Origin of the sequence: Undibacterium sp. Di24W (assembly GCF_049340325.1) — a bacterium.
Taxonomy (GTDB): domain Bacteria; phylum Pseudomonadota; class Gammaproteobacteria; order Burkholderiales; family Burkholderiaceae_D; genus Undibacterium.
On the sequence record NZ_JBMPOP010000003.1, the window covers coordinates 230686 to 288356 of the forward strand.

At 45.7% G+C, this 57671-nt stretch carries 46 protein-coding genes, 4 tRNA genes and 1 pseudogene (2 of these 51 only partly in view); 31 read left to right on the forward strand and 20 right to left on the reverse strand.

What is annotated here, in order from left to right; genetic code table 11:
* Positions 1-477, reverse strand: partial view of a response regulator transcription factor gene (locus tag ACO0KZ_RS07295; RefSeq protein ID WP_422994252.1) — the 5' portion only. Its footprint begins 114 nt before the window's first position; the window shows 477 of its 591 coding nt (coding positions 1-477); the start codon lies at positions 475-477; its stop codon lies beyond the left edge, outside the window.
* Positions 478-509: 32 nt separating this feature from the next.
* Complete coding sequence (locus ACO0KZ_RS07300) at positions 510-2600, reverse strand: two-component system sensor histidine kinase NtrB (RefSeq protein ID WP_422994254.1); 2091 nt, start codon at positions 2598-2600, stop codon at positions 510-512.
* A 243-nt stretch (positions 2601-2843) separates the two neighbouring features.
* Between ACO0KZ_RS07300 and ACO0KZ_RS07305 the strand changes: the two genes are divergently transcribed.
* From ACO0KZ_RS07305 to plsY, 7 genes are all read left to right on the forward strand, one after another.
* The gene (locus ACO0KZ_RS07305; RefSeq protein ID WP_422994857.1) at positions 2844-3803 is read left to right on the forward strand and encodes a TRAP transporter substrate-binding protein; all 960 of its coding nucleotides are present in this window, start codon (positions 2844-2846) and stop codon (positions 3801-3803) included.
* Between the two features lie 113 nt (positions 3804-3916).
* Positions 3917-4468: a TRAP transporter small permease gene (locus ACO0KZ_RS07310; protein WP_422994256.1), complete on the forward strand. Its 552-nt coding sequence runs from the start codon at positions 3917-3919 to the stop codon at positions 4466-4468.
* The gene (locus ACO0KZ_RS07315) at positions 4465-5745 is read left to right on the forward strand and encodes a TRAP transporter large permease (protein WP_422994258.1); all 1281 of its coding nucleotides are present in this window, start codon (positions 4465-4467) and stop codon (positions 5743-5745) included. The genes ACO0KZ_RS07310 and ACO0KZ_RS07315 overlap by 4 nt, the downstream gene beginning before the upstream one ends.
* 566 nt (positions 5746-6311) lie before the next feature.
* On the forward strand, positions 6312-6881 hold the full coding sequence (locus tag ACO0KZ_RS07320; protein ID WP_422994260.1) for a methylated-DNA--[protein]-cysteine S-methyltransferase: 570 nt from the start codon (positions 6312-6314) through the stop codon (positions 6879-6881).
* Positions 6882-6967: 86 nt separating this feature from the next.
* Complete coding sequence (gene xerD / locus ACO0KZ_RS07325; RefSeq protein ID WP_422994858.1) at positions 6968-7870, forward strand: site-specific tyrosine recombinase XerD; 903 nt, start codon at positions 6968-6970, stop codon at positions 7868-7870.
* A gap of 45 nt (positions 7871-7915) precedes the next feature.
* Positions 7916-8401: a Cys-tRNA(Pro) deacylase gene (gene ybaK, locus ACO0KZ_RS07330; RefSeq protein WP_422994262.1), complete on the forward strand. Its 486-nt coding sequence runs from the start codon at positions 7916-7918 to the stop codon at positions 8399-8401.
* Between the two features lie 100 nt (positions 8402-8501).
* Complete coding sequence (gene plsY, locus ACO0KZ_RS07335) at positions 8502-9116, forward strand: glycerol-3-phosphate 1-O-acyltransferase PlsY (RefSeq protein ID WP_422994264.1); 615 nt, start codon at positions 8502-8504, stop codon at positions 9114-9116.
* Between the two features lie 91 nt (positions 9117-9207).
* On the opposite strand, the gene tsaD is transcribed toward plsY, so the two are convergent.
* Together tsaD and ACO0KZ_RS07345 are read right to left on the reverse strand one after the other, a co-directional pair.
* Entirely contained in the window at positions 9208-10248 is a 1041-nt protein-coding gene (tsaD, locus tag ACO0KZ_RS07340; RefSeq protein ID WP_422994266.1) for a tRNA (adenosine(37)-N6)-threonylcarbamoyltransferase complex transferase subunit TsaD, read from the reverse strand.
* A 112-nt stretch (positions 10249-10360) separates the two neighbouring features.
* Positions 10361-12478, reverse strand: a complete 2118-nt coding sequence (locus ACO0KZ_RS07345; protein WP_422994268.1) for an EAL domain-containing protein — start codon at positions 12476-12478, stop codon at positions 10361-10363.
* Positions 12479-12763: 285 nt separating this feature from the next.
* On the opposite strand from ACO0KZ_RS07345, the gene ACO0KZ_RS07350 reads away from it, so the two are divergent.
* Positions 12764-13075 carry a hypothetical protein gene (locus ACO0KZ_RS07350; protein WP_422994270.1) on the forward strand — a complete coding sequence of 104 codons (312 nt, stop codon included), beginning with the start codon at positions 12764-12766 and terminating at the stop codon, positions 13073-13075.
* Positions 13076-13214: 139 nt separating this feature from the next.
* Here ACO0KZ_RS07350 and ACO0KZ_RS07355 read toward each other — a convergent pair whose 3' ends face one another.
* Positions 13215-13895: a MarC family protein gene (locus ACO0KZ_RS07355; RefSeq protein WP_422994272.1), complete on the reverse strand. Its 681-nt coding sequence runs from the start codon at positions 13893-13895 to the stop codon at positions 13215-13217.
* Between the two features lie 235 nt (positions 13896-14130).
* On the opposite strand from ACO0KZ_RS07355, the gene ACO0KZ_RS07360 reads away from it, so the two are divergent.
* On the forward strand, positions 14131-14895 hold the full coding sequence (locus ACO0KZ_RS07360) for a GNAT family N-acetyltransferase (RefSeq protein ID WP_422994274.1): 765 nt from the start codon (positions 14131-14133) through the stop codon (positions 14893-14895).
* Entirely contained in the window at positions 14895-15746 is an 852-nt protein-coding gene (locus tag ACO0KZ_RS07365; protein WP_422994276.1) for a UDP-2,3-diacylglucosamine diphosphatase, read from the forward strand. Before ACO0KZ_RS07360 ends, ACO0KZ_RS07365 begins: the two co-directional genes overlap by 1 nt.
* Positions 15747-15787: 41 nt before the next feature.
* Here the strand turns inward: ACO0KZ_RS07365 and ACO0KZ_RS07370 are convergent, their stop codons facing one another.
* Positions 15788-16270, reverse strand: a complete 483-nt coding sequence (locus tag ACO0KZ_RS07370) for a SixA phosphatase family protein (RefSeq protein WP_422994278.1) — start codon at positions 16268-16270, stop codon at positions 15788-15790.
* A 25-nt stretch (positions 16271-16295) separates the two neighbouring features.
* Entirely contained in the window at positions 16296-18377 is a 2082-nt protein-coding gene (gene ppk1, locus ACO0KZ_RS07375) for a polyphosphate kinase 1 (protein WP_422994859.1), read from the reverse strand.
* A 420-nt stretch (positions 18378-18797) separates the two neighbouring features.
* Here ppk1 and pstS point away from each other — a divergent pair, with 420 nt between their 5' ends.
* The 8 genes from pstS (at position 18798) to ACO0KZ_RS07415 (ending at position 26604) form a co-directional block, all read left to right on the forward strand.
* On the forward strand, positions 18798-19841 hold the full coding sequence (pstS, locus tag ACO0KZ_RS07380) for a phosphate ABC transporter substrate-binding protein PstS (protein ID WP_422994280.1): 1044 nt from the start codon (positions 18798-18800) through the stop codon (positions 19839-19841).
* Between the two features lie 206 nt (positions 19842-20047).
* The gene (pstC, locus tag ACO0KZ_RS07385; protein WP_422994860.1) at positions 20048-21025 is read left to right on the forward strand and encodes a phosphate ABC transporter permease subunit PstC; all 978 of its coding nucleotides are present in this window, start codon (positions 20048-20050) and stop codon (positions 21023-21025) included.
* Positions 21022-21882 carry a phosphate ABC transporter permease PstA gene (gene pstA, locus ACO0KZ_RS07390; RefSeq protein ID WP_422994282.1) on the forward strand — a complete coding sequence of 287 codons (861 nt, stop codon included), beginning with the start codon at positions 21022-21024 and terminating at the stop codon, positions 21880-21882. The genes pstC and pstA overlap by 4 nt, the downstream gene beginning before the upstream one ends.
* 11 nt (positions 21883-21893) lie before the next feature.
* On the forward strand, positions 21894-22688 hold the full coding sequence (gene pstB / locus ACO0KZ_RS07395; protein ID WP_422994284.1) for a phosphate ABC transporter ATP-binding protein PstB: 795 nt from the start codon (positions 21894-21896) through the stop codon (positions 22686-22688).
* Positions 22689-22763: 75 nt separating this feature from the next.
* Positions 22764-23480, forward strand: coding sequence for a phosphate signaling complex protein PhoU (gene phoU, locus ACO0KZ_RS07400; RefSeq protein ID WP_422994286.1), 717 nt, complete (start codon positions 22764-22766; stop codon positions 23478-23480).
* 21 nt (positions 23481-23501) lie between these two features.
* The gene (gene phoB, locus ACO0KZ_RS07405; RefSeq protein ID WP_422994288.1) at positions 23502-24191 is read left to right on the forward strand and encodes a phosphate regulon transcriptional regulator PhoB; all 690 of its coding nucleotides are present in this window, start codon (positions 23502-23504) and stop codon (positions 24189-24191) included.
* Positions 24192-24346: 155 nt separating this feature from the next.
* The gene (phoR, locus tag ACO0KZ_RS07410; RefSeq protein WP_422994290.1) at positions 24347-25648 is read left to right on the forward strand and encodes a phosphate regulon sensor histidine kinase PhoR; all 1302 of its coding nucleotides are present in this window, start codon (positions 24347-24349) and stop codon (positions 25646-25648) included.
* Between the two features lie 254 nt (positions 25649-25902).
* Positions 25903-26604, forward strand: a complete 702-nt coding sequence (locus ACO0KZ_RS07415) for a response regulator (RefSeq protein WP_422994292.1) — start codon at positions 25903-25905, stop codon at positions 26602-26604.
* Positions 26605-26639: 35 nt separating this feature from the next.
* Here ACO0KZ_RS07415 and ACO0KZ_RS07420 read toward each other — a convergent pair whose 3' ends face one another.
* From ACO0KZ_RS07420 to ACO0KZ_RS07430, 3 genes are all read right to left on the reverse strand, one after another.
* Entirely contained in the window at positions 26640-27428 is a 789-nt protein-coding gene (locus ACO0KZ_RS07420) for a hypothetical protein (protein WP_422994294.1), read from the reverse strand.
* Positions 27429-27476: 48 nt separating this feature from the next.
* A complete protein-coding gene (locus tag ACO0KZ_RS07425) occupies positions 27477-28331 on the reverse strand; it encodes a MipA/OmpV family protein (RefSeq protein ID WP_422994296.1) in 855 nt (284 codons plus the stop codon).
* A gap of 103 nt (positions 28332-28434) precedes the next feature.
* Positions 28435-29634 (reverse strand): hypothetical protein, encoded by a 1200-nt coding sequence (locus ACO0KZ_RS07430; RefSeq protein ID WP_422994298.1) that lies wholly within the window; start codon positions 29632-29634, stop codon positions 28435-28437.
* Positions 29635-29973: 339 nt separating this feature from the next.
* Here ACO0KZ_RS07430 and ACO0KZ_RS07435 point away from each other — a divergent pair, with 339 nt between their 5' ends.
* Positions 29974-31299, forward strand: coding sequence for an ATP-binding protein (locus tag ACO0KZ_RS07435; protein ID WP_422994300.1), 1326 nt, complete (start codon positions 29974-29976; stop codon positions 31297-31299).
* 79 nt (positions 31300-31378) lie between these two features.
* Here ACO0KZ_RS07435 and ACO0KZ_RS07440 read toward each other — a convergent pair whose 3' ends face one another.
* From ACO0KZ_RS07440 to metG, 3 genes are all read right to left on the reverse strand, one after another.
* Positions 31379-33175: a M24 family metallopeptidase gene (locus tag ACO0KZ_RS07440; RefSeq protein WP_422994302.1), complete on the reverse strand. Its 1797-nt coding sequence runs from the start codon at positions 33173-33175 to the stop codon at positions 31379-31381.
* Between the two features lie 83 nt (positions 33176-33258).
* The gene (locus ACO0KZ_RS07445) at positions 33259-33735 is read right to left on the reverse strand and encodes a GNAT family N-acetyltransferase (RefSeq protein ID WP_422994304.1); all 477 of its coding nucleotides are present in this window, start codon (positions 33733-33735) and stop codon (positions 33259-33261) included.
* A gap of 24 nt (positions 33736-33759) precedes the next feature.
* Positions 33760-35823 carry a methionine--tRNA ligase gene (metG, locus tag ACO0KZ_RS07450; RefSeq protein ID WP_422994306.1) on the reverse strand — a complete coding sequence of 688 codons (2064 nt, stop codon included), beginning with the start codon at positions 35821-35823 and terminating at the stop codon, positions 33760-33762.
* A 251-nt stretch (positions 35824-36074) separates the two neighbouring features.
* Between metG and apbC the strand changes: the two genes are divergently transcribed.
* Both apbC and ribD read left to right on the forward strand, forming a co-directional pair.
* Positions 36075-37202 (forward strand): iron-sulfur cluster carrier protein ApbC, encoded by a 1128-nt coding sequence (gene apbC, locus ACO0KZ_RS07455; RefSeq protein ID WP_422994308.1) that lies wholly within the window; start codon positions 36075-36077, stop codon positions 37200-37202.
* Between the two features lie 36 nt (positions 37203-37238).
* Entirely contained in the window at positions 37239-38354 is a 1116-nt protein-coding gene (gene ribD / locus ACO0KZ_RS07460) for a bifunctional diaminohydroxyphosphoribosylaminopyrimidine deaminase/5-amino-6-(5-phosphoribosylamino)uracil reductase RibD (protein WP_422994310.1), read from the forward strand.
* 92 nt (positions 38355-38446) lie between these two features.
* Here ribD and ACO0KZ_RS07465 read toward each other — a convergent pair.
* The 3 genes from ACO0KZ_RS07465 to ACO0KZ_RS07475 form a co-directional block, all read right to left on the reverse strand.
* A tRNA-Pro gene (locus tag ACO0KZ_RS07465) sits at positions 38447-38523 on the reverse strand.
* 104 nt (positions 38524-38627) lie between these two features.
* A tRNA-Pro gene (locus ACO0KZ_RS07470) sits at positions 38628-38704 on the reverse strand.
* A gap of 75 nt (positions 38705-38779) precedes the next feature.
* Positions 38780-39676: a pseudouridine synthase gene (locus ACO0KZ_RS07475; protein WP_422994312.1), complete on the reverse strand. Its 897-nt coding sequence runs from the start codon at positions 39674-39676 to the stop codon at positions 38780-38782.
* A 227-nt stretch (positions 39677-39903) separates the two neighbouring features.
* On the opposite strand from ACO0KZ_RS07475, the gene gltX reads away from it, so the two are divergent.
* The 3 genes from gltX (at position 39904) to ACO0KZ_RS07490 (ending at position 41762) form a co-directional block, all read left to right on the forward strand.
* Positions 39904-41322, forward strand: a complete 1419-nt coding sequence (gene gltX / locus ACO0KZ_RS07480) for a glutamate--tRNA ligase (RefSeq protein ID WP_422994314.1) — start codon at positions 39904-39906, stop codon at positions 41320-41322.
* A 99-nt stretch (positions 41323-41421) separates the two neighbouring features.
* Positions 41422-41497 (forward strand) — tRNA-Ala (locus ACO0KZ_RS07485).
* Positions 41498-41686: 189 nt separating this feature from the next.
* Positions 41687-41762: transfer RNA gene (locus ACO0KZ_RS07490), tRNA-Glu, on the forward strand.
* Between the two features lie 350 nt (positions 41763-42112).
* On the opposite strand, the gene ACO0KZ_RS07495 is transcribed toward ACO0KZ_RS07490, so the two are convergent.
* Positions 42113-42577: a DeoR family transcriptional regulator gene (locus tag ACO0KZ_RS07495; RefSeq protein ID WP_422994316.1), complete on the reverse strand. Its 465-nt coding sequence runs from the start codon at positions 42575-42577 to the stop codon at positions 42113-42115.
* Positions 42578-42900: 323 nt separating this feature from the next.
* Between ACO0KZ_RS07495 and ACO0KZ_RS07500 the strand changes: the two genes are divergently transcribed.
* The 5 genes from ACO0KZ_RS07500 (at position 42901) to ACO0KZ_RS07520 (ending at position 51728) form a co-directional block, all read left to right on the forward strand.
* Positions 42901-43353: a rhodanese-like domain-containing protein gene (locus ACO0KZ_RS07500; protein WP_422994318.1), complete on the forward strand. Its 453-nt coding sequence runs from the start codon at positions 42901-42903 to the stop codon at positions 43351-43353.
* Positions 43354-43383: 30 nt separating this feature from the next.
* Positions 43384-44952, forward strand: coding sequence for a methyl-accepting chemotaxis protein (locus ACO0KZ_RS07505; RefSeq protein WP_422994320.1), 1569 nt, complete (start codon positions 43384-43386; stop codon positions 44950-44952).
* 48 nt (positions 44953-45000) lie between these two features.
* Positions 45001-46974 carry an ATP-binding protein gene (locus ACO0KZ_RS07510; RefSeq protein ID WP_422994322.1) on the forward strand — a complete coding sequence of 658 codons (1974 nt, stop codon included), beginning with the start codon at positions 45001-45003 and terminating at the stop codon, positions 46972-46974.
* 2 nt (positions 46975-46976) lie between these two features.
* Positions 46977-49169, forward strand: a complete 2193-nt coding sequence (locus tag ACO0KZ_RS07515; protein WP_422994324.1) for an EAL domain-containing protein — start codon at positions 46977-46979, stop codon at positions 49167-49169.
* Positions 49170-49403: 234 nt separating this feature from the next.
* On the forward strand, positions 49404-51728 hold the full coding sequence (locus ACO0KZ_RS07520; protein ID WP_422994326.1) for a putative bifunctional diguanylate cyclase/phosphodiesterase: 2325 nt from the start codon (positions 49404-49406) through the stop codon (positions 51726-51728).
* Between the two features lie 603 nt (positions 51729-52331).
* Here ACO0KZ_RS07520 and ACO0KZ_RS07525 read toward each other — a convergent pair.
* From ACO0KZ_RS07525 to ACO0KZ_RS07535, 3 genes are all read right to left on the reverse strand, one after another.
* A complete protein-coding gene (locus tag ACO0KZ_RS07525; protein WP_422994328.1) occupies positions 52332-53192 on the reverse strand; it encodes an oxidoreductase in 861 nt (286 codons plus the stop codon).
* A gap of 150 nt (positions 53193-53342) precedes the next feature.
* Complete coding sequence (locus tag ACO0KZ_RS07530; RefSeq protein ID WP_422994330.1) at positions 53343-54725, reverse strand: NAD-dependent succinate-semialdehyde dehydrogenase; 1383 nt, start codon at positions 54723-54725, stop codon at positions 53343-53345.
* A 456-nt stretch (positions 54726-55181) separates the two neighbouring features.
* Complete coding sequence (locus tag ACO0KZ_RS07535; RefSeq protein ID WP_422994332.1) at positions 55182-55586, reverse strand: response regulator; 405 nt, start codon at positions 55584-55586, stop codon at positions 55182-55184.
* 810 nt (positions 55587-56396) lie between these two features.
* Here ACO0KZ_RS07535 and ACO0KZ_RS07540 point away from each other — a divergent pair.
* Both ACO0KZ_RS07540 and ACO0KZ_RS07545 read left to right on the forward strand, forming a co-directional pair.
* Positions 56397-57150: pseudogene (locus ACO0KZ_RS07540) on the forward strand (ABC transporter ATP-binding protein).
* Positions 57151-57157: 7 nt separating this feature from the next.
* Positions 57158-57671, forward strand: partial view of an ABC transporter permease gene (locus ACO0KZ_RS07545; RefSeq protein WP_422994334.1) — the 5' portion only. The gene runs 1850 nt beyond the window's last position; 514 of the gene's 2364 nt are visible here — the first part of the coding sequence; it begins with the start codon at positions 57158-57160; its stop codon lies beyond the right edge, outside the window.

Genomic DNA, 57671 nt, shown 5'->3' on the forward strand with positions numbered 1-57671 from the left:
TTTGTTCATCTTGCCAAGTAAGATGAGCTCCAATACTTCGCGCTCTCTTTGCGATAAGGTGTTTAGACGGGTTTGCACGACGAAGGCCGCACCCGCTTGCAAGGACATTTGTAGGGCTTCTTGCACGCGATCCATTAAGGCATTGTCATTGAAGGGCTTTTCAAAAAAATCAAAAGCACCGCGTTTGAGACTATCCACTGCCATAGGTACGTCACCATGCCCGGTTAGAAAAATAACCGGCAAACGTTGAGTCAATTGACGAGCGCTGAGAATATCAAACAAAGCAGTACCACTGAGTTCCGCCATACGCACGTCGAGTAGTAGGCAGTCTCCTTCTTGGGCGAAATGCCAGCCAGACTCCAAATGCGTTAGGAATGCCTCACCGCTAGCGTAGGTTTTGGCGGCGATATTGCGTGACTTGGCTAACCAAAGCAGAGCATCTCGCAAAACTTCTTCATCGTCGACGATGTGTAGCATAGTGTCTCCCGCTCTCGCTAAAGTATTAAAGTCTATTTCTTGGTATGACTGATATCGCAGGGAATCGTAAATTCAAAAACCGTCCCTCCTGCTGGATTCGCCCGATATTTTAAACTACCGCCATGAAACTCTATTGCGGTCCTGCAAATACTTAAACCCATGCCCATGCCGTCTGCTTTGGTTGAGAAGAAGGGTGAGAATAGTTTTTCAGCGACCTCGGGGGCGATACCGTGACCTTGATCCATTACTTGAATTAAGACCAATTGTGGATATTTTGGATTATTGCCCTTGCTTAAATGAGCATGGATCTGCAATTGGCGCTGCGGGTAGGTGACCTCTTGCATGGCTTCGATCGCATTGCGTGTCAGATTGAGCAGCACTTGTTCGATCAAAACTTTATCGGCGAACACGTCTGGTAAGTCTGGGTCAATTTGATAATGCACGTGGATATGGGCATTGTGCGCCTGCAGCTCGATCAAGGGCATGACGCTTTGTAGCAGGGTATTGATGCTCAATAGCGCACGGCTGGCTTCGCGCTTCTTGACGAACTCATGCACGCTGCGTATCACTTGGGCTGCACGTTGCGCCTGTTGTTTAGCTTTTTCTAAGACTTCGCTTAAAGACTGTCTCACGGATTTTGGAATCGTGTTTGGCGAAGTTTGTGTTGATTGCGTTGATTGGGTTGATTGTGATGTTGAGAGCGCGTCGCCTTCTTCTTGCTGCAAAATATTCAAAGCACCCGTGGTGTAGCTAGAAATAGCCGCCAAGGGTTGATTTAATTCATGCGCCAGCATAGACGCCATTTCGCCCATGGTCGCCAGTCTGGCATTCGCATGGAGTTTTTCTTCCTGTTGTCGAGTCAATTCTTGCGCGCGTTTTAGCTCAGACACGTCGAGGATAGAGCTCATCCAACCAGTTTGTTGGCCATGTTCATCCACTAGTGGTGATTCATAGATCAAGACAGGAAAACGTTCGCCATTGGCGCGTTGATAAATAATTTCGAAACCTTCTGGTTGTACCGTACCAGTCAAGATTTGCGCAAAGCGGTTTTCATACTCAGCTCGTTCTTCTGGCGCCCAATATGGCATAGGCGGCAATTTACCGACTAAGTCTTCGGCTGGAAAACCTATCATTTTGCAAAAAGAAGGATTGACATAGGTGAGCCGTCCTTCCATATCGCGTGCTCTTAGACCCGTGATGAGTGAATTTTCCATAGCGGCACGAAACGCCGCTTCTTTGCGTAAGGCGCCTTCAGCTTGCATGCGACGATGAATATCGCGCCATAAAGCTATCAGACTCCAAACTAAGCCTAGTGATAGTAAAACGACAGAGAGTACTAGCAGATTGGCCAACAGCTTAGGTGCACTCTTGGTGCTATTGGTGTGTAAGGTCAGTGTGAGTTGCGGTAGTTCCAAGGCCCGATTATGCGTATAAATATTTTTCCCAGGGCCGCCCGCCGCGCGTTTTGCTAAAACTTTCTCTTCGCTATCTAACAGCGTGATGGCATGTTCTTGTGCAAACCACCAAGGCACGGCTTCATTTAATAAGGTTTGCAAGCGATAACTGACCGTCATGCTCGCCAGATAAACTTGGTCGCGGAAAAGCGGAAAGCGGCATAGCACAATACCCGCATTTTGGGGTTGCTTCACGCATGAGGGTTTTTGAATTTTCTGCGTAAATAAGGCGCTGGCTAAGTTAGCTTGCCGGATCAATTCACGGTTCTCTGCTTGTGCCGAGCCGGCTGCGTTATCGAGCGTATTGTCGCTATTTGCTGCGATTAATTTGTTCTGGCTGTCCCACAACATTAAATCTTGAATTTCGTGATTATTATTGGTGTACAAGCGCATGCGCTCTATCAGCGCCTGATGGTTGATTTTGTTTTGAACAAAATCTTCACTCAATGCCATCAGACTTTCTTCATTGCGTTTTAGCTGAAATTGGATCGCCTGTTCTACCCACAGAGTATCAGCGATCAATTGCTCTTGTCGCTCATTGGCCTCCATCCGTTGCGCTTGCCACGGGAGCCAGATTAACACCGCTAGGAATAGCAGTACCAGCAATATGGGCAGCATCCAAGGCAGTGCGACAGGGAAGGTGCGGGTAGGGGCAGGTTTGGTGGTCATGGCAAAAGTGTAGCTGAAGTGCTGAATCTAAAGTGCTCGGTCATTATTTTGTGTAATTGAGGCGACATTGTGGTTAACCACAGTTGTGTATTTAAGACTTAGAGGCTAATAATGTTTGTACAATTTTAAAAAAAGGAGACTAGAATGAAATCACATCCAATTCAACTATCCACGCTCAAATCGAAGCGCCGCAGTTTGCTGACTGCCCTTGCCGCAATATCGACTGCTACTTTAGCTTTTGGCATGAGTGGCAATGCGCTGGCACAAAATCCTATCATTATCAAATTTAGCCACGTGGTTGCGAACGACACGCCTAAAGGCAAGGCAGCAGAGCGCTTTAAAGAGTTAGCTGAAAAAGCGACCAAAGGCAGAGTCAAAGTAGAGCTTTATCCTAATAGTACGCTTTACAAAGATAAAGAAGAGCTGGAGGCATTGCAGCTTGGTGCGGTGCAAATGCTGGCACCATCCTTGGCTAAATTTGGCCCACTCGGGGTGAAAGAATTTGAAGTCTTCGATCTGCCTTATATTTTTCAAAACCGTGACGTTCTGCATCGTGTCACGGAAGGTCCCGTTGGCGCTAGTCTCCTGGCAAAATTAGAGCCTAAGGGAATCACTGGACTGGCATTTTGGGACAATGGTTTTAAAGTCATGTCATCAAATATTCCTATGCATGTGCCAAGCGATTTGAAGGGTAAGAAATTACGTATTCAATCTTCCAAAGTATTAGATGCTCAGATGCGAGCAATGGGGGCAAATCCACAAGTAATGGCGTTCTCCGAGGTCTATCAGGCATTGCAGACGGGCGTGGTGGACGGAACAGAAAATCCGCCGTCCAACCTCTACACACAGAAAATGCACGAAGTACAAAAACATGTAACAGTCACGAATCATGGCTACCTAGGCTACGCCGTCATCGTGAATAAGAAATTCTGGGATGGTCTGCCCGCCGATATTCGTGCTGAATTAAATACAGCGATGAAATCTGCTACGCAATACGCGAACGCAATAGCACAGATTGAAAATGACAACGCCTTAGAAGCGGTAAAGAAATCAGGCAAAACCACGGTCTACAATTTGACCGATAAAGAACGTGCTGAATGGACGAAAGTATTGGTGCCAGTGCAGCGCGAAATGGAAGGTCGTATCGGTAAGGACTTGATACAAAGCGTCAACAAAGAAGCACAGGCTTTGGGTTTTAAATAAAGTCATTCTCTCTCGCGCTTCAACGATCAATCTGAATGCAGTAAATCTGAAACTACATTCAGATTGATCTTCTCCGCAAAACACATCTTCATTTTTTCTTACAGGGAGCTAGCATGAAATTGCTTGATCACTTGGAAGAGTATTTGATCGCCTTCTTGATGGCTATGGCGACGATCATTACTTTTGTTGCGGTACTGCATCGCTACTTATCGGGCTTTGATATCCCGGTGGTACAGGATGCCCTAATTAAATTGAACACCAGTTGGGCCCAAGAATTAACGATTTACTTATTCGTCTGGATGGCAAAATTTGGCGCCGCTTACGGCGTTCGCTCTGGTATTCATGTCGGCGTAGATGTGTTGGTAAATCGCTTGAGTGAAAAAAACAAGAAGTTGTTTGTTTTGATTAGTTTGGGGGCGGGCGCTTTATTCACCGGCATTATTGGGACTCTGGGGGCGAATTTTGTTTATGGCATGGCGCAGACTGATCAAACCTCCGCAGATATGGAGATACCCATGTGGTGGGTGTATCTGGCGATTCCGCTGGGCTCGTATTTAATGTCTTTTCGGTTTTTGCAAGTGGCGTGGAATTTCATTAAAACGGGTGAGTTGCCCAAGCATGATCACGCCCACGTCGAAGGCCTGGAAGATGAGGTGAAAGCATGAACGCACTCATAATTTTTACCCTGTTACTCCTGTTGATGATGACGGGGATGCCGATCTCAATTGCGCTCGGTCTAACCGTATTGACCTTCTTATTTACCATGACCTCGGTACCGATTGAGTCAGTGGCCTTAAAGCTGTTCACCGGTATCGAGAAGTTTGAAATCATGGCGATTCCTTTCTTTATTCTGGCAGGGAATTTTCTAACCCATGGCGGGGTTGCACGCCGCATGATTAATTTTGCGGTGTCGATGGTCGGGCATTGGCATGGCGGCTTGGCATTGGCGGGCGTATTGGCGTGTGCCTTGTTTGCGGCAGTCTCTGGTTCTTCGCCCGCGACTGTGGTGGCGATAGGTTCGATTATTCTGCCAGCGATGGTCAAGCAGGGCTATCCCAAGGGATTTGGGGCTGGTGTGATCACGACATCCGGTGCTTTGGGTATTTTGATTCCACCTTCCATCGTGATGGTGATGTATTCGGTCTCGACAAATACGTCGGTCGGTAAATTGTTTATGGCAGGTGTGATTCCAGGTTTGCTCTTGGCGTTCTTCTTGGGATTGACGACTTGGTATTTAGCACGCAAGCATAACTATCCGCGCATGAAAAAAGCCACCTGGACTGAGCGTCTTGTCGCATTTAGGAAAAGCGCGTGGGGCTTGTCATTGATCGTGATTGTTATGGGCGGGATCTATTCCGGTATGTTCACTCCGACAGAAGCGGCGGCAGTGGCAGCGGTCTACGCTTTTATCATCGCGGTATTTGTCTACAAAGACATGAGTCTGAAAATGGTACCCAAGGTGTTGATAGACTCAGCCGCAATGTCTGCGATGCTGTTGTACATCATTACTAATGCTGTTTTGTTTTCATTCTTGATGACGAGTGAAAGTATTCCGCAAGTGATGGCAGGTTGGATACTTGATAGCGGTTTCGGCATGATTAGTTTCTTGCTGGTGGTAAATATACTTTTGCTGCTGGCGGGTAATGTGACGGAGCCATCCTCTATCGTATTAATCATGGCACCGATTTTGTATCCAGTTGCGATGAAGTTAGGTATCGATCCAGTCCATTTTGGGATCATTATGGTGGTGAATATGGAAGTCGGTATGTGTCATCCACCAGTGGGCTTAAATCTTTACGTGGCATCAGGTATCACCAAAATGGGTATTACTGAACTAACCGTTGCGGTTTTGCCTTGGCTATTCACGATGTTAGGATTCTTGCTGTTGGTGACTTATGTTCCTATCATATCGACTTGGTTGCCGGATTTAATCTATAACTAAACGGGAGTAGATAGCAAAAATTCAGATTCGAAAAATGTCGCGACTTGTAAAGAGACGCGGCATTTTTTTCGGTACTTTAAAGTAGGGCAAGTTTAAAATTTCTCAGGAGAATGACTCTTATTTCCTTGTGGAAATTGATGGCGCTATTCGGCTAGACTATTGAACAGATTCACCTAAAGCATCTAAAAAAGCGCGTTTGGGGCTAACACATTTTTTTTGAATTTTGCGATCTTTCTCTGCTGCAGAAGCACAAATGCAACAAAGCTTTTTATATATTGATATGTCGAGTTTCTTGTCATAAAAGCCGTGCTATATTTCGTACACCTTAAATTTTTGCTGATGTAATGTTGAGCAGATTTTAAAAAGTCCAAAATACGGAAGTGCAATAATAGCGCTCTTCAGAGTGCAGTTGAAAAGGGGGGGAGATTCGCGTTTCAAGATAAGCTGAGTCGTGTTCAATGAGACTAAACAGCCCGAACGTGAAAAATTTTAGAAGGCGCATCCATTGGGTGCGCCTTTTTTCTTGCACGGATACAATCACGTAAATCATTTTAAATGGACATGTGATGGCAACCCCAGAATCAAAACTAGAGTCTGCAATCTTTGCTGCTATCGTGCCAGTGCCGTTTGGTTATGTTGGTGTGCGGACTGAGCGAAATTCGGAGCAAGACGGTGAATCAACACAAATTAGCGAATTGGTTTATTTACCACCGCGTTTCCAAGAAAAAGCGCCTATTGATGCTGCGGCCGAATTGGCTGCACAGCAAATCGAACACTATTTCACTGATCCTGATTTTCCGTTTCGCTTGCCCTTAAAAGCAATAGGGACGCCATTCCAACAAAAAGTTTGGCAAGCGATTTCTAGCATTCCTCGTGGTGAGGTCAGAACCTATGGGCAAATTGCCAAGTACATACAATCAGCACCACGTGCGGTAGGGCAGGCTTGCGGCGCCAATTGGTTCCCTTTAGTCATCCCCTGTCATCGTGTTACTGCATCCGTTGGTTTGGGTGGCTTTGCGCATCACGATGATGAGACTGGTTTTCATTTGGGCATTAAGCGTTATTTATTACGCTTGGAACGTGTGCCAGAGTATAGTAAGTTGGAATCTACCCAACAGCAGGAGTCTATGTGGTAAAGGCAGCATCAAAGAAGACAGTCAAGCGCTCGGATGGCTCAGGCGTGAATGCAAAAAGAAAGGCCAACGCTCCGACAACGTCATTAATAGAGTTACCGGCACAAGTCCAGGCGCAGATAGATCAGTTCTGCGATAGTTTGTGGTTGGAGGATGGCTTAGCTAAAAACTCGCTAGACGCCTATCGGCGCGATTTACGCTTGTTTGCCGAGTGGCTGCACAGTACGACTCAAAAGCATCTACTGCAAGTGAGCGAGGTCGATATCTTTTCTTATGTGGCGGCTAAGCATAGCAGTTCAAAAGCCACCTCGGCTAACCGCCGTATGACGGTGCTGAAGCGCTATTACCAACAAGCCTTTCGTCAAAATCAGATTGCGGTCAATCCTTGTACCAAACTCAAATCTGCAAAGCAGGCCGATCGCCTCCCTAAAACACTGAGCGAAAAACAAGTCGAGTCCTTGTTGCAAGCTCCCGATGATCAAACTCCTTTGGGTTTGCGTGACCGCACCATGTTAGAGCTGCTCTATGCCTGTGGCTTGCGCGTGACGGAATTGGTCTCACTCAAATCCTTTGAAGTCAGCCTGAATGATGGCGTCTTGAGGGTAACAGGCAAGGGCAGTAAAACACGTTTAGTACCCTTCGGCGAAGTCGCTCGCATGTGGCTGCAACGCTACTTAAATGAAGGCAGGCCAGCGATTTTGAACGGGCAGATAGATGATGCTTTATTCGTCACCGCTCGCGGTGGCGCAATGACAAGGCAAATGTTTTGGGTCGTCATTAAAAAATGTGCGGCCACCGCAGGCATTACTTCACCACTGTCACCGCATACTTTACGGCATGCCTTTGCCACTCATCTTTTAAATCACGGCGCAGATTTGCGCGTGGTGCAATTGTTGCTGGGACATGCAGATATCTCAACCACTCAAATCTACACCCACGTGGCGCGTGAACGTTTGAAACAATTGCATGCGCAGCATCACCCGCGCGGGTAAATATAGTCTTACAATTGATTATTTTTGAGAATCAGAGAGATTACCTTGGCAAAAAAAGAACACGTATCAGAGACCCCAGCGACGCAATTGCTGCGTAAGAGAGAGGCTGTATTTACTGAGCATCCTTACGCTTATGAAGAGCATGGCGGCACCGCCGTGTCGGCGCGTGAGTTGGGCGTGGAAGAACATTCGGTCGTAAAGACTTTGATTATGCAAGACGAACATGCGAAACCTTTGGTGGTGTTGATGCACGGTGATAAAACGGTTTCGACCAAGAACCTGGCGCGGCAGATAGGCTGTAAATCAGTAGAACCGTGCAAGCCTGAAGTCGCGCAGCGGCATTCGGGTTATATGATAGGTGGGACTTCCCCGTTTGGAACTAAAAAAGCTATGCCTGTCTACGTAGAATCGAGTGTGTTGGAATTAGAGAAGATTTATTTGAACGGTGGTCGGCGCGGGTATTTGATCGGCATTGCACCAGCGCTACTGTTGGATATTTTGATGGCGAAAGCAGTACATTGTGCTTTATAGTAGCGTGCTTTAGTTCCTGTCAATTTCAAGTGCTGCAGATGCTTTATTGCTGGGAAATAAAAAAATAATTTTAAAAATAAATGAAAAAGGACGGATGAGGATGGATGCTTTGATTGCTGTTGGTGCAGTTTTGGCCGCGTATTTAATTGGTTCGGTGTCGTTTGCTGTGGTCGTGAGCCGTTTGTTCGGTTTGTCAGACCCGCGTACCTATGGCTCTAAAAATCCGGGTGCGACAAATGTTTTGCGTAGTGGGAATAAAGCGGCTGCAGCTTTTACTTTACTGGGTGATGGTTTTAAAGGTTGGCTGGCGGTATGGTTAGCGTTGTTTTTTCAAGATAAGTTTCAACTGGGTACTGGCACGATAGCCGCAATTATTTTGGCGGTATTTCTTGGGCATCTTTGGCCCGTGTTTTTTAAATTTGTCGGGGGGAAAGGCGTTGCGACTGCCTTGGGTATTTTGTTGGCGGTCAATGTTTGGTTAGGTTTGGGCACATTTGTGACCTGGTTGGTGATTGCTTATGCTTTCCGCTATTCTTCTTTAGCGGCGCTGATTGCTTCTTTGTTTGCGCCGTTTTATTACGCACTTTTGTTTGGTGCTGATTTGAATTTGTTAGCGATTGCGATTATGAGTGGCTTACTGATTTATCGTCACGGTCAAAATATAGCCAATTTGATGAGTGGTAAAGAGAGTCGTATTGGTAGTAAGAAAAAATAGTTTAGCTTGCTTGCTGAAATAGACAAAAGCCTCGTATCATTTTTTGATACGAGGCTTTTTTGTTTGCAGCATCCTATTTTTTTTTGAACGATTACGCTGCTATCAATTCATTCAAAGGCCAGCGTGGTCGCACATTGAAACTATAATTTTTCGTTGCCAAATCAGGATTATTTTTTAAGCGCATTGCGCCAGCGAAAGCGATCATCGCGCCATTATCCGTGCAAAATTCTAACTCAGGGTAATACACTTGAAAACGCTTCTTAGGATTGGACGAGTTTGCTGCGGCATTGAGCGCAGTTCGTAGTTGTTGATTTGCACCGACGCCGCCGGCGATCACCAAGCGTTTTAATCCAGTCTGCTTCATCGCGGTCAGGCATTTTGCGACCAGAACATCAATAATTGCATCGACAAAGCCTCGTGCAACATTGGCTTTATCATTCCCATTTAATGCGTCTGGATATTTTTTGACGGCGGTCAATACCGCGGTTTTTAAACCGGAAAAGCTGAAATTCAAATCTTTGGAATGCAGCATAGGGCGTGGGAATTGGTGTATCGCCGGGTCGCCTTGCATAGCAAGCTTGGAAATCGCGGGACCGCCAGGATAATCAAGCCCTAATAATTTTGCTGATTTATCGAATGCTTCACCTGCCGCATCATCTAGTGTTTCGCCTAATAATTCATAACGACCTACGCCATCAACCCGCATTAATTGTGTATGTCCACCAGAGACCAGCAAAGCGATGAAAGGGAACTCAGGTGGTTGACTTGCCAATAGTGGCGAGAGTAAATGACCTTCCAGATGGTGTATGCCTATGATGGGTTTGTCCAGAGCTAAACCTAAGCCGCAGGCAACGGAGGCGCCAACTAAGAGCGCGCCAGCTAAACCCGGACCTTGGGTATAGGCGATCGCATCAATCGCGGTTTTATCGATCTGAGCTTTGCCTAGTGCTTCACTCAGCAGTGGTAGTGCACGCCGTACATGATCGCGCGATGCCAACTCGGGTACTACGCCACCATATTCTTGATGCATGGCTATTTGAGAGTGCAGGGCATGCGAAAGCAAACCGCGCTCAGTATCATAAAGCGCGACGCCGGTTTCATCACAAGAGGATTCGATTCCTAAAACGATCATATATAATTTTCTAAATGAAGCTTTAAATTATAGCTAGTCATATTGCAAAACGGCTCAAGGCTAAGCCCTTGCAGAAGGCGTCATTATAAGCGATTGCAAAATAGTGAAGCGTTCAGACTTGCTTGGAAGTTTCCAGCCACTTCTGTAATGCAGGGCCATATAGAGGTTTGCTAGCGAAATAGCCTTGCATGGCATCGCAACCTAGGTCAATCAAAGTGTCGCGCTCAGCCTGCGTTTCTATGCCTTCTGCGATCACATGTAAATTTAGGCCATGTCCCATTTCTATAATGGTTTTGACCAGACGCTGGGTGGACGATAACTGATCAATATTGATCACGAAGCTGCGATCGATTTTTAGTTCTGTGACAGGTAATTGTTGCAAGTAAGCGAGTGATGAATGACCCGTACCAAAGTCATCAATAGACAGACCAATGCCGGTATCGCGCAGGGAGCGTAACAAGGGAATGGCGCTGCCGGGATCCTCCATAATGCCACTCTCTGTAAGTTCCAGTTTCAAGCGGCTTGGATGAATTTGATGTTGTTGTAAAAGTTTGCTGACTCTGTCAGGGAAATGTTGATCACGCAAATCGTTAGTACTGACATTGACTGCGATACTGAGCTGAGGATAAGTCTCCTGCCAGCTTGCCAAAGTTTGCACGGCTTGATTAAGCATCCACTCCGTGACATGACTGATATAGCCAGTACGTTCAGCAAATGGGACAAATTCTATCGGTGAGATGAAACCACGCTGTGGATGTTGCCAGCGCACTAGTGCTTCAAAGCCATAGCAGTGCATATCGCTTAATCGTACTTTTGGCTGTAGCCACATTTGTAACTCATGATTAAGCAAGGCCGAGCGCAAATCGGATAACAGACTGAGATGACTTAAGCGCGAGGCTTCTTGAGCGTCGGAGTACCAAGCGCTGATTTGCGTATTGGCTTTTGCCGCATATAAAGCAATTTCAGCATTACGTATCAAACTGTTGAGATTGGGTGTTTCAGCATTGGATAAGGCGATACCGTACACCATGTTGACATCGACGCTATGGCTGGTGCAAATAATAGGTGTGCTTAAGTGATGATTAAAATGGCTGATGAGTTGAACGACTAATTCGGTAATAGTTTGCGTTCCTGTGGTCGAACAAAGTAAGGCAAACTGTCCACCCGAAAATTTTGCCAGATAACTGCTACCATCGGGGTAGTCACGCAGCGCCGCCTGCAGACGAGCGCTGGTTTCGACGATGACGCTATCACCGACGCCAAAGCCTAAAGTTTCGTTGACGATTTTTAGACGCGCCACATCCATTAAAATCATGGCTTTGTTGGAGAGATCACTCTGCGAAAAATCTTTTAAGAGTAGCGTGCGGTTCGGTAAGTGGCTTAGTTGATCGTAGTACGCGAGCTGTTCGATTTCGGCTTCGCGGGTGGCAATCGCATCGGACATGGTGTTGAGGGCAATTCCTACTTGCGCAATTTCGGTGGCGCGGGTCAGTGGTACTTTACTGTCGTAATTTCCCGTTGCGATTTGTAGGGCGCTTTTCTCAAGATCATTGAGTGGACGCACGACGCTGCTTTGGGTGATAAATGCCAGTCCTAAGCCACACAATACAGCGATGACCGAAATAGCAATCACTTGCAATTTGAGCTGTTCAAGATCTCTTTTTTCTTCTTCTTGACGCTGCATGATGTTGCGTTTTTCCAAATCCAACAAAGCGGCGCTTTCAGTTAAAAAGGCCTGCCGCGCGGGAGCGACTTGTTCTTCAAATACCCGCTTGGCACCATCAGGATTATCGAGTTCAATTTCATCAAACAAATTCAGATAGGACTGCCGAAATTCTTGATGGGTACTGGCAACGCGTTCTAGACAGGCTAGTTCAACGTCGTCTTTGGATTCATTGGTTAAGGCTTGGATTAATTCATCAATGTGTGTTTTCTTGGCATCGACCGCATCATATGCAGGCTTGCGCTTATCTTGTGTGGAGCTGAAAATCAAGACCAACGCGCTGGTGGAGCCTTCGATATCTAAGGCCAAATTTTGAACTTGTAACAGTTTTTGCAAATCCTCTCTAGCGAATTGTTGACTACGCTGAGTGACGTGCTGCACCTGAGCCACGGTTTTAATGACAACCAGAATGAAAAGGCAAAGAATCAAGAGATAACTGAGTGCTAAACGATAGCTGATTCTGCGAGGTAGTATCCGTTCGATAGCAATGTGATACGCGTCGTTCATAAATCCTCTAAGTGGGGTGGGGCAGCCAGCTAAGTTAGAAATGGCAGATAGTCCACTCAGTATCTTAGCCCTTTTTAAGCCAATTTAGCTAAATATGCTGCCAACGGAAAGTGAAACCTAGTCTTTTTACATCGAACGTTGTAAGTATTGCTGCTTCGGCTATCGGTAGTGCAATAAAGTTGCAAAGACATCTGAGTTTGAACTAAGTTTGGATGAAGATTGACTTTATTCTCCGGCTATCAGCTAAAATGAAATTCTTCAATTCATTACTGTCGGGAGTCGTCTATGTTTTTAGATCATGCCAAAATCTCTGCTACTCATAGTGAAACCGAGCCAGATCGTATAGAGCGATTAAATCGTGTCTATGGATACGCCATCGCCTTGGCGGATGCGGATGGTAATACTCAATGCATTACAAAACTGGCAAAAATTCATGATCACAAAGGCACACTCATGGTGATCTGGCATGCAGCGCCCACTGAATTTGAACGCATCTACTTTGTGAAAGCATGGAAGAGCAAAATTGGTGATGAATCGACTTCTGTCGAACATGCATTGATGTTGTTAGATGCGGATCCAGAAACTGAGGAAGAATAGAGCAGTACTCTATAAGTTTGACTTCTGACGCTATAGATGGCTGGACGTTATATGCGCTCTATAAAAATGGCTGCATCCTTTTGATGGGATGCAGCCATTTTTTGTGGCCGCTTCAGTTTAATTTCAAAACCAATGAAAACTAAGTTAACTTCAAGTCTTCAAGTAACTCTGCAACACCCGTCCATCCAATTTCTATACCTATGCATAAAAGGATAAACGCGGATAAACGCATTAACACCGTAGCACCAACATCTCCCAAGAAACTTTCCAAGTTTCGAGCAAAGCGGTAGGATAAATAAATTGCAAAGGTGGTCAATAAAACGCCTATCGTTGCCGCCAGACCCGTGATCAACCAATCCACTGGCTTAGCGGGTAACTGCGCACCTAAAGTGATTGAAGTGGCAATGGCACCTGGTCCCACGGTAAGTGGAAAGCTAAACGGGAAAAAACTGTGCTTCCGTAATTCTTCTTTGGTCCATTTGTCGGCAGACGCGGCGACTGAGGTTCTTAATTTGTCCTGCCCTTGATCGTTCAATAATTTCCAACCTGCCATACCCACCACGATGCCACCGGCGACACGGACTATTGGTAAAGAAATTCCGAAAAAGTCGAGTACATAAGAGCCAACAAAGACGGCACCCATGAGTAAGAAAAAACAATTGAACGCGATACGCTTTGCCAGTCGGTTTGCCATGACTTGATCCATGGGACCCGTCATTGACAAGAAGATAGGGGCTACTGCAATCGGATTGAGTATCGGTAATAAAGTCACCGGTACCACGACGAGGGCTTTGATGAACACGGTTAGTGCAATACTCATTTTGCCTCCTGTAATAATTAATTCTTGTGATTATGCAATATTTGAGCGGCTACGTCACAAACTAAATAGATGGGCTTTAGCTTTGCCTATGATTTATCTTGATTCTCAATAATTTACGGCTATGTGACAAATTCCAACGATGTCATAAAACAGACACGCAACTGTCACAATCTTGAAGTATTCCCTCTTTATTCTGCTCGCTAAATGCACATAAATTGAATAAAGGAGAACCCGCATGAGAGTGTTGACCCTACCTAGCGATGCCAATCCCAGTTTTTCTAAACTAAGTTTAAGCCTTGCGAGTAGCAAGAAAGAAGTGAAGGAAGTGCAGCGCTTACGCTACAAAGTGTTTATCGAAGCCATGGGTTTATCCGCCTTAGCCAATCCCGATTGTTTGGACAAAGATGAATTCGACGACCATTGCGATCATTTGATTGTGCGTGATACGAAAACCTTGAAAGTGGTTGGGACCTATCGAATTCTTGGGCCGAATGCTGCGCGCCATATGGGGCGCTATTATTCTGAAGGTGAATTTGATCTATCTCGCTTGCAGAATATCCGTGGCAGCATCGCTGAAGCGGGTCGCGCTTGTATTCACCCGGATTATCGTAGTGGCGCTGTGATTATGTTGTTGTGGGCGGGATTAGCCGCTTATATGCGTCGTGAGCGTTGCGAGTATTTGATTGGTTGCGCCAGTATTAGCTTGGCTGATGGTGGGCATAATGCAGCGGCGATTTATCGCAATTTTACGGATAGTGATTTTGCGCCGCTGGATTACCGAGTGACACCACATTTACCTTTCCCATTAGAGAATATGGATGAAGGACATGAGGCGCGTATTCCGCCTTTGCTGCGGGGGTATTTACGCGCCGGTGCCTGGATTTGTGGTGAGCCGGCCTGGGATCCTGATTTTCATAGCGCAGATCTGTTCGTTATGTTGCCACTCGCGAATTTGGATAATCGCTACGCCAAACATTATGGTACCGAGGGAGCGCCTTAATGAAACCAGCAGATCAATTTCTAGAAAATAAATCGCCAGCGCGTCTTAAAGCACCTAAAAAAGATGTACGACGTTTTCGAACTATCTGGATTTCTGATCTGCATCTTGGTACTTCAGGTTGCCAGGCAAAACGCTTGTTGGAATTCTTGAAAGCTACTGATTCTGAGACCCTATATTTGGTCGGCGATATTATCGATGGTTGGCAACTCAAGCGTCGCTGGTATTGGGATCAGACACACAACAATGTGATTCAAACCGTGTTAAAAAAAGCGAAGAAGGGTACCAATGTGATCTTCGTTCCGGGCAATCACGATGAAGCAGCGCGTCAATTTATCGAACTTGATTTTGGTGGCATAAAAGTCCGTGATGAACTGATCCATACCACCGCCGATGGTAAACGCATGCTGGTATTACACGGTGATCGGTTTGACGGTGTAATCGCTTGCGCCAAGTGGCTGGCCTACTTGGGTGATAGCATGTACACCGTCATCCTGAAATTTAATCAAATATTTAATCACTGGCGTGCCCGCGCCGGTTTGCCGTATTGGTCGCTATCGCAATACCTCAAATCAAAGGTAAAGAACGCCGTTAGTTATATCACTAAGTTTGAAGATGCATTAGCGGATGAGGCGCGTAAGCGCGGCTTGGATGGTGTGATTTGTGGCCATATTCATAAACCAGAAATTCGTCAGATTGATGGGATTACTTATTGCAACGATGGCGATTGGGTAGAGAGCTTATCGGCCTTGGTTGAGGAAGCCGATGGTGAGTTGCGCCTGATTACCTGGCATGATGTCGTGCAGCAGCATGATCGTCATGAATTGACTACATCCCTTGCGTTATCAGCTTGAGTCACAACTGAAATAAACGCTTAAATACATAAGGAAGTCAATTAAGGTTTAGTCACCAAATCAGGTGACATGATTGCTTTTAAATACGTGTGCAAGCCTTCACCGTCGCGCTCTTTCTGCGTGATCCACCAGACATTTCCTTTTCGTACTGCGCACTCACTTTGTAAAGGAGTGATGAGCTTGGCGGCGACTTCGCCCAAGCTGGGCTGGTGCCCAATTAATAGCACTGATTCACGTGAATATGGCCAGTTGGCGGCATTGAGAAGATCGTCAGCACTGGCAGAAGTGTCGATTTCTGGCGCAATTCTAAATTTTCTATTTAGTTTGGCTAAGGCCGCCATGGTCTCGCGCGTGCGTATCGCTGGGCTGACTAAAATTCTGCAATTGTCAGGTAAAACGCTATCTAGCCAAGATGCCATTTTTTGCGCTTGTTTCTGGCCTTTGGGCGTCAAGCGACGCAGCGCATCGGCCAGTTCTTCGCTGCCGGGTTCAGCTTCCGCATGACGCCATAAAATTAGATCCATATTAGTTGTAAATTCGGTTGTCTATCTAGTTGTCAGCTTCCGGCGACCCTAAAGTTTGCATGAGGAATTGTTGCGCACTAAATGGTTTTTGTTTACCGCGTGCTTTTTTGCGTTCGTAATTACCATCGGAATCTAAGGTCCAAGCGTTCATATTGTCTTTGAGATAGGGATCGAGTCCTTCGCTAATAACGCGCTTCTTCAAATGCTTCTCTAAAACAGGGAAGGCTACTTCAATGCGGCGGAATAGATTACGACTCATCCAGTCTGCGCTGGCGAGATATACATCATGTTCTAAATCATTGCGGAAATAGTAGATGCGAGAATGCTCTAAGAAACGACCAATGATAGAGCGGACTTTAATATTCTCAGACAGACCAGGCACACCAGGGCGCAAAGTACAAGCACCACGCACGATCAAGTCAATTTTTACGCCATCCGCAGAAGCCGCATACAAAGCACGTATCACTGATTCGTCGACTAAGGCATTCATCTTGGCGATGATGCGACCTGGGCGACCTTCACGTGCGATGCGTGCTTCATTACGAATAGCTTTGATGATCTTGGGCTGGAGTGAAAACGGTGCTAGCCACAAATGGTCTAATTTTTTAGGTTTGGTTAAACCAGTCAGGTGAATGAAGACTTCGTTTACTTCCGCGGCTTTTTTGGGGTGGGCAGTGAGCAAACCAAAATCGGTATAAAAGCGGGTGGTTGATGGATGATAATTACCCGTACCTAAGTGGGCGTAGTGTCGTAAACGACCGCCTTCTTCGCGCCGTATCACAAGTGCCAGCTTGGCATGGGTCTTCAGGCCAACGACACCATAAACTACTTGAGCGCCAGCTCTTTGCAGGCGATCAGCCCAGTTGATATTTGCTTCTTCATCAAAGCGTGCCATCAGTTCAACCACTACAGTCACTTCTTTACCCATTCGCGCTGCGGTGATCAAGGACTCCATTAAGTCGGAATTCATTCCGGTACGATAAATCGTTTGTTTAATTGCCAGCACGTTAGGATCTAAAGAGGCTGTGCGGATAAAGTCGATGACCGTTTGGAAGGGCTGAAAAGGATGATGCAGCAAGACGTCTTGCTTATTTAAGACGTCAAAAATATTCTTTTGCGCCAGTTTGCTATCTGCTTTTGCAGTAAATACAGGGAAGCGCAGATTGACTTGATTAACATGATCAATCAGTTCGGATAAGCGCACCATATTCACAGGACCATCGACCGCATATAGTCGATCTTTGGTCAGTGAGAATTGCTCTAACAAAAATTGCGACAAAGACTCAGGGCAATTTTTTGCGACTTCTAGACGTACCGCCATACCAAACTGGCGACCTTGTAATTCACCTTGCAAGGCTTGGCGTAAGTTCTTGACCTCGTCTTCATCGACCCATAAGTCGCTGTCACGTGTGACCCTAAACTGTGAGTAAGCCAAAACTTCTCTATCGTTAAACAAATCACCAATATGCGCGTGAATAACTGAAGACAGTAGACAATACGCTTGTCCTTTTTCTGTCAACTCGTCGGGAATCTTTATCACACGAGGTAATACGCGCGGTGCTTTTACGATCGCAATCGCGGTACCTCGACCAAAAGCGTCTTTGCCTGCTAATGAGACAATGAAATTAAGACTCTTGTTTACAACTTGAGGAAATGGATGGGCGGGATCTAGACCGATAGGGGTTAACAATGGCCTTACTTCGCGGTCAAAATAGGATTTGACCCAAGCTCTTTGATCTTCTGTTCTATCGCTATGTCTTAATAGATGTATGCCTTTACGTGACAAGGCAGGCAAGATATCTTGATTTAACACCTGATACTGGCGCAATTCTAGTTCATGACACTCTTTGTCGATGCGATCCATCATGCTGGAAAATGCAGGATGTTGGGCCAATTGACCATCTATCGTGTTTTGCGCTAAAAGGCTTGCAACGCGGACTTCAAAGAATTCATCAAGATTGCTGCCGACAATACACAAATACTTTAAACGCTCTAATAAAGGGATACTTTTATCCTCAGCCTGTGCCAAAACACGCCAATTAAATGCGATTTGTGACATCTCTCTGTCTAAGTAAATCGCTGAACGCGGCAAACCCCAAGCCGCCATTAACGCTGATTCACTGTCATTGCTTGGCTTAGTGTTCATAGTCGTCGACGCTTGAGCTGTTGTTGCAGCATCACTTGCGTTGGCGATAGTGTTGACTATTTTATCATTTGTGACATCATGATTCATCATTGGTTTCGTATCTCTGTGGTAAATCTGCAGTATTTCTTTAAATGGCAAAGGTACATAAGCCCTTCATGACAGGTGTTTCAAGGATTGTAGTAAGCTATTATGACAAGTTTATGACAGGAAAAACATGTAATTTGAAATATTTCATGGGTCCGTAAATCTCGTCACATTCCTGTCATATTTGCCTTGTACAGTTCGCACCATGTTGTTTTAGGTCAGCGATCGGTTCGGTCGAAAAGATTAGCCTGCTGGCGGCGACATAATGGATTGTTTCCCAATTAAAACGAGGTAAATATGCAATTTAATCGTATTGTTAAATCTTTAGTTATTGCAGCAGGTGCTGCAATGGCCTTTTCATCTGTGCATGCTGCTGAAGTGACAGGCGCTGGCGCGACTTTTCCTTATCCTATCTATGCCAAGTGGGCGGATGCTTATAAAAAGGCAACGGGAAACACCATTAACTATCAATCCATCGGTTCAGGTGGTGGTATCAAACAAATAAAAGCTAAGACAGTGGATTTTGGCGCGACTGACGCTCCTTTAAAGGGCGAAGAGTTGGAAGCGGATGGCTTGATGCAATTTCCAGCAGTAATCGGTGGTGTCGTTCCAGTGGTTAACTTGGATGGCGTAACACCTGGTCAGTTAAAAATGACGGGCGAAGTACTGGCGAAGATTTACATGGGCACTATTACTAAATGGAATGCTGCAGAAATTACAGCACTTAATCCAGGCGTGAAATTGCCAGCTGAAGACATCACTGTCGTGCATCGTTCAGATGGTTCAGGTACGACATTTATCTGGACTGACTATTTGTCTAAAGTTAGTGCTGAATTCAAATCGACGGTGAGCTCTGGCACTGCAGTTAAATGGCCAGTTGGCTTGGGCGGTAAAGGTAATGAAGGTATTGCAGCCAACGTGCAGCGTATCAAAGGTTCAATTGGTTACGTTGAATACGCATACGTAAAGCGTAACAAAATGATCCATACACAAATCAAGAATCGTGATGGTAACTTTGTTCAACCAGATGACCTCAATTTCAAAGCTGCAGCTTCAGGTGCAGAATGGGCAAAAACACCAGGCATGGGTGTGGTATTGACGAATCAAACTGGTAAAGATGCATGGCCTATCAGCGGCGCTACTTTTATCTTGTTGCATAAAGTGCCCGCTAATCCAGCGAATACACAAGAGGTGGTGAAGTTCTTTGAATGGGCGTTTGCAAATGGTGCTGCGATGGCAACAGAGTTGGAATATGTACCTTTGCCAGCAGACGTGACCAAGTTGATTCACGCAAGCTGGAAAGCAAACTTAAAAGATGCTTCAGGTAAAGCGCTGTACTAATTAGATTTTGAGAGCTTTATTGGCGCATTAGTGAGTATGTAAAGCGATACATAAAGCACTCTCAAAGTGATTGTTAAAGCCAAAAGAACATCTCAACATTTATGTTGAGATGTTCGACCATAAAACGAACAAAAAAAATGTCTACTCCAGCGATGAACTCTTCATTACCTTTGACCGGGGATGAACACAAGGAAGTCAGTCAAGTGATGACACATACGCCAACCATTCAAACGACGCAGCATAGTTCATCTATGCGCAAACAGAAGCTACAAGACTTCTTATTTCATAAACTAACCTTCAGCTTTGCACTGATGGTGTTGCTGGTGTTAGTCGGTATCGTTATTTCTCTATTTTACGGCGCAATGCCAGCCATGAAGGAATTCGGCTTCGCCTTTATTACCACGATAGAGTGGGACCCAATCAACGACAAATACGGCGGCATGATAGCCATCGTCGGTACCTTAGTTACTTCAGGCATTGCTTTGCTAATCGCGTTTCCAATTAGCTTTGGTATTGCCTTGTTCTTGACAGAAATCTGCCCAAATTGGCTTAAGCGTCCGTTGGGAACCGCTGTTGAATTGTTGGCAGGTGTTCCTAGTATTATTTATGGTATGTGGGGTTTGTTCGTATTCGCGCCTATCTTCAGTAGCTACGGGCAACCTTTCCTCGCAAACACGTTAGGTAAACTGCCAGTAATTGGTGTTTTGTTTTCCGGTTCCATGATCGGTATCGGTGTATTAACTGCTGGAATTATTCTCGGCATTATGATTATTCCGTTCATCGCATCAGTGATGCGCGATGTGTTCGAGATCGTGCCACCTGTTTTAAAAGAATCAGCTTATGGTTTAGGTTGCACTCGTTGGGAAGTCGTCCGCAAAATCGTTTTGCCTTATACCAAAGCTGGTGTGGTCGGCGGTGTGATGTTGGGGTTGGGGCGCGCTTTGGGAGAGACTATGGCGATCACGTTTGTGATCGGTAATGCACATAAGCTTCATTGGTCCTTGTTTTCCGGTGGTAATAGTATCGCGTCTACACTCGCGAATGAATTCGCTGAAGCTGAAACTGAGCTGCATATTGCCTCATTGTTCCTATTAGGTTTGATCTTATTTGTCATTACCTTTACGGTATTGGCATCCGCCAAATTGTTGTTGCTTGGCATGAAAAGAAAAGAAGGTGTGAAATGACACAGGCTGCCGTCAATTCGGTCTACAAGTCGCGTCTGCGCAAACATAAAATCGGTATTTTCTTCTCCACTGCCGCGATGGCACTGGGCGTGTTTTTCTTGATGTGGATCTTACTCACATTGGTTATCAAAGGTTTTGGGTCTTTGAGTTTTGCCGCCATCGTAGAGGCGACGCCTGCACCAGGGGAAGAGGGGGGCGGTTTGGCCAATCCTTTGTTAGGTAGTTTGATGATGGTCGGGTTTGCGACTTTAATCAGCACGCCCATCGGTATTTTGGCTGGAATTTATTTGGCTGAATATGGCGAAAAAAATTGGTTCAGTGATGTGACTCGCTTTGTCACTGACATCATGTTGTCTGCGCCATCGGTGGTCATCGGTTTGTTTGTCTATGCGGTTTATGTTGCACAGATCAAGCATTTCTCAGGTTGGGCTGGCACGATGGCGATTTCGCTGATTGCTATTCCGGTGGTAGTGCGTACGACGGATAATATGTTGGCCTTGGTTCCAACCAGTTTGAGAGAAGCCGCTTTTGCACTCGGTGCCCCACGCTGGAAGGTAGCACTGTTTATCCGTGTCAAAGCTGTGAAGGCAGGTATTTTGACGGGTATTCTATTAGCAGTCGCGCGTATTTCTGGTGAAACAGCACCGCTACTTTTCACCGCCTTGAACAACCAATTTATCAATACCGACATGAATAAGCCAATGGCGAATTTACCGGTAGTGATTTACCAGTTTGCCATGAGCCCTTACGACAATTGGCGTGGCCTGGCATGGACTGGTGCCTTGTTGGTCACCTTTAGTGTGTTGACATTAAACATTTTGTCACGCACCGTATTCGCACAGAAAATCCATAAATAATTTTAGAGCAGATGAACATGATTCCTACGACTAAACCAGCCGCTGTAGAAGCAAAAGCCTGTATCGAAACGAAAGATCTCAATTTTTTCTATGGATCTAACCGTAGCTTACAGAATGTGAATTTGAAGGTCTACGATAAAAAAGTTACTGCATTTATTGGACCTTCTGGATGTGGTAAATCGACTTTGTTGCGTACCTTTAACCGTATGTATGATTTGTATCCTGGTCAAAAAGCGGAAGGCGAAATCATTTACAACGGTCAGAATATTTTGGCGCCAGGCCAAGACATTAATATGTTGCGTGCCAAGGTTGGTATGGTGTTTCAAAAACCAACACCTTTCCCTATGTCCGTTTATGACAATATTGCGTTCGGTGTTCGCTTGTATGAAAATCTTTCCAAAGGTGAGATGGATGAACGTGTGGAATGGTCGTTGAAGAAGGCGGCACTTTGGAACGAAGTGAAAGATAAGCTCAGTAGTAGTGGTTTAAGTTTGTCGGGTGGACAGCAACAACGCTTATGTATCGCTCGCGGTGTTTCAGTGAAGCCAGAAGTCTTGTTATTGGATGAACCAACTTCGGCGCTTGATCCGATTTCGACAGTCAAAATTGAAGAATTGATCAATGAGTTGAAAGAAGATTACACCATCGCTATTGTTACTCACAATATGCAACAGGCGGCTCGTTGTTCTGACTTTACTGCATATATGTATCTGGGTGAATTGGTGGAGTTTGGTGAGACCGATAATATCTTTATGAACCCAGTGCGCAAAGAGACTCAAGACTATATTACCGGTCGATTTGGTTAATTGTATTGGATCTTAAACCTTGGTCTGTCGACGCAAAGTTGACATAGATTATCTATACGAATTCAGGAGTAAGTAATGACAGGCGAACATTCATCATCGCAGTATAACCATGACTTAGAAGCAATCCGTTCTCAGGTGTTAACGATGGGCGGTCTGGTTGAGACCCATTTTCAAGATGCCATGACATGCTATCGTACCGGCAATGAAGCCCATGCAGCTACGGTTGTGAAATCCGATGAGGAAGTAAATCGCATGGAAGTGATGCTGGACGATATGTGTAGTCATTTGATCGTCAAACGTCAACCGACAGCTAACGATTTGCGTACTGTAATGGCGACTGGTAAGGTCATCACGGATCTTGAACGCATAGGTGACGAGTCAACTAAGATTGCACGCATCGCCCAAAACATGTTAAGTAAGAATCGTAGTAATCCTATGTTTAGTGGCTACGGAACAGTGCGTGCGTTAGCGAGTAATGTAGAGCAGATGTTGCATCAATCTTTAGATGCATTTGCTCGTCTGGACGATGCGAAAGCAGTACAGTTGATTGCCTTTGACGAGGCTATCGACAATGATTTTCGCTCTATTATGCGCAATCTCATTACCTTCATGATGGAAGATCCAAGCACGATTTCGACCGCTTTAGATGCCTTATGGGTAGCAAAAGCGATAGAACGTATCGGTGACCATGCAAAGAATATTGCGGAATATACGATCTATATCGTTGAGGGACGCGACATCCGTCACTCTGACTATGTGGCGAAGGAACTGAAAAATATCAATCATGAATAATCGTAGAGAAATAAAAAAATAATGTCAGCTGATAAAACAACGATATTGATAGTCGAAGATGAGCCTGCCATTAGTGAATTAGTCAGTTTTACTTTGCGTGCTGCGGGCTGGAATACCGTGGCAGTTGGTAATACAGCGCAAGCTTGGGAATTTTTGCAGAACCGCACCCCGCAACTGATTTTATTGGATTGGATGTTGCCCGATCAGAGTGGTCTGCGACTTTTGTCGAGAATTCGCTCTGACCGAAATTTTAATGAAATGCCAGTGATCATGTTGACCGCCAAAAGTATGGAGGAAGACAAAATCTCTGGCTTGGATCACGGTGCAGATGATTACATCACGAAACCATTTTCACCGCGTGAACTGACTGCGCGTATCAAGGCGATGCTGCGCCGTAAGAGTCCCGAGCATGCGCAAACCAGTTTAGCAATCGGCAAAGTTCACCTCGATCCAGTCAGTTGCACAGTGCGTATCGATGATAAGAAAATTGATATTGGTCATGCAGAATATAAGTTGTTGAAATTCTTTATGGCACATCCTGAGCGCGTCTTTTCACGTAGCCAATTGCTAGATAAAGTGTGGGGCGATCATGTCGTGATTGAGGAGCGCACAGTCGATGTCCATGTTTTGCGTTTGCGTAAAGTCTTAAAAGAAGCAGAAGGTTTGATCAAAACCATACGCAGCGTTGGCTACATGCTCTCGGAAAAGTAGTATTTGCGTGATTAAAAGAAAGTAGAAAAGAACTCGAAGGGAAATAGAAAATTTTCTATATTCACTTCGACTTCTTAATTTATCGTCTATAGTATCTTCATTGCTAGCCTCTTCAATATCTGACCCTTCCCTATTTACTCAAACTCAAGTTGACAATGCACCCACATTTGGTTTTTTGGATTTCTGCCGCACTACGCATCGCAATTGTGCTTGGCGCTGCAACGACTTGCGGCTATTTCTTTGGCCTCACGACAGGGCTGGTAATGGCTTTGCTTGGAATGGTGACGCTGATCGTGGTGCAATTGCAGTATTTGCTGAATTTGTCTGATTGGTTAGATAATCCGAATAGTGCGCGTCTACCCGATGGCTGGGGTGCTTGGACTGAAATTTTTTCTCGGCTGTATAAATTACGTCGTGGTGATGAAAAAAACCAAACTGAATTAGCAGAATGGCTGGCACGCTTTCGTCAGGCCATGACATTGTTGCCGGATGGTGTGGTGATTATGGATGATGTGATGTTCTTGGAATGGTGTAATCCGATTGCAGAGCGTGATCTGGGTTTGGATCTGAAACGCGATAAGGGGATGCGCGTGACAAATCTGGTACGTGCACCTGAGTTTATCGACTACATTATTTTGGGGCGTTATGACACGCCATTGGTGCTATCAGTACGCGAAAGAAAACTGATCGTCCATGTGATTCCGTTTGAAAACAGACGCCAAATTTTGGTCACGCATGATATTACAGAATCGGAACGTATCGATATGATGCGCCGTGATTTTATTGCGAATGCGTCTCACGAATTGCGAACACCTTTAACTGTGATTAATGGTTTTTTAGAGATCGCCTCTATGCAACCTGATTTAGAAGTATCGATTCGTTCTTCGCATGTTAAATTAATGGTCGAGCAGGGCGAACGTATGCAGCGTTTGGTCGAAGATATGTTGACTCTGAGTCGTTTGGAATCGACAGAGTTTCAGGTGCGTTCAGAGCGCATCGACATGGGGCTTATGTTGCGCCATATTTTGCAAGAGGCGCAAGCTTTATCTTCGGGAAAACATCATATTACTTTGGAGTTTGATGGCCCTGATATCTCGGGTAGCAGCGATGAGATTCGTAGCGCTATCAGCAATTTGGTCACCAATGCTGTGCGGTATACACCAGAGCACGGCGAGATAAAAATGATCTGGAAGAATGTAACACTGGGACCAAAATTAATCGTGCAGGACAATGGGATAGGAATCAATCAAGAGCATATTTCGCGGTTGACTGAACGTTTCTATCGAGTCGATAAAAGTCGTTCACGTGAGACGCAAGGGACCGGGCTCGGGCTCGCTATTGTCAAACACGTGTTGCTACGTCATGACGCACAGTTGTTAATCGAATCGAGCTTAGGAGTGGGGAGTAAATTCTGCGTACAGTTTCCTAAATCGGTGATTGCTAGTACTACTACCTAACAGAATTTTTTTTACCCTCAGATAAGTAGACGGGTAAAAACACAAATCGTATGGATGTGACGTGCTTACTTGGGGATACCTGATAGCTGTCACGAATGTGTCCTTCAAATGTCTATAAAGTTTTTACTTTTCTTCTTAATTTACACCTAAACTTCAGCAAAATTGCATTCTGCGCTGATTTGCCAGTTTTTACTTACAGAATTGATTGAAGTCAGTAACTAGCCCTTATACAATCATGGGCAAGGAGAATGGCTATGTATCGAGTAATGTTGGTAGAAGATGATGAGCGCTTAGCAGCGTTGGTGACAGAATATTTGCAAGCCTATGAATTTTCTGTCGATCTGGTGATACGCGGTGATCTGGCATTGGCGCATTTCAAGGCGACTTCGCCTGACATGGTGGTGTTAGATTTAATGCTGCCGGGGATGGACGGGATGGTCGTGTCGCGGCAAATTCGCGAAGTCAGCAAAGTCCCTATTTTAATTTTAACTGCGCGTGAAGATTCCTACGACGAAGTATCAGCCTTAGAACAGGGGGCTGATGATTTTGTGAGCAAGCCAGTACAACCACGTATCCTGTTAGCTCGCCTACGCGCCCTAGTACGACGCATTCCCGATCGAAATGCGGCAAGCAGTGATGTGGACCAAGATGCCTTGCAGTTTGGTGCTTTACATATCTCTCGTAGTGATCGGGTCGTATTGTGGAAGCAGCAGGTTGTTGACTTATCGAATACGGAATTTAAGTTGTTGATGGTCCTGGTTGAGGCACCGGGCAAGGTGTTATCGCGTGATGATATCTTGAAAAAAATGCGTGGTATTGAATTCGACGGTTTAGACCGTAGTATCGATAATCTGATCTCGCGTTTGCGTCGACGTTTTGATGATCAAAATTCCGAGAAAATCAAAACGGTGTGGGGTGAGGGGTATTTGTTTTCGCCGTCCGCTTGGGAGGCCTAAGGTACCACAAGTCTTGGGTGTGCTGTCATCTAGGACTATTCAATTAAGGCGATCATGCCTAGCGGACTGGTTCGGGTGAAAAGTTGGCCTTTTTCTGGATGCTGGGCAAATAGGAAGTTGAGCGCTTTGACATTATTGATGCCGTCTGCCCACAATGAACTATTGTCGCTCAAGCTAAGAATCTGCGAGTTGCTGTTGGCGATTTTTAACTCAACCTGTGCGGCGTAGTCTTTCTTTGCAAATCCCAAGCGAATACCAATACATTTCTTCGTTTTTGTAGACGCAGGGTCTATATAGGTCTGATATGCAAGGGCCTGTTCACAGGCCGCACGCAATTCATTGAGCTCGTAAATGCCATCGGCGCGCAAGCTGAGGCTAGTACGGAAGTAAAAACTTGCTTGTCCAGATTTTTGATTCAATACCAATTCTGCATTTTCATCGTATGCCGCTTTTAATAAGGGTAGCGCAGTGCGCCCTAGCGGATCTAGTGGTAAATTCAGATGTATCGTCTTTCCTAAAATATGCAGGCCATAATTTTCCAAAGAACTATTTTTGTCTCTGGGAACAACTTGCAACTGAAATTGAATCAAGTTCTTCGCTTTGCCAAATTTTTCAAACCATAACATCGACTTATACGCATCACGGTAACTGGTCCACTCTACGTCCCGCGCACGTTGGGGCTGCTCATTAGTTTGAGCAACTGCTGCGAACGGGCTAAGCAGAAGATATGCGAGCAAGCTAGTTACTAAGCCGGTTAGTGCATAGGGAAATGCACTAAGTAGGGCATGAGCAGAAGCAGCAAGTGATGAGAACAGACGATTCACGATTCGGGTGTTTCAGTAAATTTCTATAGGTTTATGTGGGAGCGAAAATCAAAACCGGTAAGCTAATGCGCTTGATACTGTGAAATTGGTGCGTCGCTCAACTAGTGGGCTGTCACTGGCACTGCCGACTAACTGCCCCAGTTGTATTTTTGAAGTAAGTAACCAAGAAGAACTTAAATTCCAATTCCAATTTGCATCAAGATGTACATCTTTGACTCCCGCTTTAGCTTGAAAACGACGAATTAGAGTGCGTCGTGATTCAGCATCACTGACGCCAAAATAACTCTGTGCGTACGTTTGATTTATGACGTTTAGGCCAATACCTAGTGTTACGCGGTGGTGTGCTGGTAGATCTGAAAAACTGTAACGCAGGTCACTACTTAGCCGCAAACCGTTTTTATCATTGCCTGCGCCAAACACGATGACGTTGGTCTGCCGCAGGTTCTCAGTCAGGGGGTAGTGGTAAAAAGCGCCCACCAAAAGTCGCGCTTGGATATTATCTAATCCGATTAATTTATTACTTGTTTTCGCTAAGTCGTACTCTGGCCCAGTAAAATTGCCTTGTAGAATTCCTGGTGGATTTATGCCATTGGATAAGCCGGAAGGAGTGCGACTTGGTTCTAACATAACAAGTGGGCCAAAATCGTGTTGCGGCTGTTGAGATAAATGCCAACCCGCACTCATGCCTGAAATAAAAGCCCCATTGCTCCATTGCACCTGCATGACCGGCACGATAGCTCGTTTATATTTCGTTGCACCTTCATAGCTTGGGCGGAATACGGCACCCAGACCCAGATACATATCATGGCTGCCATCTGGCATCAGATTTTGAGTCGGTGTCTGCGCCTGCCCCACATTGCTCAACGCTAGGCTCACTAGGATAAAGGTAAACAGTTTCTTCATTATTGATTCTCTCGATTGCTTAAATGTCGCTTGCTTGTCATGCGTTGCGCAGTTCGCCATTTTACAATCGAGGAATAGTTAAGAGTTCGCAGAGATAAAAAAACTACAGATAAACGGAAATACTTTGAAATTCGAGTGTTTCGTCGCTACGTGGAATTTCTATTAATAAGTAAGGCGCCGTAATATTCGCAGTGCATATCGTGGTCGGACCTGGATTGCGATCACGACGCGTAAGCTGAATTTTGCCCGCTGCGCGCCATAGGGTGGCAGCTTCGATCGCATAGCAACCCGATGAGCGCTGTCCCATGAATAAACCAACGATCATATTTTTACTAAAGTCCACGTTTGGAATATTGGCGTTGCTCTTATTGTGTTCCTGCCATAATCCCATCCAGCTTGCTTGGTCCTTGACGACGACATTACGGTTGCTGGTTACGCCAGAATTAAGGCCTTGGTCTACTACTTTATAGTTTATCCGCGCTGCACTAATATTGTTAAATTCGACTGGTAAGTCGATTTTAGCCAGTTCAATCATATTCATTGGCGTACTAGCGGTTTTGCTTTCGGGATCGCAACTGGTAATGGCGATTCTTTCTTCTTCAAAATAATCTGCGGTCAATTTTTGACCGTTAGAGCTAACTTTGAGAATTTGGGTAATGCTGCAATTATTTGAGGTCTTAAAAAAAGTGCCCAATACCATGCGTGATTGAAAATCGTTGCCTGAAAACATCGTAGGTGTTTTAACACCTGACAGTTCCCAAAATTTGTTCCAAGCTGGCAGGTCTTTAATCACAATATTTGTGGGAGCAACGCCACGGTAGAACGGTGCCATTAATGCACTCAGTGGAATTGCGCCGCTGGCACCGCCGGGAACCATTATTTGTTGTACTTGATGCTGACTACCTAAACCGAGATCGGCTTTATCAAGATTGCCCAACATGGTTTTGAATAAACTTTCGTTGTTTGTGTCGCTGCAAGTTAAACGCGGCCCGGCGATACTGTCGGCGTTGCTGCATAAAAGAGTTTGCGGTGTCGCACCATACAAGGTTTGGCTATAGGCTGCGTCGGCACAGCTGCCAGCTTTGTCCCACAAGACTTGTTTTTGATCGATCACAAACAGGCGGTTCTTGATATTGGCACAACTAGCATCTTTCGCTAAGTTGATAAAGTCGCTTGTTACGATCTGTATTGGTTTTTTAACGATTTCTTTTTCTAGTTTGTTGTCGCCACCTCCGCAGGCACTGAGTATGACGGTGCTAATTAATAGGGCGGCGGTAAGGCTATTCGTTAAATTTGGTCTCATTTTATCTTTCTTTCGTTTGACGCATTGCTGGTCGTTCTTTTAAATTAGGTACATGTTTGAAAGATGCCCGTGAGTACATGAGCAGATGCTGAATCTTAGTGAATTACTTGCTTTGATTCCTCCTGAAAGTGACGCGAATTTGTCGTCAATTTGTATAGAACTTGAAATTATTGTGCGAATGTTTATTAGAAATTATTTTTTTAGTGATTCATTTTTGTTTCGGACTCCAACTATCTTATAAAATAGGCAGCGAGGAGAATTTAATGCAGCCTGCTTATCCGTATTTACTTCAATCTAGATCACCAGTGCAATTTGCTTGGACTGGTCGGTGATTTCGATATGAATCACCTTTTTCTGCGATTTCTCGGCCCTGTACTACTTTCTATTGCGGTCGCGACTGCATTGGTCTATGCAGTCGTGACCTGGACTTTTGGTGATCCTATTGAGCAGAGCGCTTTACGTCAGGCGGCACCACAGATTTTTTTGATTGAGCAATACATAGACAAAGCGGCCAGCGACGAATGGCTCTCGCGTCTGAACAAAGTGCGAGAAGTATCACAAGTAAAGTTCGAACTGATTCCTTTAAACCAAGCCTTAAGCAAACTTACTCAGCGTCAGAGTCAGCAGCTCTCAGCTGGCAAGATCGTTATGGATGCGGCGAATAGTGCACTTTATCGGCGGGTGGATTTAAACGGTGAGCGTTATATTGGTAGTGAAGATGATGTCTTGCTGGTACAGGAATTACCGATCGACTACTGGTTCAATATTAAATTGGAAGTCGTTCGTTACATCATCGTTGCTTTTGTTTTGTTAATTCCTATAGGTTTTTGGTCGCGTGCGCATTGGCGCGATATTCAAGCTCTGGCAAAAGTGACGGAAGACTTTGGTGCCGGCCAATTGACCGCACGTGCTAGAACACCGGCGGGCGCCAGTATCTATCCCTTGGCACAGCAAATTAACCAGATGGCGAATCGGATCGAGACCTTGCTTAGCTCCCAACAGCAATTATTGCATTCGGTTTCGCATGAGTTGCGTACTCCCATTGCCCGCCTGGAGTTTGCTATGGAGATTCTGCAAGACAGCTTGGTCTTGTCGGATGCGGATTGTAAGCAGAACCAAAGAATCATCGCTATGCAAGGTGATTTGAGTGAGTTAAACAGTCTCGTTTCTGAGTTACTAAATATGGCAAAACTCGATGCTCAAGGGCAGTTGCAAAAAGGTGTGGTACGAGTTGATGAGCTTGTTCAAAACTGCTTGCAGCATTTACCGCCTAAGCCCGAGGGACTTGATTTACAGGTGGATATTCAAAATCAAGATAAGCTGCATTTTGCAGATCAACGTTTGCTGTCTCGTGCGATACAAAATCTTTTAAAAAACGCATACAAGTACGCGGACCAAAAAATTGTCTTGCGTATGAAAATGCAGGGTGAGTACTGGTTAATTAGTGTGGAAGATGACGGGGCGGGAATTCCCGAATCAGAGCGGGAAAAAATCTTTGAAGCTTTTTACCGTTTGGATCGTAGCCGTGATCGTGCCACGGGCGGTTTTGGTTTAGGTTTATCTATCGTCCGACAAATCGTCGTAATGCACGGTGGCGGTATCAACATTGGTGAATCTGAATTGGGCGGTGCCAAGTTTGAAATTAGTTTGCCGATGGCAGTTTGATTTTATTTGCGGAGTTTTGTGAATACGCATCGGGGTACGATATTACCCAGATGCGTGTTCAGATGTTATTCTCATTCGTCTATTTTTGCAGTGGCAAAGTGTGTTGCTTTAACCAGTTCAATGCATCGCCTTGAACACGAGGTGCTAAGCGTTGTAAAACCATTTGGTGGTAATCATTAAGCCAAGCCAACTCATCGTCTCGCATGATACTCAGGTCGACACAGCGTGTATCAATCGGGCATAGCGTTAAGGTTTCAAATTTCAAATAATCGCCAAATTCCGTACTTTCCGCTGGCACGCACAACAATAAGTTTTCGATACGAACGCCCCATTTACCCGGACGATAAATGCCGGGTTCGTTCGAGGTAATCATGCCGATTTCCATCACCATATCGCTATTCGGGATCGCCCCCGAAATAGATTGTGGGCCTTCATGTACATTCAGAAAGTAACCAACACCATGGCCGGTACCGTGACCGTAGTTAATACCTTCGGCCCAGATCGGTGCGCGGGCAATCGCATCTAATACGGTGGAGTAAGTACCGTATGGGAACTTCATTCTGGATAAGGCAACCATGCCTTTTAGGACTAAGGTGAAGTCGCGTTTTTGTTCTGGAGACGCGGTGCCGACAGGCACGACGCGTGTGATATCGGTGGTGCCGTTTAAGTATTGGCCGCCGGAGTCGATCAATAGCAGGCCATTGCCTAGAATGTCCGCATGAGATTCAAGATTGGCGCGATAGTGTGGCATTGCGCCATTCCCATTGAACCCTGCGATCGTGCCGAAACTCGGTGAGACATAATGAGGCTGACGTGCGCGCGCAGCACAAATATTTTCATCTATCGTCAATTCCGTGATCGCTTCTTTGTTCTGTACTTGCTCATACCAAGCGAAAAATTCACATAAAGCCGCGCCATCTTGTTCCATCGCTTCACGCACATATTGCGCTTCTTCTGGCGTTTTACGCGATTTGGCATAGACCGAAGGATTTAGTGCCTCGATGACTTTGATGGAAGATGCAATCGCTTGTTGAAAACCAAAAGTAATACGGCGTGGATCGATTAAAAGAGTGTCAGAAGTCTCTAAGGTCTGCAAGGCCTGTTTCGCATTTTCATAAGGCTGGAGAGAAACGCCGTCTTGCGCCAAACGAGCAGCGAGCTCCTGCGACACTTTAGCAAGAGGTAAAAATATGATCGCCTTGTCTATGCCGATTAAGGCATGCGAAACGAAAACAGGGTTATAGTTGACATCGGCGCCACGCAGATTAAAGATCCAGGCGATATCATCAACCGTAGACACAAAATGCCAATTTGCGCCTTTGAGTCGCATTTGTTCGCGGATCGCCGTCAGTTTTTGACCGCGGCTGACGCTGGCAAATGGCAATGCATGTTCATAGACTGCTGCGTTTGGTAAATCTGGTCTGTCAGTCCAGACGACATCGAGTAAATCAAAGTCAGTTTTGAGCGTGATGTGCTTGGTCGATAGGCTAGCTTGAAGTGCGCGTGCACTGGCCAGGCTTAGGATGTTTCCATCAACACCGAGCACTGCTTGCTCAGGTAGTTGTTGGGCCAGCCATTCTATGTGTGCGGAGGCTGCTGCCGACTGAATTTTCATCATCGTAATACCACTACCAGCGAGTTCAATTTCAGCCTGAGACCAATAACGGCTATCAACCCAGAGACCGGCGAAATCTTGAGTGACGATTAAAGTCGCGACAGAACCAGTAAAACCAGAAAATATTTCACGTCCTTGCCATCTCGCAGGTAGGTATTCTGATAAATGTGGATCGGCAGATGGAATTAAATAAGCGGTATAGCCATGTGTCGTCATCGCGCTGCGTAATTGAATCAGGCGCTGTGGAATAGTAAAAGGCATTTTGTGTGTCTCTTAAATTGATTAAGACGTCAATGGATTGTTCTTTGGTTGCACAAAAATTAAGTCAAGCAGATGTGAGGGCGTCAGCGTAGAAAACGGCGCATCACATGCGGTGGCTGCTCATTAGGATTGGCGTGAACGTATTCCAACTCTGGTGCCAATTCAAATTCATAGGCAGCATACAGATCTACCAGTCGTGGTTGATCGGTGCGCACACCCAAACGCAACTCTTCTACGCCCGAGGTTTGTGCGTGATGAATCACTGCTTCGAGTAAATGTTGTGATAGCGCCTCGCCGCGAAATGCTGGCAAGATACCCATGCGCCGCATTTCCCAGGTTGCGCCATCGTCATCGATGGGTAACCATCTTACCGAGCCTGCAGGTTCGTCGTTGACCAATAATACAAAGCCACCGCCTTGTAGCAGCTCGTGTTCTACTTTTTCGCTCGATTCTTGGTGTCCTGAAGAAGTCGCTGCGACTTTGCCCGCCCAGCAGTTACGTGTCAGATGCGCCAACAATGGCGCATCTTCTATATTGGCTTCACGAATAACGACGTCCATGTTTGTGGTGTTTATTTCGCTAGATTAACGTACGCGCATACCGGGCTCCGCACCAGGCCACGCTTCCAAAATGTAGAGACCCGGATTCGTTTTTTCATCGGCCGCTGATGCCGCTAAGACCATGCCTTCAGACAAGCCAAATTTCATTTTACGTGGTGCCAAATTAGCGACCATGACGGTGAATTTGCCGATTAATTGTTCCGGTTGATAAGCTGATTTGATGCCTGAAAACACGTTACGTGTTTTGCCTTCGCCGACGTCTAAAGTTAAACGCAGCAGTTTGTCTGAACCTTCAACGTGCTCACAATTTACGATCTTGGCGATACGCAAATCAATCTTGGCGAAATCATCGATTTTGATTTCATCGGCCAGCGGTTCGATTGCCTTAGTTGCTGCGATTGAATCTTCCGCACCTGCTGTGACTGTAGCTGCTACTGGCGCATCAAACAATTGATCAAATATCTTAGGATCAACACGCTGCATCAGATGTACATAAGGATTGATCTTGTGTTGATCAGGAATCGGTGTTGCGACGCTGGCCCAATTTAAAGGCGCGACATTCAATTGCGCTTCAACTTGACTTGCTAATTGCGGTAAAACGGGTTTTAAGAATATCGTCAAAATCCGGAAAGCTTCTAACAAACGGCTACAAACTTCTTGTAACTTGGCGTCATTCTCAGCTTGCTTTGCCAGTTCCCACGGTTTATTCGCGTCGACATAGGCATTAATAATATCGGCTTGTTCCATGATGGCACGTAAGGCTTTTCCGAATTCGCGCGCTTCATACAAGGCCTGAACGTCGCCTGAGACTTTACGTAGGTTTTGGATGAAAGCATCATCCTCGGTCGCCCACGCGGTGCTTACCACACCATCAAAACGCTTAGTAATAAATCCTGCCGCGCGACTCGCGATATTGATGTATTTACCGATCAAATCAGAATTCACACGCGCCACGAAATCATCGGGATTCATATCCAAGTCTTCGACTTTGGCGTTGAGCTTTGCGGCGAAGTAGTAACGCAGCCATTCTGGGTTCATGCCAATTTCCAAATAGCGCAGTGGGGAAATACCCGTTCCGCGCGACTTCGACATTTTTTCGCCAGAAACGGTGACGAAGCCATGTGCATAAACATTGTCTGGCGTTTTGTAGCCAGAAAACTTTAGCATCGCTGGCCAGAATAGCGTATGGAAGTAGGTAATGTCTTTGCCGATGAAATGAATTTGCTCGGTTTTTGGATCGGCCATAAAGGCATCAAAATCTTTGCCCGTTTTATTGAAATAATTTTTCAGAGAAGCCAGATAGCCGACAGGCGCATCGAGCCAAACGTAGAAATACTTACCCGGTTGATCAGGAATTTCGATGCCGAAATAGGGCGCATCGCGGCTGATATCCCAATCGCCCAAGCCGCCTTCACCTTCTAACCATTCTTTGCATTTATTTGCGACCTCGGATTGCAAACGATTATCTTGCAAAGCCCAGCCACGCAAGAAATCAACGCATTTTTCATCAGACAGCTTGAAGAAAAAGTGTTCTGAGGATTTCATGACGGGTATCGCGCCGGTCAATACCGAGTAGGGATTTTTCAACTCAGTCGGTGCGTACACGGCAGAGCATACCTCGCAAGAGTCACCATATTGATCTTTAGCGCCACACTTAGGACATTCACCTTTGATATAGCGATCAGGTAAAAACATGTTTTTGACCGGATCGTAAAATTGTTCGATGGTCTTGCTGGTAATAAAACCTGCTGCTTTTAACTTGCGATAGATATCTTGTGATAATTCGTGATTTTCTGGCCCATCAGTAGAGTGCCAGTTATCGAATTCAATATGAAAACCGTCCAGGTATTGCTTACGACCAGCCGCGATCTGTCCCACAAATTCTTGCGGTGTTATGCCTGCTTTTTCTGCGGCAATCATAATCGGCGCACCATGCGCATCGTCAGCCCCTACAAAATGCACATCATTGCCAGACATTCGCTGATGACGTACCCAGATATCGGCCTGGATGTACTCCATGATGTGACCGAGGTGGAAAGGCGCGTTAGCGTAAGGAAGGGCGGTGGTGACGAACAACTGGCGGGTCATAATGAATGATTACTTTAATGAAGAGGGGCGGTTAATAGGTAAAACGCATATTTTAACAGCGAACTCGGTCTAAAGCTTGGAAATCAGCTCGGCACCTCCCTCTCAATTTAAGGAAATCAGGGGCATTCATTTCATTATTTGGTGAATAAGATTTGATCTTAGAGGGTAGTAAAAAACCAGTAGTCAGCAGGGCTATCTTCAGCTAGCGTCAGAAATTACGTTAGACTGATGAAAATTGAATGGAGAGTCACATGTCAGCAGCACATCAAACGAATAGCGAACAAATTGAAAAAATTATTGAGAAAATTCGGTCTGTCTTAGCAACAGTCATTGATCCCAATACACAAAAAGATTTTATTTCTACTAAATCAGTTAAGAATATTCAGGTCAATGGTGCGGTCGCCAGTATGGATATCGAACTGGCTTATCCTGCGAAAAGCCAATTGGGCCTGATCGCCGACTTGGTAAAGAATGCTCTGCAAGGGCAGTCGGGCTTGGAATCGACGGAGTATCAGGTAAACGTCACAAGCAAAATCGTGGCGCACGCAGTACAGCGTGGCATCAAAATTATGCCGAATGTAAAAAACATCATCGCCGTCGCTTCCGGCAAAGGTGGTGTAGGAAAATCGACTACTGCGGTGAATTTGGCTTTGGCCTTAGCGGCTGAAGGTGCCTCAGTCGGTTTGTTAGATGCGGATATCTACGGACCGTCTCAGCCTATGATGATGGGCATTTCGGCGCGCCCAGAAACTTTGGACGGAAAGACCATGGAGCCTTTGCAAAACTATGGCGTACAAGTGTCTTCGATAGGATTTATGATCGATCCCGATTCGCCGATGGTATGGCGCGGCCCTATGGTGACTCAGGCTTTGCAGCAATTGCTGGAGCAAACCAATTGGCGCGATCTTGATTATCTGATTGTCGATATGCCGCCTGGCACTGGTGATATCCAGTTAACTTTGTCGCAAAAAGTGCCAGTGACTGGGGCTGTTATCGTTACTACACCCCAAGATATCGCCTTGCTTGACGCGCGCAAGGGTTTGAAAATGTTTGAAAAAGTCGGCATTCCTATCTTGGGTATAGTCGAAAACATGAGTACCCATATTTGCTCGAATTGTGGCCATGCGGAAGCCATTTTTGGCGCGGGTGGTGGAGAAAAAATGTGTGCGGAATATGGGGTTGATTTCTTGGGTGGACTGCCATTGACGATGGCAATTCGTGAGCAGGCCGATTCGGGTAAGCCGACTGTCGTCGCCGATCCTGATGGGCAAATCGCTCAAATTTATAAACAGATTGCGCGCAAAGTGGCGATTAAAGTCGCCGATAAAGCGAAAGACATGAGTAGTAAATTTCCTACCATCACTGTGCAGAATACCTAGCCTTATTCACCTTTATATTCTTCTATATATTCGCCGATGTCTGTGACACAAAGTAAAGATCTCCACTACATGCGTCTGGCGTTGGAACTAGCTTCCCGCGCCACGATATTGACTTCGCCTAATCCCAAAGTGGGGTGTGTGATTGTCAAAGATGAGCTTGTTTTGGGGCAGGGCTGGACACAAGCTGTCGGGCAAGCGCACGCTGAAGTGATGGCTTTGCGCGATGCCGCCAGCTTAGGTCATGACGTGCGTGGTGCGACGGCTTATGTGACCCTTGAGCCTTGCAGTCATTATGGGCGGACTCCACCATGTGCCAATGCCTTGATCGAAGCTGGATTGGCACGTGTAGTTGCTGCAGTCGAAGATGCAAATCCACAAGTGGCAGGTCGTGGATTTTCTATTCTGAAAGAAGCGGGGATCGCAGTTTCACACGGTTTGCTGGCAAAAGAAGCGCGCGAAATGAATCTGGGTTTCTTTAAACGCATGGAAGTTGGCAAGCCCTGGGTGCGCCTGAAGATGGCGGCCAGTTTGGATGGTTATACCGCCTTGCCGAATGGGCAGAGCCAATGGATTACTGGCAGTGAGGCGAGGGCAGATGGCCACCGCTGGCGTGCCAAGTCTGACGCAATTTTGACGGGCATTGGCACGGTATTGGCCGATGATCCGCAAATGAATGTGCGTTTACCTGAGCAAGAAATTTTGCGTCAGCCACGCAAATTTGTGCTTGATTCTCAATTGAGAACACCCGTTTCTGCCAAATTGTTTCAGGGTGCTTCTGCAAGCGTTGTCCACGTGAAGCGCAATCCGGATGCTGAAGAAGCTTTGCGACAAGCGGGCGCAAACTTATTGCATTTGCCAGGTGAAAATAGTTCGGAAACACAAGTTGATCTGCTTGCACTGATGTCGGTTATGGGGGAGCTGCAAATTAATGAACTGCATGTGGAAGCGGGTGCAAAACTCAGTGGCGCCTTGATTGCAGCTAATTGCGTTGACGAAATACTGTTGTATCTGGCGCCAAAATTACTGGGTTCTGGTGTTGGAATGTTTGCATTGCCAGAGCTGCAGCATCTGAATCAAGCACGAGAATTGAATGTGCATGAAGTCTTGCAACTGAGCGACAACACGATCAGGGTGCTAGCGCGCTTTGTTTAGTGTGTTTGTTGCACGAGCGAATTGATGAATGGAAGATCGATCGGCGCGAATACAAAAAAGCCTCATTGATTTCTCAGCGAGGCTTTTTATCTTGGTCGGAGTACAAGGATTCGAACCTTGGACCCCCTGGTCCCAAACCAGGTGCGCTACCGGGCTGCGCTACACTCCGAAAACTGCTTACTTAATTCAAAAAGACAAATTTAAATTAGGTGAATATTTTGTGAAACTAAAAAGGATCGCCGAGACTGTTGAGTTTCGACGATCCTTAGAATTTGGTCGGAGTACAAGGATTCGAACCTTGGACCCCCTGGTCCCAAACCAGGTGCGCTACCGGGCTGCGCTACACTCCGAGAAGCGAGATAATACGACCTGTAGCCAATCTTGTCAACCGCCTTGGTTTGACTTTAATCTAGATAAATACGGTTTTACAAATTTTGTTCGCTATGGAACTTTCGTTTTCCGCCTGTAAAGGGATCGATAAATGCGATAGATTTTGCTAGTAATTGCAGTGGTTTGCTAAAATCGTCAGATCCACTTGGCATGCTGTTGGGGTAAAAGTTATCGTTGATAATTGCAGCACCGAGGCTGGCCATGTGAACACGCAGCTGGTGTTTTTTTCCTGTACTTGGGAGCAATTGATAGAGATTGAGTTCATGTCGTCTCTCCAAAATCTCGATATCCGTTTCTGCATTGACGGTGCCAGCGACTTCTTGCATCAGAAAAAAACGATCGCTCTCGACCATGCGGCTGGCTTTGTGCAGGGGAAACCTCAGCTCCGGTAAATGCGGTGCGACGGCGTGATAAATTTTATCGATTTGGCGTTGCTGAAATAGTTGCTGATAAGCGCCTCGACTATTGGCTTGCTGCGAAAACAAAATAACGCCGGCGGTATCCCTATCCAGCCTATGTAAAGGGCTAAGGTTTTCATTCCCAGTTTTTTGCTTGAGCCTGACCAATAAGGTTTCTCGCAAATAGTCACCGCCTGGCGTGACAGCTAAAAAATGGGGTTTGTCGGCGACGAGTAAATGTTCATCTTGAAATAAAATTTTTTCATGAAAGGGGAGCGCTTTTTCGTCGTCGATTTCACGATAATAGTAGATGCACATGCCGCGCTTTACTGGGCTATTGGGTTGCAATATCGCCCCATCCGCAGCGCGTACCTCATGCTTTGCAAAACGTTGTAGCCAGCGCGCCGCATCGATATCGGGAAAGTGTTGACAGAGAAAAGCCAAGGCGTCGTCCCAATGACCTTCCGGTAGCCAAACATAGCTTGGGCTGATACCTTGACGCGTTGGCAGTGGTGGCTTCAATGGAGCTTGCACGTTGACTTCAATGAGTGGTGAAAGGCGTTCATACTAGCATTGCACGGACTTTTTTTATTCAGTGCAAAGATTTTTAACCGTGTGAAATTGCTGATAAATGGGTGCACTAGCGCTAACCAGATTGGCTTAAGTATCATCAAACACGCTTAGGCGGTAAAATAGCATCTTTGACTTTTTGCGTTCATTTCCTGTGTTGATATTAAACATACGGAAATTCGCCAGCACTGATGACAGCTTCTCATTTACCTTCCTCTACAACCGCAGTGCGTACCCGTTTTGCGCCTAGCCCGACTGGTTATTTGCACGTTGGAGGCGCACGCACCGCCTTGTTTAGCTGGGCTTTTGCCCGTCATTTTGGAGGCACTTTTGTGTTACGCATTGAAGATACCGATCTTGAGCGCTCGACACCTGAAGCCGTACAGGCGATTCTGGATGGTATGAATTGGTTGGGCCTGCAGCACGATGAAGGTCCTTTCTATCAAATGAAACGCATGGACCGTTATCGTGAAGTCTTGGCGAAAATGTTGGCGGAGGGCTCTGCATATCATTGTTACTGTTCGACGGATGAAGTGGAAGCCATGCGAGAACGTCAACGTGCTGCGGGCGAGAAGCCGCGTTATGACGGCACTTGGCGTCCAGAGGCAGGCAAGACTTTGCCTGCCATTCCTTCAGATCGTAATCCGGTCATTCGTTTTAAGAATCCATTGGATGGCGTAGTGAGTTGGATCGACGTAGTCAAAGGCGAAATTACGATTGCCAATCGTGAGCTAGACGATTTGGTGATTGCGCGACCAGATGGCACGCCAACCTATAATTTCTGCGTTGCAGTTGATGATAGCGATATGCAGATCACCCATGTGATTCGCGGTGATGATCACGTTAATAATACCCCGCGCCAGATCAATATCCTGAATGCACTCGGTGCGCCTTTGCCGTTCTACGGACATGTTCCTATGATTTTGGGAACTGATGGTCAAAAATTATCTAAGCGTCGCGATGCAGTTAGCGTGATGGATTACTTGGACAAAGGATTTTTGCCTGAAGCCTTATTGAATTACTTGGCGCGTCTAGGTTGGAGCCATGGTGATGAAGAAGTATTTAGTATGGAGCAAATGATTAGTTGGTTTGATTTGACCCACTTGTCTAGCTCTGCTGCGCAGTTTAATCCGGAGAAATTGGCTTGGTTAAATAATCACTATATTAAGGCGGCAGATAATCAGCGTTTAGCCGATTTGATTCGCGCTGATATGGAAAAACTAGATGCACAGTTCAACGGTGCCCCCGCATTGACGGCCGTTATCGCGCTTTTGAAAGAGCGCACCAACACCACAGTGGAGTTGGCGCAGGCAGCAATGCTGTTCTATCGTCAACCAGCGCCGGATGCAGCTTTGGTCGCGCAACACATCACTGTAGCGATTCAACCCGCTCTACAAGAATTCACACAAGCGTGTGCAGACGTTGAATGGAATAAAGCCGCTATTTCGGTCTTGATGAAAGAGACTTTGGCAAAGCATGGTTTGAAAATGCCGCAATTGGCAATGCCTTTGCGTTTGCTATTAACGGGGCAATTGCAAACACCGTCTATCGACGCTGTGATTGAATTATTTGGCCGTGAAGTGGTGATGGCACGGCTGGCAAAAGTTTGATTAATCCGGGACAAAGCCTGTGTTGAACAAACGTAGTGCCCAGCATTAAGCTTTACAAGCAAACACTAAACTTGCTATACTCCCGTTTCTGTTTTGTGCGGGGGTATAGCTCAGTTGGTAGAGCGCTTGCATGGCATGCAAGAGGTCAGCGGTTCGATTCCGCTTACCTCCACCACGATCAAGGTAGCAGCTCAAATCAGCAAAGTATTTTTAAGATGTTTTAGAAAAATGCTTGCCAGAATGAAGAAATTGAGTATATAATCTTGGTCTTACTTGATCGCAAACGTGAATAGCGAAGCGAACAAATCGAGTAAAAAATAAGAGGTAAAGTAGCAAAAAGGTCAGTAACAAGGACAGATTTTATGTCCCCATCGTCTAGAGGCCTAGGACATCACCCTTTCACGGTGAGTACAGGGGTTCGAATCCCCTTGGGGACGCCAGGTTAAAGCCGCTAAGTTTAAAGACTTAGCGGCTTTTTTGTTTTTCGGATGCAAAGCGAGCACTGCTCGCGCGGGGGGGGATTTGAAACCGTGGCACTCAAGGATGCGTGAGTCTTTAAAATCTGCTTTTTGAAACTGATTCCCCAAATTCCTGGGAAAAACATGGGTGCCGACCGAGTGGCATGCTTAGAGAGTCATCCCGCAATCTCTTCGAACTCGCATGCGGAATAGTATTTCAGTGAAGTTTCTGGCTATACCCATAAAATTCCCTGACAAGATCCGGCATCATTGAAAATGCATCAGCGTCGGTGATTTTCGTGAAGGATCAATTGGTGATGGGTGACCTTATATTAAACTTTGGCATCCATTAGCAGATTTTCGATTTCTTTCGCGACGCGAAGATAACGGATGACCGTTTCTTTTGTAAATGCCTTCACATGCTCGTCTACACCAGTCGCTTTAATCGTCCATAGCCCATCAGCGGTTCTTTCAACTTTACCACTTTCTTCTAGCTGGTTGAGCTTGCGTCGGATGGTTTCTCGTGGAATACCTGTAATTTGCGCCATGTCAGAGAGCCGAACTGGGCGAAATTCATAGGCATGGTTAGCTTCAGTAGTGTCTCTGAAATCGAAATTTTTCCCCGGGGCCATTAAATGGAGAACATTCAGGTTAGCAAGTATTCCCCATATGTGGACCGATTCCAAATCCATATCTAATTCACGTGTGATTCTACACATGTGTTCGAGAATGAATCGGTTGACAGTGAATGAAACCTTTCCAAATGCGCTTTCAAAGCGTTCATCGAATTGATTCATGGGGTCCTTAAATTTAAATTTTTCTGTTTGAAACGCATGCAGTCATGTTAAACATTCGCGAAGCTGCAAACAGTGTGATCTAGCAGTATCGGGCATAGCTCTGATTTGCTGAGCATTAATGCCGGCCAGAAACATATCATATTTTTCGTGTCACATTTACAGATTTTGCGCAATATTTGGACTTGCCCATTTTGGGCGAGAGTTGCTTGATTTAAGAATTTTTAACTTTTAAGATCAAAATCGCCTTTGAAACTTCGGCAACTCAGATGGAATTTTTTTTATAAAAAAAGCAATGTCCAACCTCAAATTAAACTGGAGTTTTTATGCGCTTTCAAGCATTTCGAAAATGGATTGCTTTCGTGTTTTTAATGACAGGATTTTCAACGATCTGTTGGTCTGTCGAAACACCGAAATCACTCAATGGTGTCAAAGTTGTTAGTGCTACAGAAGTAAAAAAAATGCTGGAAAGTGGCGTGCTTGTAGTTGATACTCGGGTGCCCGTCGAATTTGCGGAGAAGTCAATAAAGGGGGCTAAAAATATTCCTTATAAAGAGCTAAGCGCGAAGGATGTCGTATTTGACGCTAGTAAAGATAGCTTTGACTTAAGCAAGTTACCATCGGATAAGTCTGCAACTATTGTTTTGTTTTGTAATGCTGGTGAATGTTGGAAGAGCTATAAGGCATCGGTTGTCGCATTGAAAGCAGGGTATACAAAATTATGTTGGTTCCGTGGCGGATTTCCCGAGTGGGTTGCAGCAGGGTTCCCAGTTCAATAGTAAAAATAATTCCGAACACGGAGCGACACGATGCTGAAAAATTTATCTCTTCGTGGCCGGTTAGCAATTTTGGCCATTTGCGGTTCAATTGGAATTATTTTGGTGGCTTCGATGGGTATCTTGTCCAATCGAGTTAATCAAGCTGCTTTATCTGATTTATTTGAAAATGATACTGAGTCGTTAGTCCGGTTGCAGCGAGTTGAAAACCTCCTGCTAGAAGTACGTTTTCGGGCAGCTGGTACTTTGTTAGATCAGCTTCCCATACCAGGCTCCCTCAATCATTTGAATGAGTCGAGAGTATCCTTAAATGCGCTTTGGAAATTGATCCAATCCACTGGAGATAAGACTTTTGATCGTCCAGAAGAAGCGCGAATTTATGCTGAACTCAAAAGTAACTGGAGTTTAGTCGAGGACACTCTCAAGAAATTAGAAGAGGGGTATAGGTCTAAAGACAAAGTCATGATCACAACGGTGCTAGAGGAGCATTGGCCAGTCATGCTAAAGGCGGTCGTGAAGCCTTTGCAGAGCTTGATACCGTTGACAAAGAATGGAGGTGAAAAATCTTTTCGTTCTGCGGAGGCAGCAAGCAAACTTTGGCTCCAATACGGTGTTGCGGGTGGTGTAGTTAGTTTGTTGGTCTTGTTAATCGTTGCTTATCTAACTTCAGATGCAATCATCGGTCCAGTGCTCCAATTGGAAGCAGCCGTTGCTGATATTTCGCGGGGTGATTTATCCCAAGAAATTATGTCTGACAGTAACGACGAAATGGGGCGCATGCTGAAGGGATTGGAGGGAATGCGCAAGAGCCTCTCTAAAGTAGTCAATGAAGTCCGGCAAGGCTCTTACTTGATTTCTAATGCATCTTCCGAAATTGCCTACGGAAATGGTGATCTTTCGGCAAGAACGGAAAGTCAAGCAAGCGCACTTCAGCAAACTTCAGCCTCGATGGAGGAATTAGGTTCGCAAGTCCGACATAACGCTGAAAACGCTCGCCAGGCAAATACATTGGCGTTAAAGGCCTCAAGCGTTGCAGTAGAGGGCGGGGATGTTGTTGATCAGGTCGTCGAAATGATGGAGGGGATCAATGAGTCTTCGAAAAGAATCAGTGACATTATCAGCGTAATGGATGGGATTGCTTTTCAAACCAATATACTAGCGTTAAATGCAGCGGTTGAAGCGGCAAGAGCGGGTGATCAGGGATTGGGTTTCGCCGTGGTCGCTAGTGAGGTTCGCAGTTTGGCTGGGCGAAGTGCAGACGCAGCAAAAGAAATCAAGGCATTGATTACTGCTAGCGTAGACCGCGTTGAACAAGGCACTAAACTCGTCGATAAAGCCGGAGCGACGATGCACGATGTGGTTAATAGTATTCGCAGCGTGACCGACATTATGGGAGAAATTAGCGCCGCTAGTGTTGAGCAAAGTACTGGCGTCAGCCAGGTTGGTGATGCGGTAGCGGTGATGGATCAAACTACCCAGCAAAATGCCGCTCTAGTCGAGCAGATGGCAGCCGCGACCGCGACATTAAAAGCCCAAGCGGATGATCTCGTTCGTGTTGTTGACACCTTTAAGCTCGAAGGTTTAAATTTGACATATTTTTAAATCTACATGATGGTGCGATAAGCGCGTCAAAAACTTCTGGGGCTGCATATGGATATTGATTATCGAAGCGCAGAAGTCTTTGCGCAAGCGAATGGATTGATACAGATTTTTCTCGCGGCATTACTTTGGAGAAATCGACGTTTGCAGAATGAGCCAGGTCTTGGTTGGTTTGCTTATGCAATGGCCGCTGCAGGTGTTCTTAATTCTTTCGCACCTTCGCTTATCACACCAGTCGTAGCTGGAGGCCCAAAACCTTCCATTGCTTTACTTGCCCAAGTCATTCTTGGCGTAGGCTGTCTTGCCGCACTTTTTACTGGTATCTGGGTGTATTGTACGCGCCTCCTTATCAAGCCGGTTTGGATCTTTATTCAAGTTTTTTTTGGACTCCCACTTGTCTATGGTCTGTTATCATCTGTCGGCTTGCCATCGGGAGGGGAGGCGGTCACCTTCGCCATGATGGCATGGTGTTCCGTAGTGACTTGGAAAGCTGAGAAATTTTATCCCACAACCGGGCATCACCAACTGGCTGGTGTCCTAGCGATGTATCCGATTATTCTAATAATCGCTCAAAGTTCTGGCGTGAGTTTGAATCATACAAGGTACATATCCTCTGGTCCATTCACTTTAATTGGACTTGTTTTGCTCTTTGTTGCCTTGAATCGATTACGCCTATTGCGTGAAACTGCTCTCGAGGATCTTCGTCTTGCCAATTTAAATTTGGAGGAGCAAGTGAGGAAACGTACCGCGGAACTTGCGTTAAAAAATGAAGACCTACAAATTAGCCTTAAACAAGTCGCTGCTGGCGAGATCCAGGCAAGACAAAGTCAACAACGCCTCCAAGAGATACTAGATGCGAGCGGCGAGGGAATCTGGGAGTGGCAAGTTCAAACAGGAGAAATGTCGAATAATCGTCGGTGGTGTGAAATGATGGGTATTAGCGACGTAAGTACTTCTCGGACCATTGAAATATTCAATCAATTGCTTCCCGAAAAAGGGCGAGAACGTATTGAGCAAGCCATTAATCGCAGTCTTCATGGCTTGGAACATTTTCAGCTGGAACATCAAATGGTACGGACTGATGGAGCTGTAATCTGGGTCCTTGATAAAGGCGATGTTGTTGAGCGAGATGAAGCGGGTAAGCCTGTTCGTATGGTGGGTACCGTATCCGATATTACTTCCGATAAGCAGGCACACGAAGAGCTAGTAAGAACGCATGAGGAGTTGCGTCAAACCAAAGATCAGATGGTGCAGTCTGAAAAAATGGCATCGCTGGGTGCATTAGTAGCGGGTGTCTCACATGAATTGAACACACCACTTGGTAACGCGGTGACAGCGACGAGTACCCTGCAAGATGAGCGGCGGGTTTTCGCGAAGAAAATGGAAAAGGGGATAACTCGGTCTGAGTTAAATCTATTTCTTCAAATGGTGGGAGAGTCTGGCGATCTGATTGAGCGAAATCTGTTGAAGGCGAATGAGTTAATTTATAGCTTCAAACAAGTGGCTATCGACCAATCGACTTTTAATCGACGTAAGTTTGATCTCAAGGAACTTGTAAACGAAATCGTTTTAACCATGAGTCCTTCTTTTAAGAGAACCCCCTTTGTTATAACTACTGATGTGCCTGTGGGAATCTCGATGGATAGTTTTCCAGGCTCTTTGGGGCAGGTTCTGATGAATCTCTTGAGTAACGCATTGGTTCACGGATTTGATGGTTTGACGAACGGACATGTTTTTATTACGGCAAAAATAGAACATGCTGATTTTGTGTCTCTTTCTGTCCGTGATGATGGACGGGGTATCCCCAAGAACATTCAACAGAAGATATACGATCCTTTCTTTACGACACGTCTAGGGAAAGGTGGATCTGGTCTTGGTCTGAATATTGTATTTAATGTTGTTACTGGCCTTTTAGGTGGCACGATTTCGCTAGAAAGTGAGCTTGATGAGGGCGCGCATTTTCAGATAAATTTACCTATCACTGCACCCGATAGAAATGTCAGCGATGAAAATAAGGAAGATTGACGATGAGTATCGATGAGAAATTCCCGTTTTTGGAAGAGCCAAATTCTTCGATTATTCCAGATGAGGGACGATGGCGAGTTTTGGTTGTCGATGATGACGAGGATGTGCACCAAACTTCGATATTGGCCCTAAAAGATTTAATTATTGAAGACCGCCTTATTGAATTTGTGCATGCCTATTCAGCTGCAGAAGCGCGTTCCTATCTCACACAGAATACCGATGTGGCGGTGGTACTTCTTGATGTGGTGATGGAAACGGAAGATGCAGGATTGCAGCTCGTAAAATACATTCGCGAGGTGCTTAAAAACAGATCGGTTCGAATTATCTTGAGGACAGGTCAGCCTGGCTATGCGCCAGAGATTGAGACAATCCGCGAGTTCGATATCAATGACTATAAGACAAAGGCCGAGTTGACACGAGCACGGTTATTCACAAGCATGACTGCCGCAATTCGTTCGTACTGGCAAATTTATCAATTAGAGGCAAGTCGAAATGGCTTGGAACAAATAGTCAAAGCTAGCGGCGAGTTCAGTCGACCACAAGGCTTGCAACTTTTGGCTCAAGGAATACTGTCACAACTTTGCGCTTTATTAGGAGTGGGGCATGAAGGACTCGTTTGTGCTGCCAAGATTGGGGAAGGACATGAGGTTTTGGTCGTGGCGGCGGCTGGAACTTACGCACCTTGGATCGGCAAGCCGCTTGAATTTTTTCCTGATAACGAAGTTAGAAAAGAATTAGTCGAAGTTCTATCTAGACGTGAACATCAGATTGGCCCCTTTACGTGCTTGTATTTTTCATCGCATGATGAAAACGCAATTGCGGCGTTTGTTCGCGTTGATAAGCCAATTAGAGATATGGATCGCAATCTCTTGGAGGTGTTTTGCTCAAACATTTCGATTGCTTTTGATAATGCGGGACTTTACCAAAAAATCAGTGCATTGGCTTACGTTGATGCGTTGCTCAATTTACCGAATCGAAACGGACTTCTTCATCTTATTAGCAACACCAATTGCGATAATTACTGTTTGGCGTTGGTCGATGTGGATGGTTTTTCGGATCTCAACAGTGTACTGGATCAACATTTTGGAGATTCGGTTCTGATTGCAATAGCAACCAGATTGCGCGAATCCTTTCCTTCAAATGTGGAAGTGGCCCGTGTAGGAAGTGATGTGTTTGGTTTATTGGGGCCGAGGGAGCAAGTGACGCCCAATCATATTGCACAAATCTTTAAAGAGCCTTTCAATGTGGGTGATGAACATGTCCGATTGTCGGCAACGTCGGGTATGGTATATCTGGAACATAAAAACACGACGGGAGCGCAGTTGTTGCGGGATGCTGCAACCGCTCTGAAGCAAGGCAAGGCTTTCGCCCGAGGGAAAACACTTTTCTTCGAGGAAAAGTATGCTAACGAAGCCAATGAACGCATGTTTTTGTTGAGCAGACTTCGACATGCACTATCTGCTGAGCGACTCTTTGTGGTGTACCAACCATTCTTCGATTTAAATAGTGGAAAAATCGTTGGGGCAGAAGCCCTATTAAGATGGCGAAATGAGGAAGGTGAATTCGTTCCGCCGGATCGTTTCATTCCGATTGCGGAGCAATCTGGGCTAATTGTACCCATAGGCGATTGGGTACTTTCAACCGCATTGGCCTTTACTCGTCGTCTTTTAACGCTAAGCGGTGAGCACTTTAGAATCGCGATCAATATTTCGCAAATCCAGTTCAGGGAACCCAATTTTGTGGACGATCTCGTCGCGACAATTGAACGCCATGGCCTGAACCCCAAGAATGTCGAAATCGAATTAACAGAATCCGTTGCCGTTGATGATATTCAGCAGATTACACAAAAGTTACTAGCAATTAGGTCGAAGGAAATCTCAATTGCGATTGATGATTTCGGTACAGGTTTTTCTTCGTTAAATGTGATGCGCCGACTCCCAGTGAATCGCCTCAAAATTGACCGTGCATTTGTGAGTGGAGACGCATGCCAAGGCGAAGACTATGGTATCGCGGAGATGGTCCACAGTCTCGCATCGCATTTGGGTCTGCACACAATTGCCGAGGGCATAGAAACTATAGAACAGCATGAAAAAATGAAGGCGATTGGAATCCGCGAGGGGCAAGGTTACTTGTTCTCTAAGCCGCTTCCTGAAGGAGAATTTGAATCATTCTTTCTCAAGACAATGCGGGCCTAACGAAATCAATATAAGGCAAACGATGTCGATGCAATTTGGATAGTTCTTCGATGTGCTGGACATCGCCCAAAATGGGTGAACTGGTCTTGTGGAGGATAAAGTGGTCTGTTAAGTTTATGTGTCGTGCTGAGAGTATTAACTTAATTATTTGAAGTGCGATTTTGGCCTTAGTGCAATGTCTAGCGCGGTTTCCATTTAATCTGTTTTTCATTCACTCGGCATGGATTGGTGTAGATGACTTCCACATTTTCGAACCTCACGACAAAACGCGCGGCGGTCATCCTTGCCACTATCATAGTAGTTTTTGCTTGTTGGTTGAATGTTCGACTTTACCCGAATACGGCAAACTCACTGGTATTAGAAAATGCACACTGGACACTCGCTTTTATTGTGGGTGCATGGATCGCTTGGCGAGGCTATCGCGAGTCACCTAAAAATCTAACCACTCCGAAGTTCTATCAATTTATCAGCCTTTTGTGCCTAGCGATCGGGCAACTGATCTGGAACGTTCAGACCTATCTTAATTGGACACCTTTTCCTGGGCCTTCTGATCTTTTCTTCTTTCCTTCAACATTCATTTTATTGATTTCGTTTCTCATGCTAGTGCCTCGAGAAAAGAGGGTACAGATATCAATCGATATCGCTGGATTTGCACTGGGAGCGGCGGTGCTGACGCTGACTCTTTATTTGCCAGAAGCAGAGAGTAGTAATCCATTTCAGTTGTTTGTGCTTAGCAGTTATCCGATTGGATTGTTGAGTGCTTCCGCCTGTTTTGTTGTACTTCAACTGCATGGACGTCAGAGATGGAATCTGAGTTCTTCCTACCTAGCACTCAGTATTTGTGCATTGGGGTTCACTTGGATGTCGTGGAACTTGGGGCAGTTAAAAGGTGATTCACAGTCCGGTAGCTATACCAATTTGTCTTTCTCGTTGACGACTTTAGTGGTTGGTTGGACGAGTTACCTTTGGAAATTGAATACGGATAACTCTTTGGTGTTTGACCGATTTTGTGAGGGAGTATTGCGGCAGCTACCATTAATTATGGTCGCTTTGACTACGGCGACTTTAGGGTTGTTAGTCTTTGATGGGAGGGTGATCGGAACGACGCGCCTTTTATTGGTTTTTGGTGCGTTTATGGTGCTTGTATTTGCGGTTTATCGACAAACAAAGTTACTCGCAGAGCGGGATTTGTTGATTGAGGTGGAGCGTGCCTTGTTTGAGGGGCAAAAAAAATTCCAGCACCTTGCGCATCATGATCCGTTGACCGGTTTGCCGAATCTCACATTGCTACGAGATAGGGTTAGCCAAGCAATTGAACTTGCAAATCGAAACCAAACGAAAATAGCGCTGATGTTTATTGATCTTGATCATTTTAAGGAGATCAATGACACATTAGGACATGAGGCTGGCGATATTTTACTGCGAACAATTGCTGAACAATTTCAAAATCTTCTCAGAACCACAGATACCGTCAGTCGCCAAGGTGGCGATGAGTTTTCGATTGTGTTAAGTGATGTGGTTGATGTTTCACAAGTGACGAATGTAGCCGAAAAGTTGTTGTATATTTCTCGGCAGCACACCACTATTCTCGGTCACGAAATCCCTACATCGTTCTCAACAGGCATTGCGCTTTACCCTGACGACGCCAGAGATTTTCCTGAACTGATGCGTTGTGCAGACACCGCTATGTATAAAGCAAAAGCTGCAGGTGGGCATTCATACGTCTTTTATGATGCGAAAATGAATGATGAGGCGAGCTCTCGCATGCGGATACGAATGTATCTCTCGCGCGCGATTGAAAGGTCCGAGTTGAGCTTAAATTGGCAGGTGCAAATTGACTTAAGTAGCGGTGAGGTGACGGGGGCTGAAGCACTTGTGCGTTGGGATAGTCTTGAATTGGGAAGAGTTCCGCCTAGCACCTTTATCTCGATTGCAGAGGACAGCGGACTGATCGTACCGATTGGCGAATGGATTCTGAATGAAGCATGTCAACAAGCATCGAAGTGGCTAAGAGAAGGACTGTTTGTGCCGTCGATTTCGGTGAACGTATCAATGGTGCAGTTCATTAGAGGAAACATCGAACAACAGATTGCGGATGCGTTGTATAACTCAGATCTTGATCCCTCTTTTCTAAAACTGGAGATTACCGAGTCCGTTCTGATGCATGACCCAGCGCGGGTGCTTCAAATTGTGGATCGTATTTTAAAGCTTGGAGTTCGACTTTCGATAGATGACTTTGGCACTGGATATTCGAGTTTAGCTTACGTTCAGCGCTTGAAGGTCGATTCGATAAAAATTGACCAATCCTTTGTTCGAGAAATCCCCGGCAATTCGAGTTCTTGTGCAATCGCTAAAGCGGTCATTGACATGGCTAAAGCGATGGATATGACGGTTGTCGCTGAAGGCGTGGAGACGGAAATGCAACGCGATTTTCTTAGAGAAAATGGTTGCGAAATTGGTCAAGGATACTTTTTCTCAAAGCCACAGCCGGAATGTGAATTTCAAAATCTCTTGCGCTCTAGAGCTAGGTTTTCTTCATGCTACGCTATCGTTCAGTGACTTTTTTCAAAGGCTTAGTTGTTTTCTTTGGCGTTTCCTTAATTCTTGACGTTTCTATTAAATTGGGCACGGCAAGCAGATTCTGCTAAGGATTTTTGCGCACGGTTTAAGTTTTAATTGAAGTCGATCTGGCGAATGACGATATAGACGAGAAGAGGGAAATAGAGCGGAGATGCCGTTGATAGTCAGGAATGCTTTATCTTAATGCCTGCATTTACCTGGACTGTTTGCTTTTGATTTGACACAAGTGCTTAAGGTAGAAATCGGATTGAGCTGGAGCAAAAAGTAAAAGACATCTGTTAATTTTTCTTGGTCAAATGAATTAACTATGCAATAAGATTGGCCATTAAAAAGGAAAAAGTCTGTTTGGTTTTTTCTCGATGTTGGAGTACATTGACGCCGTACAAAGTCAATGTGCCTCACATCCCAAGTCTTTGATTTTTAATGAAAGTAATGTGTCTTCGATGTTTCCCCTTGGCGACACCATATTAAAGCTGCTAAGTTTAAAGACTTAGCGGCTTTTTTGTTTTTCGGATACAAGGCAAGCACTGCTCGCGCGGGGGTGTGTATGTTAGTCCCAAATTTGAATCAGCCACCCATCCCTTACGACCTCGGAAAATCAGCCGCGCGTGCAATTTTTTCCACACCGAGAAACTCTATGCGAAGTTTGTCGAGTTTAGTCAAAGCGGCATCAATGGCGTCATTCCCAAGCAAAAGGTGATGGGGCGGATTTTCTGATGCTATTGCTTCAACGATTGCTTTTGCGGCGCGAACGGGGTCGCCTGTTTGCTTTCCTGAAATGTCACGGAGTTGTCTGCGCGCTGCACCTGCCGTGGCTGAGTAGTCATCAATGTGGTTCTTGCTTTCGTTAGCCGAGCGGCCAGCCCAATCAGTGCGAAATCCGCTAGGTTCAACCAGCATTACCTTGATTCCCAACGGTTCGACTTCCTGCCAAAGGGCTTCTGAAAGGCCTTCTACAGCAAATTTCGTTGCATTGTAATAAGCAAGTGCTGGGAACGCACATAGCCCTGCGATAGAGGAAAAGTTAATAATGAAACTTTTTCGTCTCGCTCGCATCCCGGGTAAAACCACATGTATCATGCGGCTCAGCCCGAAGACATTGACATCGAACATTTTGCGAACCTCGGCCTCCTCACTTTCTTCCATGGCAGCAAAATAACCAATGCCAGCGTTATTGACCAAGACGTCAATGTGACCATATTTTTCTTTGGCTGCATCAACGGCTGCCTCAGCCTGCGCTGCATCTGTCACATCCAGCTTGAGCACTAGGGCATCGCCTATCGCTCCAAGATCTTTGATTTCATCGGGATTGCGCGCAGTGACAACCGCGCGGTAGCCTGATTCAAGTACGTGTTTGGCGAGCTCCCGTCCAAAGCCAGTGGAACAACCAGTGATGAACCAAACTAGTTTTTCGGAAGAAGTATCGTTGTTTCGAGAGTTCATTATTAGAATTTCCTTAAAGCGATGAGATTTGTTGTCTAATTCGACTTGTGCTGAAATGACAGCTGGCATTCGCACCGCCTGCTACCTGTATGCATGTGGCTTCGTCAAAACGTAGGCCTTGCAGTAGATGCCTTGTTTTTTTGGGGTTACTCAGTTTGGTGCTACCTGATCTGTGATTCGCACCAATTTCTTGTTTACGAATTCTTGTATCCCCAAGTTGCCTAATTCGCGCCCGTAACCGGAATACTTGATCCCGCCAAAGGGAAGTTCAGCATCTGCCCAATCGATGTTATTGATGAACATCATGCCGGTATCAACCTGACTCGCAACCCGTCTTCCTCGCGCGATGTCTTTGGTGAATACCGATCCGCCCAAGCCAAAGTCGGAATCGTTTGCCAGTGCAATGGCGGCGGCTTCGTCTTTTACCCGGTAAAAGCAAACCACGGGTCCAAAGAATTCATCGCGAAAAGCCGGGTTATCAGCTTGGATGTCGGTAAGGATGGTGATCTCCATGAAGTAACCCGCGTGCTTAAGACGTTTGCCACCCATCACGAGCCTTGCCCCGTGTTTAACAGCAATGTCGACCTGTTTGATCAATTGGAGTAAAGCTGCTTCGGTAGACAACGGCGCGTGCGTGGTAGCTTGATCCAAAGGATCGCCTGGTTTTAATGCGGACAAAGCAGACGAGAATTTTTCTAGAAATTCGTCGGCAATTGAGTCGAGCACAATAAAGCGTTTTGCCGCACAACAGGTTTGACCGCCGTTATACATCCGTCCCCATACTGCCCAAGGAATGGTTTTTTCGATGTCAGCATCTTCAAGCACGATAAATGCATCACTACCACCTAGTTCCATCGATGTTTTTTTGAGATTTAGTCCAGCTCTGGCTGCGACGCTTCTTCCCGCCGCAACGCTACCCGTCAATGCGACACCTTTAATACGTGGATCGTCGATCACTTCCTCTGACTGTTCATGGGTGATCAACAAATTTGTATAGGCGCCAACGGGAGCACCAGCATCGATCCAGAGTTTTTCAAAAGCAATCGCACATTGAGGTACACAAGCTGCATGTTTCACCACCACGACATTACCTGCCATTAATTGTGGACCTGCGACACGTGCAAGCTGGTAATAAGGGAAATTCCATGGTTCAACGCAAAAAAGCACACCCAAGGGACTGCATTCCATGTGTGCTTTACCGACTTTCGGATTTAATGTCACCGATTGTAGAAAGCGCTCGGCGTGATCCGCGTAATAGGCCAAGATATCAGCGCTGAAATTTACTTCACCACGTGCTTCGTCGATACGCTTCCCCATCTCCAGCGTAGCAAGTTTGGCGAAATCGTCAACGTTTGCATGCATCAGTTTCGCTGCCCGATTAACGATCGAAGCACGTTCTTGGTAGCTAGTATGCTTCCATGTCTGAAAACAAGATTCAGCAGTGGCGAGTGAATTTTCAAGTTGTGACTTATCAATGTATTCAAATGTCTTGATGGTTTTTCCGTTGTTCGGATTGATGCTTTGATAGGGCATGATGCAAACGCTTTCTGAATAATTTGTAAAAGTTGTGCCCAGTCAGGATTGCTGGGATTTTTATTTACAAGTCAAATCTAGTCGTTCGATAATAAGCTTCGATGCGGTCGCCTTCAGTTCGGTGACACGCATATACAAATATTGAGTATGAAAAAATAGCCGCAACTTAAGGCGACGATTAGAGAAAGCGCTTGCTTTGAAGCTAAAACAAAGGCCTTTCGTGCTTACACATCAGTGCGACTCTGAATTGATGATTTATAAGTTCAAAAAATGACTGAAATAGATATCCAGGCCAGCACTGGAGAAAAAAGTGCTCATAAGGAGTTAAAAAGTTGTCGCAGACAGTATTTTGAAGAGTACGAGAAAGCTCGGTGTTTTGTCGTGGAATGTGGCTCTGAAGATTTGTTTGCTCGCTCTTTGGAGCAAAGACTGATCCAACGCATGCTGCCTTGCTAACTAGTGATAATTTTTCAAGGAAAAATAAATCGACTCATCCAACGCATTCATCAAATCAGTGATCTTGTAGGGTTTCGTCACATAGCGGAAAAATCCCGCTCGAATACCTTTTTCGATCTGGTGTGGAAAAGCGTCTGATGACAGGGCAATGACTGGGATATGTGTAGTTTCTGCATCTGCACGTAAAATTTCTAATATTTCATAACCACTCATCCCGGGTAAGTTGATATCCATCAGAATAACTTGCGGCTGATACGCTCGGGCCATCGCAATGCCCATGCGGCCGTTAGTAGCCTTCAGAAGTTGTAAATCAACGCGTCGCGTCAACAAGTTTTCGACCAAAGTCATATTCGCCGGATGATCTTCGACATAAAGCACCTTGTGGCAAGCAGCGTGGATCAACATAGATTCTTGCTTGAAAATATGTGTATTAGACAAATCAAATGCCTCTCAAAATTAACGGGTGATGAAAGTTAAATGTGTCCAAAAAAATCAAGCTGTGAAACGTATGAATAGTCCATACGTTTCTTCGAACTGGAAACCAGAAAGATTGACGCTCTCGCTACGGGGAAAAACTGACCTTTGCTTTCTTCGTGCTTGAAGGAAATATCATCTATTCACCTTGTAGTAGAGCTATTTCCTTGGACTTTATAGTGGCGTTTTCTCCGCGGTCCTACATTGATGTAAATCAAATGGCCAACCATTGGTATGCAGTTGGTTAGTAGAAGTTGTGTACTGAGGGTAAGTAAAGAACATTTGGATATTTCCTAAGCATCTTTTTTTGTTTATTTTGGTTTGCGATTAGTTTTGCAGATGAAGAGTTCGCCTTTGCCAAATATGACATCGCAGTAAACATGGAAAGCCGACGCAAAGACTCACTTAAGTTTAAGCAAGTACACGCAAACAATCATCTAGCGTGAATATGTAAATCCGTTACTTTTGCTTTTATTTAGGCTCATTCTGATTGACCGATAAGACCTTGGTTTAAGTAGCGCGGTTGGATAATTTTCAATGCGCAAACTGCGCACAATACCGGCACGGCAAAAAAAACTATTGATATGCGTGCAAGGCGATGATATTTGCCGTTAATGGAACAGGAACTCTGAATCACGAACGTATAGTCAATGTTTGATACCGGCTCCATGCGGGAACGATATCTTCCTTTGTGCGCAAGTGTACAGACTTGGGGCAGGCTAATACCGTAGTTTGTTCGGCATGCAAAACATAAATGTCCTAGCCGCAGTGAGCGCAGAGACACAGCGAGGCTCCCCCATATTTATTGCCAAAGGACTTGCTAAAACCTATCTGATGGGCGAGGTCACGGTCACGGCGTTGCTGGATGTTGACCTGACAATCTACAAGGGCGAGTTCATTGTCTTGTTGGGCCCGTCTGGAAGCGGTAAATCGACTTTATTGAATATCCTGGGGGGGGCTGGATAGGCCTAGTCGTGGTACAGCACTTTTTGAAGAGCAGGATTTAACCGCCGCCACCGAGAAAGAGCTCACCACCTACCGGCGTGAGCATGTCGGCTTTGTGTTTCAGTTTTACAATCTCATTCCCAGTCTGACCGTGCTGGAAAATGTCGAGCTGGTCACTGATATTGCCAGCAACCCTATGGCTGCACTGGAAGCCCTGAAACTGGTTGGCTTGGCAGAGCGAGTTGATCATTTTCCTTCGCAGTTATCTGGCGGCGAACAACAGCGAGTAGCAATTGCGCGTGCTATCGTCAAGCGCCCTGATGTGTTGTTGTGTGATGAGCCGACTGGAGCGCTGGACTATGTCACTGGCAAGCTCGTACTGGAAGTGATTGCCAACATCAATCGCGATATCGGGACCACCACGGTCGTCATCACCCATAACGCCGCCATTGCTGGAATGGCCGATCGCGTGCTTTTTTTGGGAGAGGGGCGTATTCAACGCATAGAAGTCAACGCCAGTAAGCTGCAACCGTCGCAACTAACATGGTAAAACCACCATGAATACGCTGAACAAAAAACTGCTGCGCGGCATGACTCTGATGTGGAGCCAAGCATTGACAATAGCACTGGTGGTGGCTAGTGCTGTTGCCGGCTTTATTACTAGCTTCAGCGCATACGACGCACTGTCGTGGTCGCGAGATTTGTATTACGCAGATTCACGCTTTGCTGATGTGTTTGCTACCCTCAAGCGAGCACCCTTGACGCTGGAAAGGCAATTGCAGGATATTGCCGGGGCGGCGCACGTTGAAACATCGCAAGCGCAGGTGGTGCCTGTCACGATCCCAAATGTGGTGGATCCGATTGTAGGCTTGTTGCTCGGCATGGATGCAGCATTGCCGCAGCGGCTCAACAAAGTCAATCTGCGCGTTGGGCGCATGATTGCCGCACGCCACTCAGGCCCAATCGAAGCGTTGGTCTCGGAAGGCTTTGCGGTGGCACGCAAACTTGCACCTGGAGATCGCGTCAATGCGCTGATTAATGGCAAGCGTGAAGAACTGCTCGTCGTCGGCA

Excerpts from the sequence above, each read along its gene's own strand:
- ACO0KZ_RS07300 (WP_422994254.1), bottom strand. The coding sequence starts at position 2,600 with ATGACCACCAAACCTGCCCCTACCCGCACCTTCCCTGTCGCACTGCCT.
- ACO0KZ_RS07305 (WP_422994857.1), top strand. The coding sequence starts at position 2,844 with ATGAGTGGCAATGCGCTGGCACAAAATCCTATCATTATCAAATTTAGC.
- ACO0KZ_RS07310 (WP_422994256.1), top strand. The coding sequence starts at position 3,917 with ATGAAATTGCTTGATCACTTGGAAGAGTATTTGATCGCCTTCTTGATG.
- ACO0KZ_RS07315 (WP_422994258.1), top strand. The coding sequence starts at position 4,465 with ATGAACGCACTCATAATTTTTACCCTGTTACTCCTGTTGATGATGACG.
- ACO0KZ_RS07320 (WP_422994260.1), top strand. The coding sequence starts at position 6,312 with ATGGCAACCCCAGAATCAAAACTAGAGTCTGCAATCTTTGCTGCTATC.
- plsY (WP_422994264.1), top strand. The coding sequence starts at position 8,502 with ATGGATGCTTTGATTGCTGTTGGTGCAGTTTTGGCCGCGTATTTAATT.
- tsaD (WP_422994266.1), bottom strand. The coding sequence starts at position 10,248 with ATGATCGTTTTAGGAATCGAATCCTCTTGTGATGAAACCGGCGTCGCG.
- ACO0KZ_RS07345 (WP_422994268.1), bottom strand. The coding sequence starts at position 12,478 with ATGAACGACGCGTATCACATTGCTATCGAACGGATACTACCTCGCAGA.
- ACO0KZ_RS07350 (WP_422994270.1), top strand. The coding sequence starts at position 12,764 with ATGTTTTTAGATCATGCCAAAATCTCTGCTACTCATAGTGAAACCGAG.
- ACO0KZ_RS07355 (WP_422994272.1), bottom strand. The coding sequence starts at position 13,895 with ATGAGTATTGCACTAACCGTGTTCATCAAAGCCCTCGTCGTGGTACCG.
- ACO0KZ_RS07360 (WP_422994274.1), top strand. The coding sequence starts at position 14,131 with ATGAGAGTGTTGACCCTACCTAGCGATGCCAATCCCAGTTTTTCTAAA.
- ACO0KZ_RS07365 (WP_422994276.1), top strand. The coding sequence starts at position 14,895 with ATGAAACCAGCAGATCAATTTCTAGAAAATAAATCGCCAGCGCGTCTT.
- ACO0KZ_RS07370 (WP_422994278.1), bottom strand. The coding sequence starts at position 16,270 with ATGGATCTAATTTTATGGCGTCATGCGGAAGCTGAACCCGGCAGCGAA.
- ppk1 (WP_422994859.1), bottom strand. The coding sequence starts at position 18,377 with ATGGCGGCTTGGGGTTTGCCGCGTTCAGCGATTTACTTAGACAGAGAG.
- pstS (WP_422994280.1), top strand. The coding sequence starts at position 18,798 with ATGCAATTTAATCGTATTGTTAAATCTTTAGTTATTGCAGCAGGTGCT.
- pstC (WP_422994860.1), top strand. The coding sequence starts at position 20,048 with ATGACACATACGCCAACCATTCAAACGACGCAGCATAGTTCATCTATG.
- pstA (WP_422994282.1), top strand. The coding sequence starts at position 21,022 with ATGACACAGGCTGCCGTCAATTCGGTCTACAAGTCGCGTCTGCGCAAA.
- pstB (WP_422994284.1), top strand. The coding sequence starts at position 21,894 with ATGAACATGATTCCTACGACTAAACCAGCCGCTGTAGAAGCAAAAGCC.
- phoU (WP_422994286.1), top strand. The coding sequence starts at position 22,764 with ATGACAGGCGAACATTCATCATCGCAGTATAACCATGACTTAGAAGCA.
- phoB (WP_422994288.1), top strand. The coding sequence starts at position 23,502 with ATGTCAGCTGATAAAACAACGATATTGATAGTCGAAGATGAGCCTGCC.
- phoR (WP_422994290.1), top strand. The coding sequence starts at position 24,347 with ATGCACCCACATTTGGTTTTTTGGATTTCTGCCGCACTACGCATCGCA.
- ACO0KZ_RS07415 (WP_422994292.1), top strand. The coding sequence starts at position 25,903 with ATGTATCGAGTAATGTTGGTAGAAGATGATGAGCGCTTAGCAGCGTTG.
- ACO0KZ_RS07425 (WP_422994296.1), bottom strand. The coding sequence starts at position 28,331 with ATGAAGAAACTGTTTACCTTTATCCTAGTGAGCCTAGCGTTGAGCAAT.
- ACO0KZ_RS07430 (WP_422994298.1), bottom strand. The coding sequence starts at position 29,634 with ATGAGACCAAATTTAACGAATAGCCTTACCGCCGCCCTATTAATTAGC.
- ACO0KZ_RS07435 (WP_422994300.1), top strand. The coding sequence starts at position 29,974 with ATGAATCACCTTTTTCTGCGATTTCTCGGCCCTGTACTACTTTCTATT.
- ACO0KZ_RS07440 (WP_422994302.1), bottom strand. The coding sequence starts at position 33,175 with ATGCCTTTTACTATTCCACAGCGCCTGATTCAATTACGCAGCGCGATG.
- ACO0KZ_RS07445 (WP_422994304.1), bottom strand. The coding sequence starts at position 33,735 with ATGGACGTCGTTATTCGTGAAGCCAATATAGAAGATGCGCCATTGTTG.
- metG (WP_422994306.1), bottom strand. The coding sequence starts at position 35,823 with ATGACCCGCCAGTTGTTCGTCACCACCGCCCTTCCTTACGCTAACGCG.
- apbC (WP_422994308.1), top strand. The coding sequence starts at position 36,075 with ATGTCAGCAGCACATCAAACGAATAGCGAACAAATTGAAAAAATTATT.
- ribD (WP_422994310.1), top strand. The coding sequence starts at position 37,239 with ATGTCTGTGACACAAAGTAAAGATCTCCACTACATGCGTCTGGCGTTG.
- gltX (WP_422994314.1), top strand. The coding sequence starts at position 39,904 with ATGACAGCTTCTCATTTACCTTCCTCTACAACCGCAGTGCGTACCCGT.
- ACO0KZ_RS07495 (WP_422994316.1), bottom strand. The coding sequence starts at position 42,577 with ATGAATCAATTCGATGAACGCTTTGAAAGCGCATTTGGAAAGGTTTCA.
- ACO0KZ_RS07500 (WP_422994318.1), top strand. The coding sequence starts at position 42,901 with ATGCGCTTTCAAGCATTTCGAAAATGGATTGCTTTCGTGTTTTTAATG.
- ACO0KZ_RS07505 (WP_422994320.1), top strand. The coding sequence starts at position 43,384 with ATGCTGAAAAATTTATCTCTTCGTGGCCGGTTAGCAATTTTGGCCATT.
- ACO0KZ_RS07510 (WP_422994322.1), top strand. The coding sequence starts at position 45,001 with ATGGATATTGATTATCGAAGCGCAGAAGTCTTTGCGCAAGCGAATGGA.
- ACO0KZ_RS07515 (WP_422994324.1), top strand. The coding sequence starts at position 46,977 with ATGAGTATCGATGAGAAATTCCCGTTTTTGGAAGAGCCAAATTCTTCG.
- ACO0KZ_RS07520 (WP_422994326.1), top strand. The coding sequence starts at position 49,404 with ATGACTTCCACATTTTCGAACCTCACGACAAAACGCGCGGCGGTCATC.
- ACO0KZ_RS07525 (WP_422994328.1), bottom strand. The coding sequence starts at position 53,192 with ATGAACTCTCGAAACAACGATACTTCTTCCGAAAAACTAGTTTGGTTC.
- ACO0KZ_RS07530 (WP_422994330.1), bottom strand. The coding sequence starts at position 54,725 with ATGCCCTATCAAAGCATCAATCCGAACAACGGAAAAACCATCAAGACA.
- ACO0KZ_RS07535 (WP_422994332.1), bottom strand. The coding sequence starts at position 55,586 with ATGTTGATCCACGCTGCTTGCCACAAGGTGCTTTATGTCGAAGATCAT.